53 protein-coding genes (2 of these 53 running past the window's edge) are annotated in these 56,166 nt (G+C 62.9%); 18 read left to right on the top strand and 35 right to left on the bottom strand.

Annotation, left to right across the window (positions count from 1 at the left end; all coding sequences use genetic code 11):
• Both ACP691_RS01150 and ACP691_RS01145 read left to right on the top strand, forming a co-directional pair.
• A protein-coding gene (locus ACP691_RS01150; RefSeq protein ID WP_426152634.1) for a sensor histidine kinase crosses the window boundary here: on the top strand, positions 1-270 show its 3' end. It extends 1,335 nt beyond the left edge of the window; only the last 270 of its 1,605 coding nucleotides appear in the window; the start codon falls outside the window, past its left edge; its stop codon occupies positions 268-270.
• A gap of 3 nt (positions 271-273) precedes the next feature.
• Complete coding sequence (locus tag ACP691_RS01145) at positions 274-1,611, top strand: sigma-54-dependent transcriptional regulator (protein ID WP_426152632.1); 1,338 nt, start codon at positions 274-276, stop codon at positions 1,609-1,611.
• 123 nt (positions 1,612-1,734) lie between these two features.
• Here the strand turns inward: ACP691_RS01145 and thiO are convergent, their stop codons facing one another.
• Genes thiO through ACP691_RS01110 form a run of 7 tightly spaced genes read right to left on the bottom strand, consistent with a single transcriptional unit; the run spans position 1,735 to position 8,718 of the window.
• Positions 1,735-2,823, bottom strand: a complete 1,089-nt coding sequence (gene thiO / locus ACP691_RS01140; protein WP_426152630.1) for a glycine oxidase ThiO — start codon at positions 2,821-2,823, stop codon at positions 1,735-1,737.
• Between the two features lie 24 nt (positions 2,824-2,847).
• Positions 2,848-3,264: a type IV pilin protein gene (locus ACP691_RS01135; protein WP_426152628.1), complete on the bottom strand. Its 417-nt coding sequence runs from the start codon at positions 3,262-3,264 to the stop codon at positions 2,848-2,850.
• 8 nt (positions 3,265-3,272) lie between these two features.
• Complete coding sequence (locus tag ACP691_RS01130) at positions 3,273-6,569, bottom strand: pilus assembly protein (protein ID WP_426152626.1); 3,297 nt, start codon at positions 6,567-6,569, stop codon at positions 3,273-3,275.
• A complete protein-coding gene (locus tag ACP691_RS01125) occupies positions 6,556-7,029 on the bottom strand; it encodes a pilus assembly PilX family protein (protein WP_426152624.1) in 474 nt (157 codons plus the stop codon). The genes ACP691_RS01130 and ACP691_RS01125 overlap by 14 nt, the downstream gene beginning before the upstream one ends.
• A gap of 11 nt (positions 7,030-7,040) precedes the next feature.
• Positions 7,041-7,763: a PilW family protein gene (locus ACP691_RS01120; protein WP_426152622.1), complete on the bottom strand. Its 723-nt coding sequence runs from the start codon at positions 7,761-7,763 to the stop codon at positions 7,041-7,043.
• Positions 7,760-8,275 carry a type IV pilus modification protein PilV gene (pilV, locus tag ACP691_RS01115; protein ID WP_426152620.1) on the bottom strand — a complete coding sequence of 172 codons (516 nt, stop codon included), beginning with the start codon at positions 8,273-8,275 and terminating at the stop codon, positions 7,760-7,762. The genes ACP691_RS01120 and pilV overlap by 4 nt, the downstream gene beginning before the upstream one ends.
• A complete protein-coding gene (locus ACP691_RS01110) occupies positions 8,236-8,718 on the bottom strand; it encodes a GspH/FimT family pseudopilin (RefSeq protein WP_426152618.1) in 483 nt (160 codons plus the stop codon). Before ACP691_RS01110 ends, pilV begins: the two co-directional genes overlap by 40 nt.
• A gap of 136 nt (positions 8,719-8,854) precedes the next feature.
• Here ACP691_RS01110 and ACP691_RS01105 point away from each other — a divergent pair, with 136 nt between their 5' ends.
• Entirely contained in the window at positions 8,855-9,385 is a 531-nt protein-coding gene (locus ACP691_RS01105; RefSeq protein WP_426152616.1) for a GspH/FimT family pseudopilin, read from the top strand.
• On the opposite strand, the gene ispH is transcribed toward ACP691_RS01105, so the two are convergent.
• The 6 genes from ispH to murJ form a co-directional block, all read right to left on the bottom strand.
• Positions 9,382-10,329, bottom strand: coding sequence for a 4-hydroxy-3-methylbut-2-enyl diphosphate reductase (ispH, locus tag ACP691_RS01100; protein WP_040261674.1), 948 nt, complete (start codon positions 10,327-10,329; stop codon positions 9,382-9,384). The two genes, ACP691_RS01105 and ispH, sit on opposite strands and share 4 nt — an antisense overlap.
• 35 nt (positions 10,330-10,364) lie before the next feature.
• On the bottom strand, positions 10,365-10,802 hold the full coding sequence (locus ACP691_RS01095; RefSeq protein ID WP_040261673.1) for an FKBP-type peptidyl-prolyl cis-trans isomerase: 438 nt from the start codon (positions 10,800-10,802) through the stop codon (positions 10,365-10,367).
• On the bottom strand, positions 10,795-11,307 hold the full coding sequence (gene lspA, locus ACP691_RS01090) for a signal peptidase II (protein WP_426152614.1): 513 nt from the start codon (positions 11,305-11,307) through the stop codon (positions 10,795-10,797). Before lspA ends, ACP691_RS01095 begins: the two co-directional genes overlap by 8 nt.
• A complete protein-coding gene (ileS, locus tag ACP691_RS01085; RefSeq protein ID WP_426152612.1) occupies positions 11,300-14,131 on the bottom strand; it encodes an isoleucine--tRNA ligase in 2,832 nt (943 codons plus the stop codon). The genes lspA and ileS overlap by 8 nt, the downstream gene beginning before the upstream one ends.
• Before the next feature lie 21 nt (positions 14,132-14,152).
• Entirely contained in the window at positions 14,153-15,079 is a 927-nt protein-coding gene (gene ribF, locus ACP691_RS01080) for a bifunctional riboflavin kinase/FAD synthetase (RefSeq protein WP_040261670.1), read from the bottom strand.
• Positions 15,080-15,200: 121 nt separating this feature from the next.
• Complete coding sequence (gene murJ, locus ACP691_RS01075) at positions 15,201-16,739, bottom strand: murein biosynthesis integral membrane protein MurJ (RefSeq protein WP_426152610.1); 1,539 nt, start codon at positions 16,737-16,739, stop codon at positions 15,201-15,203.
• A gap of 198 nt (positions 16,740-16,937) precedes the next feature.
• Between murJ and rpsT the strand changes: the two genes are divergently transcribed.
• A complete protein-coding gene (gene rpsT / locus ACP691_RS01070; RefSeq protein ID WP_040261668.1) occupies positions 16,938-17,210 on the top strand; it encodes a 30S ribosomal protein S20 in 273 nt (90 codons plus the stop codon).
• Positions 17,211-17,396: 186 nt separating this feature from the next.
• Here rpsT and ACP691_RS01065 read toward each other — a convergent pair whose 3' ends face one another.
• The 5 genes from ACP691_RS01065 to rplU form a co-directional block, all read right to left on the bottom strand.
• Positions 17,397-17,852 carry a CreA family protein gene (locus ACP691_RS01065; protein WP_426152608.1) on the bottom strand — a complete coding sequence of 152 codons (456 nt, stop codon included), beginning with the start codon at positions 17,850-17,852 and terminating at the stop codon, positions 17,397-17,399.
• An 8-nt stretch (positions 17,853-17,860) separates the two neighbouring features.
• Entirely contained in the window at positions 17,861-18,979 is a 1,119-nt protein-coding gene (gene proB, locus ACP691_RS01060; protein ID WP_426152606.1) for a glutamate 5-kinase, read from the bottom strand.
• A gap of 130 nt (positions 18,980-19,109) precedes the next feature.
• Positions 19,110-20,330 (bottom strand): Obg family GTPase CgtA, encoded by a 1,221-nt coding sequence (cgtA, locus tag ACP691_RS01055; RefSeq protein WP_040261665.1) that lies wholly within the window; start codon positions 20,328-20,330, stop codon positions 19,110-19,112.
• A 190-nt stretch (positions 20,331-20,520) separates the two neighbouring features.
• Complete coding sequence (gene rpmA, locus ACP691_RS01050; RefSeq protein ID WP_040261664.1) at positions 20,521-20,778, bottom strand: 50S ribosomal protein L27; 258 nt, start codon at positions 20,776-20,778, stop codon at positions 20,521-20,523.
• Positions 20,779-20,814: 36 nt separating this feature from the next.
• Positions 20,815-21,126 carry a 50S ribosomal protein L21 gene (rplU, locus tag ACP691_RS01045; protein ID WP_426152603.1) on the bottom strand — a complete coding sequence of 104 codons (312 nt, stop codon included), beginning with the start codon at positions 21,124-21,126 and terminating at the stop codon, positions 20,815-20,817.
• A gap of 284 nt (positions 21,127-21,410) precedes the next feature.
• Between rplU and ACP691_RS01040 the strand changes: the two genes are divergently transcribed.
• From ACP691_RS01040 to ACP691_RS01030, 3 genes are all read left to right on the top strand, one after another.
• Positions 21,411-22,379 carry a polyprenyl synthetase family protein gene (locus ACP691_RS01040; protein ID WP_426152601.1) on the top strand — a complete coding sequence of 323 codons (969 nt, stop codon included), beginning with the start codon at positions 21,411-21,413 and terminating at the stop codon, positions 22,377-22,379.
• 83 nt (positions 22,380-22,462) lie between these two features.
• The gene (locus ACP691_RS01035) at positions 22,463-22,801 is read left to right on the top strand and encodes a zinc ribbon domain-containing protein YjdM (protein ID WP_426152599.1); all 339 of its coding nucleotides are present in this window, start codon (positions 22,463-22,465) and stop codon (positions 22,799-22,801) included.
• Between the two features lie 75 nt (positions 22,802-22,876).
• Complete coding sequence (locus ACP691_RS01030; RefSeq protein WP_426152597.1) at positions 22,877-23,119, top strand: hypothetical protein; 243 nt, start codon at positions 22,877-22,879, stop codon at positions 23,117-23,119.
• 39 nt (positions 23,120-23,158) lie between these two features.
• On the opposite strand, the gene ACP691_RS01025 is transcribed toward ACP691_RS01030, so the two are convergent.
• The 4 genes from ACP691_RS01025 to ACP691_RS01010 all read right to left on the bottom strand — a co-directional run bounded on the left by ACP691_RS01025 (position 23,159) and on the right by ACP691_RS01010 (position 27,288).
• Positions 23,159-23,776 carry an FKBP-type peptidyl-prolyl cis-trans isomerase gene (locus ACP691_RS01025; protein WP_426152595.1) on the bottom strand — a complete coding sequence of 206 codons (618 nt, stop codon included), beginning with the start codon at positions 23,774-23,776 and terminating at the stop codon, positions 23,159-23,161.
• 62 nt (positions 23,777-23,838) lie between these two features.
• Positions 23,839-24,327 carry a TIGR00645 family protein gene (locus ACP691_RS01020; protein ID WP_040261658.1) on the bottom strand — a complete coding sequence of 163 codons (489 nt, stop codon included), beginning with the start codon at positions 24,325-24,327 and terminating at the stop codon, positions 23,839-23,841.
• Between the two features lie 79 nt (positions 24,328-24,406).
• Positions 24,407-24,748: a hypothetical protein gene (locus tag ACP691_RS01015; protein WP_426152593.1), complete on the bottom strand. Its 342-nt coding sequence runs from the start codon at positions 24,746-24,748 to the stop codon at positions 24,407-24,409.
• Positions 24,749-24,846: 98 nt separating this feature from the next.
• On the bottom strand, positions 24,847-27,288 hold the full coding sequence (locus tag ACP691_RS01010) for an AAA family ATPase (protein ID WP_426152591.1): 2,442 nt from the start codon (positions 27,286-27,288) through the stop codon (positions 24,847-24,849).
• Positions 27,289-27,535: 247 nt separating this feature from the next.
• On the opposite strand from ACP691_RS01010, the gene ACP691_RS01005 reads away from it, so the two are divergent.
• The 4 genes from ACP691_RS01005 to ACP691_RS00990 all read left to right on the top strand — a co-directional run bounded on the left by ACP691_RS01005 (position 27,536) and on the right by ACP691_RS00990 (position 30,972).
• A complete protein-coding gene (locus ACP691_RS01005; protein ID WP_426152589.1) occupies positions 27,536-28,024 on the top strand; it encodes a DUF3015 domain-containing protein in 489 nt (162 codons plus the stop codon).
• A gap of 64 nt (positions 28,025-28,088) precedes the next feature.
• Entirely contained in the window at positions 28,089-29,939 is a 1,851-nt protein-coding gene (locus tag ACP691_RS01000; RefSeq protein ID WP_426152587.1) for a DUF4105 domain-containing protein, read from the top strand.
• A 97-nt stretch (positions 29,940-30,036) separates the two neighbouring features.
• Positions 30,037-30,393 (top strand): lipoprotein, encoded by a 357-nt coding sequence (locus ACP691_RS00995; RefSeq protein WP_040261653.1) that lies wholly within the window; start codon positions 30,037-30,039, stop codon positions 30,391-30,393.
• Between the two features lie 78 nt (positions 30,394-30,471).
• Positions 30,472-30,972 (top strand): GreA/GreB family elongation factor, encoded by a 501-nt coding sequence (locus ACP691_RS00990; protein WP_426152585.1) that lies wholly within the window; start codon positions 30,472-30,474, stop codon positions 30,970-30,972.
• Positions 30,973-31,115: 143 nt separating this feature from the next.
• On the opposite strand, the gene ettA is transcribed toward ACP691_RS00990, so the two are convergent.
• On the bottom strand, positions 31,116-32,780 hold the full coding sequence (gene ettA, locus ACP691_RS00985; RefSeq protein WP_426152583.1) for an energy-dependent translational throttle protein EttA: 1,665 nt from the start codon (positions 32,778-32,780) through the stop codon (positions 31,116-31,118).
• 241 nt (positions 32,781-33,021) lie between these two features.
• Between ettA and ACP691_RS00980 the strand changes: the two genes are divergently transcribed.
• Together ACP691_RS00980 and glyA are read left to right on the top strand one after the other, a co-directional pair.
• Complete coding sequence (locus ACP691_RS00980; protein WP_426152581.1) at positions 33,022-36,837, top strand: EAL domain-containing protein; 3,816 nt, start codon at positions 33,022-33,024, stop codon at positions 36,835-36,837.
• 138 nt (positions 36,838-36,975) lie between these two features.
• Positions 36,976-38,226: a serine hydroxymethyltransferase gene (gene glyA, locus ACP691_RS00975; RefSeq protein WP_040261649.1), complete on the top strand. Its 1,251-nt coding sequence runs from the start codon at positions 36,976-36,978 to the stop codon at positions 38,224-38,226.
• A gap of 125 nt (positions 38,227-38,351) precedes the next feature.
• Here glyA and yjiA read toward each other — a convergent pair whose 3' ends face one another.
• The 3 genes from yjiA to ACP691_RS00960 are packed head-to-tail and all read right to left on the bottom strand — an operon-like array spanning position 38,352 to position 41,649.
• Positions 38,352-39,314 carry a GTPase gene (gene yjiA, locus ACP691_RS00970; RefSeq protein WP_426152578.1) on the bottom strand — a complete coding sequence of 321 codons (963 nt, stop codon included), beginning with the start codon at positions 39,312-39,314 and terminating at the stop codon, positions 38,352-38,354.
• A gap of 57 nt (positions 39,315-39,371) precedes the next feature.
• Positions 39,372-39,572, bottom strand: a complete 201-nt coding sequence (locus tag ACP691_RS00965; RefSeq protein WP_040261647.1) for a YbdD/YjiX family protein — start codon at positions 39,570-39,572, stop codon at positions 39,372-39,374.
• A 10-nt stretch (positions 39,573-39,582) separates the two neighbouring features.
• Positions 39,583-41,649 carry a carbon starvation CstA family protein gene (locus ACP691_RS00960; protein WP_426152576.1) on the bottom strand — a complete coding sequence of 689 codons (2,067 nt, stop codon included), beginning with the start codon at positions 41,647-41,649 and terminating at the stop codon, positions 39,583-39,585.
• Positions 41,650-41,883: 234 nt separating this feature from the next.
• Between ACP691_RS00960 and ACP691_RS00955 the strand changes: the two genes are divergently transcribed.
• Entirely contained in the window at positions 41,884-42,270 is a 387-nt protein-coding gene (locus tag ACP691_RS00955; RefSeq protein ID WP_426152574.1) for a PilZ domain-containing protein, read from the top strand.
• Here ACP691_RS00955 and ACP691_RS00950 read toward each other — a convergent pair.
• Positions 42,267-42,944, bottom strand: a complete 678-nt coding sequence (locus ACP691_RS00950; protein ID WP_426152572.1) for an HAD-IA family hydrolase — start codon at positions 42,942-42,944, stop codon at positions 42,267-42,269. The genes ACP691_RS00955 and ACP691_RS00950 overlap by 4 nt on opposite strands.
• A gap of 66 nt (positions 42,945-43,010) precedes the next feature.
• A complete protein-coding gene (gene radA / locus ACP691_RS00945) occupies positions 43,011-44,378 on the bottom strand; it encodes a DNA repair protein RadA (RefSeq protein WP_040261643.1) in 1,368 nt (455 codons plus the stop codon).
• Between the two features lie 189 nt (positions 44,379-44,567).
• Here radA and mscL point away from each other — a divergent pair, with 189 nt between their 5' ends.
• Positions 44,568-45,017, top strand: coding sequence for a large-conductance mechanosensitive channel protein MscL (gene mscL / locus ACP691_RS00940; RefSeq protein ID WP_426152570.1), 450 nt, complete (start codon positions 44,568-44,570; stop codon positions 45,015-45,017).
• Between the two features lie 13 nt (positions 45,018-45,030).
• On the opposite strand, the gene ACP691_RS00935 is transcribed toward mscL, so the two are convergent.
• Entirely contained in the window at positions 45,031-45,801 is a 771-nt protein-coding gene (locus ACP691_RS00935; RefSeq protein WP_426152568.1) for a ferredoxin--NADP reductase, read from the bottom strand.
• 112 nt (positions 45,802-45,913) lie between these two features.
• On the opposite strand from ACP691_RS00935, the gene ACP691_RS00930 reads away from it, so the two are divergent.
• Entirely contained in the window at positions 45,914-47,038 is a 1,125-nt protein-coding gene (locus ACP691_RS00930) for a methyltransferase (protein WP_426152566.1), read from the top strand.
• Positions 47,039-47,108: 70 nt separating this feature from the next.
• On the opposite strand, the gene ACP691_RS00925 is transcribed toward ACP691_RS00930, so the two are convergent.
• Genes ACP691_RS00925 through ACP691_RS00915 form a run of 3 tightly spaced genes read right to left on the bottom strand, consistent with a single transcriptional unit; the run spans position 47,109 to position 49,713 of the window.
• Entirely contained in the window at positions 47,109-47,255 is a 147-nt protein-coding gene (locus ACP691_RS00925) for a DUF2474 domain-containing protein (RefSeq protein ID WP_040261637.1), read from the bottom strand.
• Positions 47,256-47,268: 13 nt separating this feature from the next.
• Complete coding sequence (cydB, locus tag ACP691_RS00920) at positions 47,269-48,276, bottom strand: cytochrome d ubiquinol oxidase subunit II (protein WP_040261636.1); 1,008 nt, start codon at positions 48,274-48,276, stop codon at positions 47,269-47,271.
• Between the two features lie 3 nt (positions 48,277-48,279).
• Positions 48,280-49,713: a cytochrome ubiquinol oxidase subunit I gene (locus ACP691_RS00915; RefSeq protein ID WP_426152563.1), complete on the bottom strand. Its 1,434-nt coding sequence runs from the start codon at positions 49,711-49,713 to the stop codon at positions 48,280-48,282.
• 219 nt (positions 49,714-49,932) lie between these two features.
• Between ACP691_RS00915 and ACP691_RS00910 the strand changes: the two genes are divergently transcribed.
• On the top strand, positions 49,933-51,156 hold the full coding sequence (locus ACP691_RS00910; protein ID WP_426152561.1) for an MFS transporter: 1,224 nt from the start codon (positions 49,933-49,935) through the stop codon (positions 51,154-51,156).
• Between the two features lie 96 nt (positions 51,157-51,252).
• On the opposite strand, the gene ACP691_RS00905 is transcribed toward ACP691_RS00910, so the two are convergent.
• Genes ACP691_RS00905 through ACP691_RS00895 form a run of 3 tightly spaced genes read right to left on the bottom strand, consistent with a single transcriptional unit; the run spans position 51,253 to position 54,952 of the window.
• Entirely contained in the window at positions 51,253-53,451 is a 2,199-nt protein-coding gene (locus ACP691_RS00905) for a xanthine dehydrogenase family protein molybdopterin-binding subunit (protein ID WP_426152559.1), read from the bottom strand.
• Positions 53,448-54,437 carry an FAD binding domain-containing protein gene (locus tag ACP691_RS00900; protein ID WP_426152557.1) on the bottom strand — a complete coding sequence of 330 codons (990 nt, stop codon included), beginning with the start codon at positions 54,435-54,437 and terminating at the stop codon, positions 53,448-53,450. Before ACP691_RS00900 ends, ACP691_RS00905 begins: the two co-directional genes overlap by 4 nt.
• Positions 54,434-54,952: a (2Fe-2S)-binding protein gene (locus ACP691_RS00895; RefSeq protein ID WP_426152555.1), complete on the bottom strand. Its 519-nt coding sequence runs from the start codon at positions 54,950-54,952 to the stop codon at positions 54,434-54,436. The genes ACP691_RS00900 and ACP691_RS00895 overlap by 4 nt, the downstream gene beginning before the upstream one ends.
• A gap of 424 nt (positions 54,953-55,376) precedes the next feature.
• On the opposite strand from ACP691_RS00895, the gene ACP691_RS00890 reads away from it, so the two are divergent.
• On the top strand, positions 55,377-56,166 hold the 5' portion of the coding sequence (locus tag ACP691_RS00890; protein ID WP_426152553.1) for an NCS2 family permease. It continues 506 nt past the right edge of the window; only the first 790 of its 1,296 coding nucleotides appear in the window; its start codon is at positions 55,377-55,379; its stop codon lies off the right edge, out of view.

Raw genomic sequence — 56,166 nt, 5'->3', positions numbered from 1 at the left:
CAAGCCCAGGTATGGCTTAAACTCAAGCTAGACCCCCTCACCGCCCTGCCGGTGCTGGATGTGGTCGACGATGGCCCTGGCATCGCGCCGGAGAAGCTCCAGCATATCTTCGAGCCCTTCTTCACCACGGAAACCAAGGGGACGGGGCTGGGGCTGTATATTTCAAGAGAGCTGTGCGAAGGCAACCGGGCCCACCTGGATTATCGTCCAGGGGTGCAGGGCGGCAGTTGCATGCGCATCACCTTCGCCCATGCTCGTAGACAGGCCTGACCCATGACGCCACGGCAGAAGATTCTTATCGTCGATGACGAGCCGGACATCCGCGAGCTCCTGGAAATCACCCTGGGCCGCATGAAACTGGATACCCACGGCGCCCGTAACCTCAAAGAGGCGCGGGAATGGCTGACCCGGGAAGCCTTCGACCTGTGCCTGACCGACATGCGCCTGCCCGACGGTACGGGCCTGGATCTTGTGCAGCATATCCAGCAACGTCACCCGCAAGTGCCGGTGGCCATGATCACCGCCTACGGCAATGTGGAAACCGCCATCAATGCCCTGAAGGCAGGTGCTTTCGACTTCCTGACCAAGCCGGTGGACCTGCCGCGCCTGCGCGAGCTGGTAGGGACGGCCCTGCGCCTGGGGGGAGGTTCCTCGCAAGGCGCCCCGGACGATCGCCTGATTGGTGAGTCCGCGCCCATGCAGGCGCTACGCAAGCAGATCGCCCGTCTGGCCCGTAGCCAGGCGCCGGTGTATATCAGCGGCGAGTCCGGCACCGGCAAGGAGCTGGTGGCTCGGCAGATCCATGAGCAAGGCCCGCGCGCCGACCGGCCTTTCCTGCCGGTGAACTGCGGGGCCATCCCCACCGAACTGATGGAAAGCGAATTCTTCGGCCACCGCAAAGGCAGCTTCAGCGGCGCGGTGGAAGACAAACCCGGGCTGTTCCAGGCGGCCGAAGGAGGCACCCTCTTCCTCGACGAGGTAGCCGACCTGCCCCTGGCCATGCAGGTGAAGCTACTGCGGGCCATCCAGGAAAAGGCCATCCGGGCGGTAGGCAGCCATGCCGAGGTGTCGGTGGATGTACGCGTACTGTGCGCGACCCACAAGGACCTTGCCCAGGAAGTACAGGCCGGCCGCTTCCGCCAAGACCTCTACTATCGCCTCAATGTCATCGAGTTGCGTGTGCCTCCTTTGCGCGAGCGCCGGGATGACATCGAGGCCATCGCCCAGGCGGTGCTCAAGCGACTGGCCGCTGCCAGCGGCCTGCCCCCAGCCAGGCTCGCCCCATGCGCCCAGGCCACGCTGCGCCAGTACCATTTCCCCGGCAACGTGCGGGAACTTGAGAACATGCTGGAGCGCGCCTATACCCTGTGTGAAAACGACCTGATCGAGGCCGCCGACCTGCGCTTGCAGCAAGCCGCTCCAAGTCGCGATGTCAGCGAGCACAGCCTGGCCGAGGTGGATAACTTGGAAGACTACCTGGAGAACATCGAGCGTACCCTGATCCTTCAGGCACTGGAGGAAACCCGTTGGAATCGCACCGCCGCCGCCCAGCGCCTGAACATGAGCTTCCGCTCCATGCGCTATCGGTTGAAGAAGCTAGGGTTGGAATAACCGCCGTAGCAGCCGGCCTTGGCCGCGACAGGCCATAACCCGACCTGAAGCCTGTCGCGCAAGCCAGCGTGGCCCGGCGCGGCTGCTACGGAGATTGGTCCGGTATCTACGCCATACCAGGCATTAGGGCGCATAGGGTGCGGGATCGACGAGGGGTGAACGGCCCAGCATAAGGTCCGCCAGCAATTGGCAGGAGGCTGGCGCCAGGACCAGGCCGTTGCGGTAGTGCCCGCAGTTGAGCCACAAGCCTGGATACGCAGCCACCGGGCCGATGAAGGGAATACCCTCGGGCGAGCCGGGGCGCAGGCCGGCCCAGTGCCCCACGGTTTCGGCCTCTGCCAGCGCGGGCAACAAGTCCACCGCCGAAGCCCGCAGGCTGGCCAGAGCCTGCTCAGTCGGGGTTTTATCGAAGCCCGCGTGCTCCAGGGTACTACCCACCAGGACATGGCCATCCCGACGGGGGATGGCATAACGGGTACGTGCAAGTACCATGGCTGGAAGGAAATCCTCAGCGCACTTGAACAGGATCATCTGCCCTTTCACCGGAGCGACGGGCAAGTCGATACCCAAGGTGGCGAGCAGCTCGCCGCTCCAGGCCCCAGCGGTCAGCACGACCTGATCGGCCGACAGCTCCCCCGCCTCGGTGATCACCCCGGCGATACGCCCCTGCTTCTGGACGAACCCGCGGACCGCACACTGTTCGCGCAGGGTCACGTTGGACAGGCGCTCCAGAGCAGCGCGCAAGGCCTGGACCAGGCGCGGGTTGCGCACGTTGGCCACACCCGCCATGAAAATTGCGCTGGAAAAGCCCGGCCCCAAGGGCGGCACCTTGCTACGTACCTCAGCTACAGACACCTGGCTCAAGGGTCGTCCCTGCTGCCGTGCCCAAGCCAAGGCCTGGGCTTCGTCGTCCAGGTCCAGCCAATACAGCCCGGTAACATGGACCTCAGGGTCCAACCCCGTGCGCCCGAACAGCTCATCCGCCAGCTGTGGATAGAAATCCTGGGACCAATGGGCCAGCGCAGTGACCGCCGGGCTATAGCGCCAGGGGTACAAAGGCGAAACGATGCCACCCCCTGCCCAGGAGGCTTCCGTCCCAGCCGATTGCCGGTCCAGGATAGTGATTCTGGCTCCGGCCTTGGCCAAGTTGAAGGCGGTAAGCAGGCCGATGACGCCTGCCCCCACGATGACGACATGTTGTTCGGTATTCATAGATATTGAGAACGCCTGACGCACTCAGCGCCCCCAGCAATAGGCCACGGTAACCCCTGATGCCAGTACCGGGTTGTTGCGCCGCCCCGCCTGGTCAATGGTGAAGGTGCCACACACGTCGTTGGCCATGAGTGTGTTGTTTGCGGGTGTGGCAGTGATAGTGAAGGCCTGAGGCTCGCGGTTGATTGCCACGTTGTACCAGGCGTTGCCAGCGGGAACCTGATAGTCGGTTACGCCCTCCTTGACCGTGTACTGCCCTGCCCGGGAATAGTATCGCTCCATGCCTTGTGCGGCTTCCACCAGCAACTGGGCGATCTCGGCCCGATGACTCTTGCGCACGTAGTTCATGTAGCTGGGGTAGGCGATGGCGGCCAACAGCCCGACCACCGCCACCACGATCATCAGTTCGATCAGAGTAAAGCCCTTGCTTGCCTGTTTCATAGCCATCCCTACTGTATTTGCCGCCACATGATGCGCCGTGCCCCGCCGCTGCCGCCCAGTTCCTTGATGGTGGTGACCTTCGCATCGGAGGTGTTCACCACTTTCGTATCGGCTGTAGACGATGAGCTACCGGTGTCGCTTACCACTGCGTTGAGGGTCGGAATACCACTCAGGAAGTTCATTCCGGCCGAAATCGCGTCATCGCTGTTCACTACTCCGTCGCCGTTGGTATCGATCACGGCGTAGTTGAGCATCTTGCCGGAACTGGCTTCCAGTTCGATCAAGCGGCCGAAGCCCTGGCTCGCGCAAGGGTCTGTAGTGTCGACACCGGCCGTGGTGAAAACGATCCGCCCGCGGGTATAGGTAGGCTGGTAGATCACCCGCTCGCCGATCATGGTGTTGTTGTAGGCCAGGGGCAGGTACCAGCCCTTCTTGGTGGTGTAGTCCACCGAGTTCTGCGAAACGGTCAGGTAAGTGCCTCCGGTACCACTGAAAGTACCGGTGATCGACTGGGCCTGGAGACTGGCTACCGTGAAGTTCCCGGTGCCCCCGCTGGCGTCCCATACCGCATAGAAGCCCTCAGTGTCGGTAGTGGTCTTGTCGGCGGTTTCGAGGAATTTGCCCGTGCCGAAATATACCGTGTAGCCACTGGTGGTATTGGCCACCACCAGCGGCTGGGCAGTGATCGGCTGGTTGCTGCCGCCCGGCGCGGTGAACAGGGGCTTGCCGGAGAAGGCCAGGCCCCAGCTGGACGTGGAGGTACTGCTCAGGTCGAACTTCCACATCCGGCCTTTGAGGTCCCCGCCATAGGCAGCCTGCACCACATTGGAGGCATTGACGGTCAGCTCCACCGAGGAAAGCCCGTTGTCCGTCTCGGTGCTGTCCACCACGATTTTCTTGATCAGCGCGCCGGTGATGGCGTTGACCACATACAAGGCCGCGACACCGCTGTTGCTGCCGTACCCATTGGCGATAAAGGCTGCCCAGGTGCCATCAGGCAGGCGAGCCACTTCCGGCTTGGCGTAGGCGTAGCCCAAATCATTGAAGCTATTGTTGGTGCTGGCCGTGTCTGGCGCGCGTATTTCCCAGAGGGCGTTGAAGGAATCGCCCGCGCTGGCATCGAACAACTGGAAGGCGTAGAACGCCTTGGCGGCGCCCCCTGTCCCCCCATAGGCAATGGTTTTCCAAGCGCTGTTGGCGCCTCCGACCTGAGCGTCATACACAGCCAAGGGCCCGTCGTTGAGGAATCGATGGGATGTACCATCCACGTAAGTTGGATCTTCCACCATATAGAGATTAGGCAGGGTCGTAGACGGCAAATATCCATATCGCCGTCTGCCGCTACTGGCCTCGAGCACATTGGTAAGGCCATCGTTGGCATTGACCAGAATGCTGGTAGTCATGCCCTTGGCCTTGGTAGTCAGATAGGCGCTATAGGTGGTATCGCCAGTAAGGTCCGAGGCGGTTTGGGTGGTGGCCGAGGCCAGAACTACCGGTGAGTCGATCACATCGCCCAACAGCTTGGTCCGAGTCTTGAGCCCGGTTTTATTAGTGCCCTTGGTCCACTCGATCAGGTCGACTCCCGTAAGGGTTGCGCCTGTGCTATTGCGAGTGCTGAGGCTGGACAGGCTACTGGTGAGCGTCGCCTGCTGGGCCGGGGAGAAGTTGGCGAAGGCCAGGGCGATACGCGAATTGGTGGTGGTATTCCAAGATTGGAAAGTGCCACCGGTAGTGCCAATCGCCATTTTGTCATCGGTACTCCAGGTCGGGGTGCCATTGGTATCGAGGGAACCATCACTACCAAAGGCGAATGCACGAATGGTACCGCTCCAGTCCGTGGGATCATAAAGACTCTGGTAGTAATAATTAGAATTATAGGTGGTAGACGATATGGTAGTCCCTCCCCCACCTGAGCCCGCTTTTGAACTTATTTCGTTGAGCGCCTGAGCGAGCGCTGCGGTAAGCGTTGCACTGTCGGTTGCTTGGTAATACTTACCGTGCCCATAGCTCGCCGCATCGGATAGCATTTGGTTAGCGGCGGTGAAGCCTACTGTATAGGTATAAAGGTTTTGCTTGGAAAAATCGTTGGCATCCCAACTTTTACCTGCCTTGTCTGTAGAACCCTTCCCACCAGGGCTACCTTTGGCGGTTCCGCTGCTAATATTACGTAGGTCAATGTCGTAACCGAATTTTGCCATATCATCCAGATACAGCGTATCGCCTTCGTCGTCGCCGTTCAGGTTATCCCCATCGTTATTCCGGTTATCCCAATTAGGCCAACCGTTGGCGCTGTTCGTTACATCGGGGTCGGCATCGGCACTGCTCGAATCAAGTGACCGCTGTGGGTAGGTACGGTCATAAGTGGGTAGCCCATCTGTGATGACCACTCCAAAATTGCGTTGGCAGCGATACTGAATTGGGCTTGTATAGGCGGGAAGTTCCTTCGAAATGTGATACCCGCTATAACCATACATCCCTCTGAAATAGCGAATAATTTCATAGTAAGTTTCCGCCAAGGGAGTACTTGTAGTAGCGGACAAAGCCTTTATCGCGCTTATCAGGTTATTGTAGTTGGTAGTCGCATCTGCGGCAGTGGTATCACCCCTGGCTTGAAGATCGGAAATCCCGTATCGAACCGTCCCCCCCGGCCCCCGATCGGTGGGAGAAATGGATGAGTTGTAAGGATTGAAGACCGTAAGGCCAATGCGAAGGCTTCTATTTGCGGTAACCAATGCCGACGATACGGTTTTGGCAACGCTCATCCGATAATCTTGAGGAATGCTCCCATCAGTGAAGTTTCTGGTGATCTTCCCACTGCTCGTTCCCGCCAGGCTCATCAAGTAAGCGATGTAGCGAACACCGATACGTGTATTTTCATTACCCACTGGATCAGGAAACTTCAAGCAATAATCAGCGGCGCTGTTCTTACTATTATTTCTTTCGGTTTTGGAGAACCCATAATAGCCGCTTGAACAATCACCTTGTTTAAGCGTATACAATAACGCCCCGTCGTCCTCCATGCTCGGTTTCGTAGTACTAGCGCAGCTAGTATCCGAACTGCAATAGTAGATTTGCGGCCTGACCACGGATTGATCGAAGTCAGAGGGGCGGATCAGGTTGTTCATACTCCCGGAATTGTCCACCAGCAGCATCACATTAGGCGTGACCGCCGCTGAGCTCAGCAGCGGTGCCGTGGTCGGAGTAAAGGCCGCGTAGGCCGGAGCGCTGGCATAGGATCCAAGGAAAACCCCGCCCAGCAATGCCCGCCAGTTCCACTTTCCTGGGCGCGATTCAATATTTCGCATAGATGCTCTCCAGCACGGTACGGGCATTGCCAACGATGCCGACCCCGGTGATTCGGTACAGCGTGGCCGACTGCCCACTGATCCATACAGCCCCGGTGGTCGCACCGATACGCTGTACGGCGTATAGGCTGCCCTCCCCCGCGCTTACCCAGGTGACGTAGGTAGCATTACCCGCGGCGGTCACGCTGGACCCATCCGGCGGCGCGCAGGCAGCGGGGCTGGCGCACAGGGCCATATTGAAGGTGGCAGCAGACACCGCGCCCTCGCCTACCCGGAGCGCTGCCTCGGCCAGCTGGAACGACTGGTTGCGGAACTGCACACTGTTGCTCATTTTTTCCTGCAGGGTTGCGTTCTGCATGGAGTTGAGCCCCAGCAGCGTAAGCAGCATCAGGAAAATCAGGGCCACGATCAGCGCCATGCCACCTTGCTGGTTTCGGGGCGAGTTGAAACGGGGGGCCATCGCTCGCCTCCTCATTGCAAACGGTTACGCAAGGCCGCCACCACCGAATAGGCCTGGACCCGGGTGCGGCCGTCGGGGTCAGTCATTTTCAAGCCCAGGCGAACGGTACGGATGAAAGGCATCTGCGCCGTGGTGGGGATGGCTACATAGCTAGTGACCGATGCGCTGGTTGCGTCCGCGGCAAGACCGAACATCACGGTGAATTCGCTGACATTGCTGATCAGAGGCTGCTGGGCGCCGACAGGGCCGGTATAGATGGTGTTGTTCTTGAACGAGTAATACACCTGCCGCAGCGGGAAGGCCAGTTGCCCGCTGGCGGCCGTGGCCGAGCCGTTGTAGGCCGTGGCCGTGGTCAGGCAGTCCGACAGCACCGTCCAGGTGGGCACCGTGCCCGCGCTGCCCACATCCGCGGTGACCAGCATCAGACGGTTGCCGTTGCTGTTGTCCACTGTCCAGGAAATCGGTGTGGTTTGCGCCGCTGTGAATACCTCCGGATTGTTGGGAGGCGGGCTAATGGTCCCCAGGCAACCGAACATGCCCGTCATACGGATTTCCTGAGTCATGCGGGTGAGCAGGTAGCGTGCGTCTTCCTGCATGGCGGAAGACGCGTTCTGGGTCAGGTATGTATTCTTGGCGGAAAGGAACGCCTGGGTCACCCCCAGCACGATGACCAGGCCAAGGGCCATGGACACCATGAGTTCGATCAGGCTGAGGCCCTGCTGTTGACGTTTCATTGGCTGGTCGTCGTGGTAGTGGTCGGCGCCGCTACCCGGCTGGTAAGGGTGAAGGTTTGCGTGCTGGCGCCCGTGCCCGCCGAGTTGTCGCCGCTGTACATGGAACCCGCGCGGCTGTCATCCCAAGTGATGGACACGGTGTATACGGAATTGACCAAGGTGATCGAGGCCGCAGTGCCGCCCATGGCGGTAACGTTCTGGCCGAAATCGAACAGGTCTTGGATCTTCGGGTCGGTCGCGCTACCCGAGGCGGGCGCCGAGCCAAGGTTGGCCAAGGTGTAGTTGACGCCGTTGTTGGCCCGGATGCGTTCCATCATGTCGTAGGCGATGAAGCTGGCCTGGGTGCGCAGCCTGGCGCTGTCGGTGTACTTCAACGCGTTGACCTGCAAGGCGGCCGCGCCGAGCAATGCCAGGGTCATGATGAGCAGCGCCACCAGCACCTCGATCAGGGACACCCCCGCCTGACGCTTCATCAGCAGGTACCACCCAGCACGACTCGGCCATTCACGCATACCCACAGTGTGCGGTTCTGACTGCCATTGGTATAGACGAATCTGACTGGATACGCGGATGCCAGGGAGCCCAGGCCGTTGAACTCCACATACTCTGGGGTACTGGCATTGGCGGTCACGCCCAGGTTGGCGCTGCCAGACAGTGCCGGAAGCATCCGCAGCGGTGAAACAGCCAGGTCGCCATTTGGCTTCAGTGGCATGACCTGCATCTGGCCGGCCCACAACTGCCCCGGCACCGGCATCACCCTTACCCGCACGCCTTGGTCGATGGCTTCCAACCGCGCATACCCCAGCGCCCGGGCGATCTCGGCCATGTCCGCGTCGGCGCGGTTGCGGGCGATCAACGTGGTGAACGAGGGCACCAGCACGGTCACGGCGATGACCATGACCGCCACGGTGACCAGCAGCTCGATCAACGTAAATCCCTTGATACCTTGACGCATTGCAGCCTCCACCTCGACGCGCCGAACATGCTCCAGCCCCGGCGTCGGACTTCTGGGGCAAAGCATATACCGTTATGGCTTGAGAACCAGCGCATCGGACGCGCTGACCCGGGAAAAAATATCAAGGAAGATGACAATGCCTAGCGCCTTCAAGGCCTGCCGCGGCCTGAGCCTGTTCGACCTGTTGATTACCCTCGCCGTGCTAGCGATATTAGCCCAGTGGCTGGCCCCCGGTTTTTCCGGGTTGATCGCCGAGCAGCGGCGCCTGGCGTTCGCCCATGAACTGGCCAGTGATCTGCGCAGCGCCAGGCTGGAGGCTGTCCAGCGCAACCGCACGGTGATAGTCCACCCGCTGGACGGAGACTGGACCAAGGGTTGGCAAATGGTGGTGGACGAAAGCGGCAAGGGAATGACAGACCCGAACAACCCTGTGGTGGTGCAGCGACTGGGCGATGCTTCGGTGCGAGTGGCGGCTACCCAGAACCTGCGCGAGCAACTGGCGTTCGATTACCTGGGCGTGCCGCGCCTGCCCAACCGGGGCGCCCTGGCGGGCACCTTTCACCTGTGCGAAGCCGGCAACGAGGCCCATCGCCGGGTGGTAGTGGCCCGCACCGGGCGGGTTCGGATCACTCGGGAAGGCCCGCCCACGTCGCTGTGCCCTGCCTAGCCGAGGGTCTTGACCCGCAGCTCCTTGGGCATGGAGAAGGTAATGTTCTCTTCGCGGCCGGCCAGCTCGTCCGCTCCGGTGGCGCCCCAGGCCTGAAGCTGCTCGATCACGCCACGCACCAGCACCTCGGGAGCCGAGGCGCCGGCGGTAATCCCCACCCTGCCCACAGCATCGAACCAGCCTTGCTGCAGGTCTTCGGCGCCGTCGATCAGGTAGGCCGGGGTGCCCATGCGCTCGGCCAGTTCGCGCAGGCGGTTGGAGTTGGAACTGTTGGGGCTGCCCACTACCAGCACCACATCGCACTCGTCGGCCAATTGCTTGACCGCGTCCTGGCGGTTCTGGGTGGCATAGCAGATGTCGTCCTTGCGTGGCCCGCCGATCTTGGGAAAGCGCGCGCGCAAGGCGTCGATCACCCGGCTGGTGTCATCCATGGACAGCGTGGTCTGGGTCACGAACGCGAGATTGTCCGGGTCCTGCACCTGTAGGCGGGCAACGTCCGCCTCGTCTTCGACCAGGTAGATGGCGCCCCCATTGCTGGCATCGTACTGGCCCATGGTGCCTTCCACTTCGGGGTGGCCTGCGTGGCCGATCAGGATGGTTTCCCGCCCGTCCCGGCTGTAGCGCGCCACCTCGATGTGCACCTTGGTCACCAGCGGGCAGGTGGCGTCGAACACCTTCAGCCCCCGGCCAGCGGCTTCCTGGCGCACGGCCTGGGAGACGCCATGGGCGCTGAAGATGACGATGACGTTGTCCGGTACCTGATCGAGTTCTTCGACGAAGATCGCGCCGCGACTGCGCAGGTCTTCCACCACGAACTTGTTGTGAACCACTTCATGGCGGACGTAGATCGGCGGCCCGAACACTTCCAGCGCGCGGTTGACGATCTCGATGGCCCGGTCCACGCCGGCGCAGAAGCCACGGGGGTTGGCGAGTTTGATGTGCATGCAAGGCTCCCCGGCGCTGCGCCGGTGTACTGGGCTCAAAGTGCCCGGACGTCGATGATCTGGACTTCGAACCGCAGGGTCTTGCCGGCCAGGGGATGGTTGAAGTCCACCGTCACGTGCTGGTCGTCGAAGGCTTTGACGATCCCCGGCAGTTCGGTATTGGCCGCATCGTTGAAGATCACCAGCAGCCCTTCGGCCAGCTCCATGCCCTCGAACTGATTGCGCGGCATGACCTGAACGTTCTGCGGGTTGGGCTGGCCAAAGGCGTTTTCCGGCAGCACGGTCAGGTCGCGTCTGTCACCGGCCTTGAGGCCGAACAGGGCGTTCTCGAAACCGGGCAGCAGGTTGCCATCGCCGACCTTGAAGGTGGCTGGCGCCTTGTCGAAGGTGCTGTCCACGGTGTTGCCGTCTTCCAGGTGCAGCGCGAAGTGAAGGGTCACTTCGGTGTGCTGCCCGATGCGTACGTCAGTCATGGACGGCCTCTCCGCTTTTCTTGCTCTTGAACATGTCCAGGGCCAGCATCACCGCGCCCACGGTAATGGCGCTGTCGGCCAGGTTGAACGCCGGGAAGTACCAGCGTCGCTCCCAGTGCACCAGCACGAAGTCGATGACATGGCCCAGTACGATACGGTCGTACAGGTTGCCCAGGGCACCCCCGAGCACCAGGGCCAGCGCGATGGCCAGCCAGGTGTCGGCGCGCCCCAGGCGCTTGAGCCAGACGATCAGCACGGCGCTGACCACCACGGCGATGAGCGCGAACAGCCAGCGCTGCCAGCCGGAGCTGTCGGCCAGGAAGCTGAACGCCGCCCCGGTGTTGTAGGCCAGGGTCCAGCTGAAGTAGTCCGGAATGACCACAATCTGCTGGTACAGCTCAAGGGCGTGCTCGAAGTACCACTTGCTGGCCTGGTCCAGCGCCACCACCAGCACGCTGAGCCACAGCCACCCCAGGCGCCCGAAGCGCCCTGCCGCGTTAGGCATAGTGACGCTCCTCGCCACTACCACTGAGGTTGGTCACGCAACGGCCGCAGATGTCAGGGTGTGCCGGATTGGCGCCCACGTCTTCCACGAAGTGCCAGCAACGGGCGCACTTGCCGTGGGCGGACTTGACCACCTTGAGCTTCAGGCCCGCCACCTCGGTGGTGACCGCGTCGGCCGGAGCGGCGGCCAAGGGGGCCAGGGTGGCCTTGGAAGTGATGAGCACGAACCGCAGCTCGTTGCCCAGCTTGCCCAGGTCGCCCTGGACGCTGTCGTCGGCGTAGAGAGTGACTTCGGCCTGCAGGTTGCCGCCGATGGCCTTGGCGGCGCGCTGGTTTTCCAGCTCCTTGTTGACCGAAGCCTTCACGGCCATCACGCTTTCCCAGAACTCACGATTGAGCTCGAAGCCTTCCGGCAGCTCGCTCAGGCCGGCGTAGGCGCCATTGAGCATGACCGACTCGTTGCGCTCGCCCGGCAGGTATTCCCAGATCTCGTCGGCGGTGAACGCCAGGATCGGGGCGATCCAGCGCACCAGGGCCTCGGCGATGTGGAACAAGGCCGTCTGGCAGGAGCGACGGGCGATGCTGTCCGCCGGGGTGGTGTACTGACGGTCCTTGATGATGTCCAGGTAAAAGCCGCCCAGCTCCTGCACGCAGAAGTTGTGCACCTTGGAGTACACGTTCCAGAAACGATAGGCCTGGTAGTGCTCTTCCAGCTCGCGCTGCAGCAACAGGGTACGGTCTACCGCCCAACGGTCCAGGGCCAGCATGCTTTCCGGCGGCAACAGGTGCTGGGCCGGGTCGAAGCCGCTGAGGTTGGAGAGCAGGAAGCGCGCGGTATTACGGATACGCCGGTAGGCATCGGCGCTGCGCTGGAGAATCTGTTCGGACACCGCCATTTCGCCAGAGTAGTCCGTGGACGCCACCCACAGGCGCATGATGTCCGCGCCCAGGGTATCGCTGACCTTCTGCGGCGCCACCGTGTTGCCCAGGGATTTGGACATCTTGCGGCCGTTCTCGTCCACGGTGAAGCCATGGGTGAGCAGCTCGCGATAGGGCGCGTGGTCGTCGATGGCGCAACCGGTGAGCAGCGAAGAGTGGAACCAGCCGCGGTGCTGGTCGCTGCCTTCCAGGTACAGGTCAGCGCGTGGCCCCTGCTCGTGGCCCATGGGGTGGGAACCGCGCAGCACATGCCAATGGGTGGTGCCGGAATCGAACCACACGTCCAGGGTGTCGCTGATCTTCTCGTAGTCGGCCGCCTCGGCGCCCAGCAGTTCGCTGGCGTCCAGCTTGAACCAGGCCTCGATGCCCTCCTGCTCCACGCGCTGGGCCACGGCTTCCATCAGCTCGACGGTACGCGGGTGCAGCTCGCCGGTTTGCTTGTGCAGGAAGAAAGGAATCGGCACGCCCCAGTTGCGCTGGCGGGAGATACACCAGTCCGGACGGTTGGCGATCATCGAGTGCAGCCGCGCCTGGCCCCAATCCGGCACGAAGCGGGTTTGCTCGATGGCCTTGAGCGCGCGCACCCGCAGTGTGTCGCCGCTGACGGGCTGCTTGTCCATGCCCACGAACCACTGCGCGGTGGCGCGGTAGATCAGGGGGGTCTTGTGGCGCCAGCAGTGCATGTAGCTGTGGCTGATGGTTTCGCTGTGCATCAGCGCGCCCACCTCGGCCAGCTTGTCGATGATGGCCGCGCCGGCTTTCCAGATGAACTGGCCACCGAAGAACGGCAGGCTGTCCACGTAGACGCCGTTGCTCTGCACGGGTGTGAGGATGTCATCGTTGTGCATGCCGTAGCGCTTGCAGGTGACGAAGTCGTCCTCGCCATAGGCAGGCGCCGAGTGAACCACGCCGGTGCCCGCGCCCAGCTCGACATACTCGGCCAGGTAGACCGGCGACAACCGCTCGTAGAAGGGGTGGTGGAAGTGGATCTTCTCCAGGGCCGCGCCCGCTGCGCGGGCCACGATATGACCCTCGCGACCGTAGCGCTGCAGGCAGCCTTGGACCAATTCCTCGGCCAGTACCAGCAGGCGATCGCCCACGTCCACCAGGGCGTAGATGAACTCAGGATGTACGTTCAAGGCCTGGTTGGCCGGGATGGTCCAGGGGGTGGTGGTCCAGATCACGATGGCGGCGGGCTTTTCCAGGCCCGGCAGGCCGAAGGCGTCGGCCAGCGCGGCCTGGTCGCCCACCGGGAAGGCCACATCGATGGTGGAGGATTTCTTGTCCGCGTACTCCACTTCCGCCTCGGCCAGGGCCGAGCCGCAGTCGAAGCACCAGTTCACCGGCTTGAGGCCCTTGAACACGAAGCCATTGCGGACCATTTCAGCCAGGGCACGGATTTCTCCGGCCTCGTTGACGAAGCTCATGGTCTTGTAGGGGTTGGACCAGTCACCGAGCACGCCCAGGCGGATGAACCCGGCTTTCTGCTCTTCGATCTGCTCGGCGGCATAGGCACGGCACAGTTCGCGAGTCTTGTCCGCGGGCAGGCCCTTGCCGTGGGTCACCTCGACCTTGTGCTCGATGGGCAGGCCATGGCAATCCCAACCCGGCACATAGGGGGCGTCATAGCCGGCCAGGGTGCGGGAGCGGATGATCATGTCCTTGAGAATCTTGTTGACGGCATGACCGATGTGGATGCTGCCGTTGGCGTAGGGCGGGCCGTCGTGAAGCACGAACTTTGGCCGATCCTTGCCAATCTCACGCAGCTTCTGGTACAGGCCAATGCTGTCCCAGCGCTGCAGTATCTGCGGCTCGCGCTGGGGCAGGCCGGCCTTCATGGGGAAGGCGGTGTCCGGAAGGTTTAGCGTGGCTTTGTAATCGGTCATTTCAGGCTCTTCATTAGGCGGTTAGCCCTGCCAATGGGCACGGGCGGCGGCGACGTCCGCGTCGATCGCCGACTTCAGCGCCTCCAGCGAGGCGAAACGCTGCTCATCACGCAGCTTGTGGTGGAACTCCACCGTCAAATGCCGGCCATACAGATCGCCAGCGAAGTCCAGCAGGTGTACTTCCAGGTGGGGACGGCCATCCCCCGCCACCGTCGGACGCACCCCGATATTGGCTACCCCCGGCCAGGCGCGTCCATCCCGTTCAACGCTGACCAGGTAAACCCCGGTGAAGGGCACCCGGCGACGCTTGAGCTGCACGTTCGCCGTGGGCCAGCCCAGTTGCCGGGCCAGTTTCTGCCCATGCAGCACACGGCCCTCGATGCGATATGGCCGCCCCAGCAAGCGCTCGGCCTGGGGGAAGTCCGCCGCGGCCAGGGCGAGGCGTATCTGGGTGCTGCTGACCCGTACGCCCGCTTCTTCCACGGTTCGGGCCGCTTCCAGCGTGAAGCCATGGCGCTGGCCAGCCTCGGTGAGGAAGGCGAAGTCGCCCAGGCGGTCACAGCCGAAGCGAAAATCGTCCCCTACCTCCAGGTGCCGCACGCCAAGCCCCTGGACCAGGATGGTATCGACGAACTCGGCGGCGCTGAGGCCGCGCAGGCGCTGATTGAACGCAAGACAGAGCACCCGGTCGATGCCTTCGGCGGCCAGCAGCTCGAGCTTGTCGCGCAATCGGGTCAGGCGGGCCGGCGCCGTCTCGGGGCTGAAATACTCCCGCGGCTGCGGCTCGAAGATCACCACGCAGCTGGGCACGCCCAGTTCCAGTGCTCGCTCGCGCAAGCGCTTGAGAATGGCCTGGTGGCCACGGTGCACGCCGTCGAAATTGCCGATGGTGGCGACACAGCCCCGGTGACGGGGGCGCAGGTTGTGTAAACCTCGAACCAGCTGCATAGCGCGCTTCTTGATCATAAAGTCAGCGATTATAACCACACCCAGCCCCCGGTGACAGGCAGCAGCACTGGCCGCGCCGCCTGGGGCGATGAAACGGATATGCCGCCGGACACGGGCGATTTCAATGCAAGCCCCGACGAGCGAACTGATGCAGACGCAGCCCCATGGCCAGCAGCGCCAGGAAATAGGTGCCCGCGCCCGCAACGACCAGCACGCCGAGACGGGCGAAGCGGGCCAGCATGGTGCCGTCGGCCCAGGCCGGCATGTAGTGCATCAGCCCCAGCAGCACCGCGGCCATGGCCAGCACCGCCAGCACCAGGCGGATCAGAAACCCTGGCCAACCGGCCTGCGGCTGGAACAGCCCCTGGCGTCGCAGCTGCCAATACAAAAGCCCGGCGTTCAGACAGGCGCCACCACTGATGGCCAGGGCAAGGCCGGCATGCTGGAGCGGGCCGATCAACAGCAGGTTCAGCGCCTGAGTCGCGAACAGGGTCCAGATGGCGATCTTCACGGGGGTGCGCAGGTTCTGCTGTGCATAGAAGCCCGGCGCCAGCACCTTGATCAGGATGATGCCCAGCAACCCTACCGCATAGGCTACCAGCGCGCGCTGGGTCATGGCCGCGTCGAAGGCGTCGAAACGGCCGTACTGGAACAAGGCCACGGTCAGCGGCTCGGCCAGCACAGCCAGCGCCACCGCGCACGGCAGCACCAGCAGGAAGCACAGGCGCAGCCCCCAATCGAGGATACGGGAATATTCCTGGCGATCCTTGTTGGCATAGGTACGTGCCAGGGTAGGCAGCAAGATGGTGCCCAGGGCCACGCCAAGTACGCCGGAGGGCAATTCCATCAAGCGGTCGGCGTAGTACATCCAGGACACGGAGCCGGCCGCCAGGAAGGAGGCGAAGATCGTGTTGATGATCAGGGAAATCTGGCTGACAGACACACCCAGGATGGCTGGCCCCATCTGCTTGAGCACCCGCAGCGCCCCGCTGTGCCGCAGGCTCAACCTGGGCAGTACCAGCATGCCGATTTTTTTCAGGTGCGGCAGTTGGTACAGCAATTGCGCCAGCCCGCCGGCCAGCACCGACCAGGCCAGGGCCATCACCGGTGGATCGAAGTAAGGCGTCAGGAAGAGCGCGAAGCCGATCATCGCCACGTTGAGCAACGTGGGGGTGAAAGCCGGCACCGAGAAGCGATTCCAGGTATTGAGGATCGCCCCCGCCAGGGAAGACAGCGAGATCAGCAATATATAAGGAAAGGTCACACGCAACAGCTGGCTGGTGAGCCCGAACTTCTCTGGCGTGTCGGCGAAACCTGGGGCCGTGACCCAGATGACCCAGGGCGCGGCCAGCATCCCCAAGGCAGTGACCAGCGCCAGGGCCAGGGTCAGCAGGCCGGCTACGTAGGCGGTGAAGGTGCGCGCGGCCTCGTCCCCTTGCTGCTGGCGGTATTCGGCCAGGATCGGCACGAAGGCCTGGGAGAACGCCCCCTCGGCGAAGATACGGCGCAACAGGTTGGGCAATTTGAAGGCGATGAAGAAGGCGTCGGTCGCCATGCCCGCGCCGAAGATGCGCGCCACCAGGGTATCGCGAACGAACCCCAGCACTCGGGAAACCATTGTGATAGAGCTGACCGCCGCCAGGGACTTGAGCAGGTTCATGTGGATGTTTGCGCCACCGGGCCAAAAAGCCGAAAGTGTACAGCCCGCGCGGTGGAAAGGAAGGTTTTCCGCGCACTGCCGTTCGTCCTGACATCACTGCCGATCATAGGGGTTTTCCCTTGACATCGCGCCTGCGCATCGGCATGATTCGCGGCCTTATTTGTTTGCTATTCCCCAAGTCTTTCGAGGAGCTCGACGGTGGCCAACTCACCTTCCGCCAAAAAACGTGCAAAACAGGCTGAGAAGCGTCGCAGCCACAACGCCAGCCTGCGTTCCATGGTTCGTACCTACATCAAGAACGTAGTCAAGGCGATCGACACCAAGGACGCCGAGAAAGCGCAAGCTGCCTACACCCTGGCTGTGCCTGTGATCGACCGTATGGCCGACAAGGGCATCATCCACAAGAACAAGGCCGCTCGCCACAAGAGCCGTCTGAATGGCCACATCAAGGCCCTGAAGACCGCCGCCTAAGCGACGCGCTTCATGAAAACCGGCCCTGGTGGCCGGTTTTTTATTGCCTATCATGGATGCAGTATCTGGTGTAGGAAACGGGCGGAGCCGCAGGCGCAGCTCGCGAAAGGCACTCCTCGCCATACCAGGCCAGCCCGCTCAGGAGCTTCGCCCCATCCTCCACGGCAGGCTTCAGCGGTCCGACGCTTACCGCCAAGGCAGAATAGGTATGGCCGTGACCGCATTCTGCGGGCTACCCTCGATAACCCGGTCACTGTAGACCAGGTACACCAGGGTATTGCGCTTCTCGTCAAAGAAACGCACTACCTGCATCGTCTTGAATACCAGGGAGGTTCGCTCCTTGAACACCTCCTCGCCATCCTTCAACGGCTGGGCGAAGCGAATCGGCCCCACCTGGCGGCAGGCGATGGACGCTTCGGCGCGATCCTCGGCCAGGCCCAGCCCGCCCTTCACCCCACCCGACTTGGCACGCGAGAGATAACAGGTCACACCCTCGACCTTGGGGTCGTCGAAGGCCTCCACCACGATACGGTCGTTCGGCCCCAGGAACTTGAACACAGTGGACACTTCACCCACCTGCTCCGCCTTCGCGAGCAAGGGCGCGAAGGCCAAGGCAAGGAGCGTGAATCGCAAAGCTTTCATGACAGGCCTCATACCAGGATCAGATTGTCGCGGTGAATCAGCTCAGGCTCGGCCATGTACCCCAACAGGCCATGAATGGCGTCCGAGGGCTGGCCGATGATGCGCTGGGCCTCAGCCGCGCTGTAGTTGGTAAGGCCACGAGCCACTTCCGAACCGTCCGGAGCAATGCACACCACCATCTCTCCCCGGCGGAAGGCGCCCTGTACAGCCTTCACGCCTACGGGCAAGAGGCTTTTGCTGGCCGCTCGCAAAGCCTGTACGGCACCGTCGTCCAACTGTAGCGTGCCACGGGTCTGCAGGTGCCCCGCCAGCCACTGCTTGCGCGCCGCCAGCATGCCCCGCTCCGGCGTCAGCAAGGTGCCGAGGCGCTCGCCCGCCTTGAGGCGATCGAGCACACGCTCGATGCGCCCGCCCACGATCAACGTATGGGCGCCGGAACGCGCGGCCAGGCGCGCCGCGCGCAGCTTGGTCTGCATGCCACCCCGCCCAAGCGCGCCCCCGGTACCCCCCGCCACCGCATCCAGCGAGGGGTCATCGGCGCGGGCCTCATGAATGAGCTGGGCGTCGGGGTTGCTGCGCGGGTCGGCATCGAACATGCCGTCCCGATCGGTCAGGATCACCAGCAGGTCGGCTTCCACCAGGTTCGCTACCAGGGCGGCCAGGGTGTCGTTATCGCCGAAACGGATTTCGTCGGTCACCACGGTGTCGTTTTCGTTGATCACCGGGATCACGCCCAGCTCTACCAACGCGCGCAAGGTGCTGCGAGCATTGAGGTAGCGCTTGCGGTCCGACAGGTCGTCGTGGGTAAGCAGGATTTGCGCGGTGCGGCGCTCATACTGGGCGAAGCTCGATTCCCACGCCTGCACCAGGCCCATCTGGCCGATGGCGGCGGCGGCCTGGAGTTCGTGCATGGCGGTGGGGCGCTGAGCCCAACCCAGGCGGCTCATCCCTGCGGCAACCGCGCCGGAAGACACCAGCACCAGCTCCACGCCCGCCTCATGCAGGGCGACCATCTGCTCCACCCAAACCGCCATGGCGGCGCGGTCCAAGCCCTTGCCATCCGCCGTGAGTAAGGCGCTGCCTATCTTGACGACCCAGCGCCGCGCACCCGTGACCTTGCTCCGCATGTTCCTGCCCCTGCCCTGCCCAACCGTCAGTTAAACCGTGAACGACAACGCCCCGGCCCGATCAGGCGCCAAGGCCGCAATGGCCTGGCCGCCCACCCGGAGCCGGGGCGCTGTAGTGTACTGCAACCGATCAGTCGCGCACGTAAATGATTTCCGGGCCGTCTTCGTCGTCTTCGTCGTCCCAGTCATCGTCATCGCCGATGTCATGGACGCTCTTCACGCCGCTGCGACGCAGGGCACGCTGGTCATCCAGGGCCTGCAGCTGAGCACGGGCCTCGTCTTCGATGCGCTGGTCGAGCTCGGCCACTTCTTCAGCGAAGGCCGGATCTTCGGCCAGGCGCTCGGCGCGCAGCTCAAGGTAGCGCATGATGTCACGGCTCAGGCGCTCGGTCCCTTCCTTGGCCAAGGCGGAAATCACATACACCGGGCCTTCCCACTGCAGACGGTCGACCACTTCCTTCACGGCCGCCTCGTGCTCTTCCTCCAACAGCTGGTCGCACTTGTTCAGTACAAGCCAGCGATCCCGCTCGGCCAGGGACGGGCTGAACTTGACCAGCTCATTGACAATGACCTCGGCGGCATCGGCCGGACTGGTGCCATCGAAGGGCGCCATGTCCACCAGATGCAAGAGCAAGCGGGTACGCGCCAGGTGCTTGAGGAAACGGATCCCCAGCCCGGCTCCATCGGAGGCGCCTTCGATCAACCCGGGAATGTCGGCGATGACGAAGCTTTTCCAGCGATCCACACTGACCACGCCCAGGTTGGGTACCAGGGTGGTGAATGGGTAGTCCGCCACCTTGGGCTTGGCCGCCGATACCGAGCGGATGAAGGTACTCTTGCCCGCGTTGGGCAGGCCAAGCAGGCCCACATCGGCCAGCACTTTCATTTCCAGTTTCAGGTCGCGCTGGTCACCCGGCTTGCCTGGGGTGGTCTGGCGCGGGGCCCGGTTGGTGCTGGACTTGAAGCGGGTATTGCCAAGGCCATGCCAACCACCCTGCGCAACCATCAGCCGCTGCCCCGGCTTAACCAGGTCACCGATCACTTCCTGGGTGCTGGCATCGATCACCGTGGTCCCGACTGGCACGCGCAGCACCAGGTCTTCGCCCTTGGCGCCGGTGCAGTCGGTGCTACCGCCATTCTCGCCGCGCTGGGCCTCGAAATGACGGGTATAACGGTAGTCCACCAGAGTGTTGAGGTTTTCGTCCGCCACCATGAACACGGAGCCGCCATCGCCCCCATCGCCGCCATTGGGGCCGCCGTTCTCGATAAATTTCTCGCGGCGGAAGCTCATGCAACCGTTGCCGCCATCACCCGCCTTGACGCGGATGGATACTTCATCAACAAACTTCATAAAAAGATGCCTCTCGCCCGGAGGGCGAGCCATAAAGACCAAGGACCATAAGGCTCTTGCAAAATTGAGCGCAGCGCCCCAATCAACGACCGAGCAGAACAGCGCTGGAGCTCAAGCAGCAGCTTTGCAAGAGACTCACTACAAACAAAAAAGCCCCGTCGCGAGACAGGGCTTTTCTGCGAAATCGCGATCAGGCCGCGACGACGCTTACGTAACGACGACCGAAAGCACCTTTGACTTCGAACTTCACCACGCCTTCGACTTTGGCGAAGAGGGTGTGGTCCTTGCCGATGCCAACGCCGTAGCCGGCGTGGAACTGGGTGCCGCGCTGACGCACGATGATGTTGCCGGCCTTGATGACCTGGCCGCCGAACATTTTCACGCCAAGGCGTTTACTTTCGGAATCGCGACCGTTACGGGTACTACCACCAGCTTTTTTGTGTGCCATGAGTTCAATACTCCAATGTGCGGACCGGGCGAGAAATCAGGCCTGGATACCGGTGATTTTGATCTCGGTGAACCACTGGCGGTGGCCCATGCGCTTCATGTGGTGCTTACGACGGCGGAATTTGATGATCCGCACTTTGTCGTGACGACCTTGGGCCACGACTTCGGCAACCACTTTGGCGCCTTCAACGACAGGGGCGCCGATGTTCACGTCGTCGCCATTGCCAACCAACAGAACGCGATCGAAAGTGATGGATTCGCCGGTGGCGACTTCCAGCTTCTCGACCTTCAGGTATTCACCTTCGGTGACCTTGTATTGCTTGCCACCGGTAACGATTACTGCGTACATGATGTTTCTCCGTTAATCCTGCTCACCCAGCGCTTTATAGGAAGAGTGTTGGCTGGCATGGCTGCAGTGGGTGGGGAACCCTACGGGGCCCTACGGGAAACCCGACTGCAATTGCGTAAGGCAGGTGATGCCCAGGAAGTTCAGGGTGCGCGATTGTACGCAACGCCGCCAGGGCATGCAAGGGCCAGGGGACGAGCGAACGCCGCTGGCACGGGGCTTCGCCTTGACAGGCCGGGACCTGCCACCTAGCATGCCGCGCAACCTATATGGAGCGTTAGTCGCTGATGCAACCCCAAGCCTTTTATCGTGTGGTGGCGGAAGATTTCACCGCCGTCGACGAGATCATCAAGCAGCAGCTGACCTCAAGGGTGCCGCTGGTATCGAAGATCGGCGACTATATCATCTCTGCGGGCGGCAAGCGCCTGCGCCCGCTTCTGGTACTGCTGACCGGCAAGGCCCTGGGCCATGAAGGCGCCGACCTGCGCCTGCTGGCCGCCACCATCGAGTTCCTTCATACCGCTACCCTGCTCCACGACGACGTGGTGGACATGTCCGGGATGCGTCGCGGCCGCTCCACCGCCAATGCCATGTGGGGCAACGCCCCCAGCGTGCTGGTAGGGGATTTCCTCTATTCGCGCTCCTTCGAAATGATGGTCCAGCTAGGGTCCATGCCGGTGATGGGCATCCTGTCCCAGGCGACCCGCGTCATCGCCGAGGGCGAGGTGCTGCAGCTGTCCAAGGTGCGCGACGCCAGCACCAGCGAGGAAACCTACATGGAGGTGATTCGCGGCAAGACCGCCATGCTGTTCGAGGCGTCCACCCATAGCGCGGCGGCCCTGGCCACCGGCAGCGAGGCGGCGCGCGAGGCCTTGCGCCAGTTCGGCGATCACCTGGGCGTGGCTTTCCAGCTGGTCGACGACCTGCTGGATTACAAGGGCGATGCCGACACCCTGGGCAAGAACGTGGGTGATGACCTGGCCGAAGGCAAGCCTACCTTGCCACTGATCTACACCATGCGCGAAGGCACCGCCGAGCAGGCAGCCCTGGTGCGCCAGGCCATCCAGAAAGGCGGCATCGAAGACCTGGAACGCATTCGCGAGGCGGTGGAGGCCTCTGGCGCCCTGGCCTATACGGCCCAATTGGCGCAGGCCTTCGCCGCTCGCGCCGTCGCCTGCCTCGACGCCCTTGAGCCCAGCGAGTACCGGGATGCCCTGGTGGAACTGAGCGAGTTCGCGGTCGCTCGTACCTACTGATCACTCTGGCCCCGCGAGCGTCCCTGGTCCAGCATTGAAGCTGGCCGGGCACGGCCGCGCCGCTACTACCTGAAAGGTTTGCTATGTCATTGCCACCCTGCCCCCAATGCGGCTCTGCGTTCGTCTATGAAGATGGCCCGTTGCTGGTTTGCCCTGAATGCGCTCACGAGTGGGCCGCCGGTGAGGCTGCGGCCGGAGAGGATGACACCCGGGTTATCAAGGACTCGGTTGGCAATGTGTTGCAGGATGGCGATAGCGTGACGGTCATCAAGGACTTGAAGGTCAAGGGCACCTCCCTTGTGGTCAAGGTCGGTACCAAGGTGCGCAATATCCGCCTGTGCGATGGTGACCACGACATCGATTGCAAGATCGACGGCATCGGCGCCATGAAGCTGAAGTCCGAATTCGTCCGCAAAGCCTGACGACCGGTACACACCGCCCTTTGCAAAGCTGCAAATACGAATTATTCTCAATGGACGTCATCAAGGAGAATAATCGTGACCTACCTCATCGACGCCTGGCTGGACCGCTCTCATCCGTATCTGCGTATCCTGCATCGGGAAACCGGTGAGGTGTGTGCCGTCCTTCACGAAGATGCCCTGGATGAACTCAGAGACCAGGGCGAACTCGTTTTCGAATGCCTCAATTCCACCGAGCCGCAGGTGCAGAAGGAACTGGTACGCAACCTGTTCCTGTTCTGCTACGCCCGGGCATTGCGCCCGGCGGGTGAACTGCATTGATGGCAGGAGCTGGCTTGCGCCGCTCCCACCGCCTGGCTATCAAAGGATATCCAGGAGCTCCACATCGAACACCAGGGTACTGTGCGGCGGAATGGAGCCTACGCCCTGAGCGCCGTATGCCAGCTCGCTAGGCACGTACAGGCGCCATTTGCTGCCGGTGTTCATCAACTGGAGGGCTTCGGTCCAGCCGGCAATCACGCCGCCGACTGGAAATTCGGCTGGCTGGCCGCGATCGTAGGAGCTGTCGAATACAGTGCCGTCGATAAGGGTGCCGTGGTAGTGAGTGCGCACGGTGCTTTCGCGAGTAGGCTTGGCGCCGTCGCCAGCGGTGAGCACTTCGAACTGCAAGCCGGACGCCAGGGTGGTCACGCCTTCGCGCTTGGCATTCTCGGCCAGGTAGGCCCGGCCCTCGCCTGCGGCGGCTTCGGCCTTGGCGCGCTCCTGCTCCTGCATCACTTCACGGATGGCGCGGAAGGCGCTGTTCATTTCCTCGGCACCCACACGGCTGGCTTCGCCGTTGAAGGCGTCGGTGAGGCCGGCAATCAGCGCCTGCAGGCTGACACCCGGTGGAGGGTTGTCGCGGATCTGGTCGCCCAACTGGCGGCCGATACCGTAGCTGACGCGGGTTTCGTCAGTGTTCAGGATAAGTTCGGACATTGCGCTGCTCCGTCGTGGGGCCGGCGTGCCGGCCCAGCCAAAAAGGGGAGCAGCCTAGCACATCAGTGCTTGGTGAGCTTGTCCAGGTAACCCATGGCGAAGGCGGAAATCACGAAGGTCATGTGGATGATCACGTACCACATCAGGTGCTCGGCCTCGATGTTCCGGGCGTCCATGAACACGCGCAGCAGGTGGATCGACGAAATCGCCACGATGGACGCGGCAACCTTCATCTTCAGCGAGGACGAGTCCATCTTGCCAAGCCAGTTGAGCTTCTCGACGCCTTCATCGATATCCAGCTGCGACACGAAGTTCTCGTACCCGGAAATCATCACCATGACCAGCAAGCCACCTACCAGCGCCATGTCGATCAACGACAGCAGTACCAGGATCAGCTCTGACTCCGCCATGGCGAAGACGTTGGGCAGGATATGGAAGATTTCCTCGAAGAATTTCAGCGCCAGGGCGAGCAGGCCCAGGGACAACCCGAAATAGATGGGCGCCAGCAACCAGCGGGAGGCGTACATGGTTTTTTCGATCAGACGTTCCATTGCAACTCACAGCAGCTTGAAAAACAGCTGCCGAGTATACCCTTGCCCACTCATGAAAAGCGCAACGGCACTTGTAAACTCATGCGTCTGGGTGAGCCAGGTAGTCGCCCAGATGGCGGCCGCGCTCGGCGTTGATCTTGCGCAATTGGCCGTGGAGATGAATATCCCAGATACGCGGATCGTCGCGTAGCACATAGCCATGGAGGGTCAGGCTGTCGACGATGGCATCGAGCACCGACTCCGCCGCGCGGGCACCGTGAAAAGGCCCTTGGGCCTTGATCGCGGTCGGTTGCTCCCCGGCCATGCCAGCGGCGAAGAGCAGGGTCCAGTGGCCCACGCCGCCGGCCACTGGCCGGATCATGCATTCGATACGGGTTTCAAGCCCGAGGCATTGACGGGTAAGGCTGAGCGCATGGGCCATGCTGGCGATCCCTCCGCTGAGTATCCTCGTATGACCGCCGATCTCGCAAAAGATCCGGCACCCCCGTCGTCGAGCTGCCGAGCGGTCGCCTCACGCTTTCAGGATGTACCCTTGACCTCCGCCAGCGCCTCGACCTTGTGCTCCCGCTCGCCCTCGCGCAGGTCCTCTTCGGTCACCACTTCGGCGATCGCGCGCAGACGATCCACCACCAGGGCGTTCACGCTGCCCTCCGGAAAGTTGCCATCGGCGTCGGCCTCGCCGGCCTCTTCGCCGACCAGCAGACTCAGCGCTTCATCCGCCTGACTGACGGCGTAGACATGGAATTTCCCATCGCGCACCGCCTTGACCACTTTCTCATCGAGCATGAGCGTCGCGACATTGGCCTTGGGAATGATCGCGCCTTGCTCGCCGGTCAGCCCCCGGGCTTCGCAAAGGCGGAAAAAGCCTTCGATCTTCTCGTTCACGCCGCCCACCGCCTGCACTTCGCCGAACTGGTTGATCGACCCGGTAATGGCGTAACACTGCTTCAGTGGCTTGCGCGACAACGCCGAGATCAGGGTGCAAGCTTCGCCCAGGGAGGCGCTGTCTCCGTCCACATAGCCGTAGGACTGCTCCAGGGCGATACTGGCGGAGATGGCCAACGGAAACTCCTGAGCGTAGCGGCTGCCCAGATAGCCGGTAAGGATCATCACACCCTTGGAGTGGATCGGTTGGCCGAGGTTGACCTCCCGCTCGATATCCACGATGCCGCTGTTGCCTGGGTAGACGGTGGCGGAAATGCGCGCTGGCACCCCGAAGGCCGAGTCGCCCACCGCCAGCACGGTCAGGCCGTTGCATTTGCCTACCGCCGCGCCACTGGTGTCGATGAGCACGATACCGGCGAGCATATCGTCGAGGATGCGTGCCGAGACCCGTCCGGTCCGGGTAGCCTTGGCCTTGAGTGCGCGTTCGATATGCCCGGCATCGGTGACCGCTTCGCCTGCGACCTGGCGAATGAAATCTGCCTCGCTCACCAGTTGGAAGAGGTCGCCGATTTTCGCTGAAAGACGTCCCTGGTGCTCGGCCAGGCGGGCGCTGTAGGTGGCCAGCCGCGCCACGGCATCGGCGCTCAGCGGCGCCATGCCTTCCTCGGAGGTGCGGGTTTTCAGCAACTGGGCGAACTGCTCCAGGCTGTCGCCATCCATGGGAATGTCTTCGTCGAAGTCCACCAGCACCCGGAACATTTCCTGGAAGTCCGGATCGTGGTCCTGCAGGGCGTAGTACAGCTGGCGGGAGCCGATGATCACCAGCTTCACGTTCAGCGGAATCATCTGCGGAGTAAGGGTCACAGTGGCGATGCGGCCGTATTCGCCCAGCGGTGATTCCATCTTCAACCGGCGCGACTGCAGCGAGCGCTTGAGCGCATCCCAGACGAAGGGCTCGCCCAGCATTTTTTCTGCCTCCAGGATCAGGAAGCCGCCATTGGCCCGGTGCAATGCCCCCGCGCGCAGTTGCCGGTAGTTGGTATAGAGCGCGCCCTGGTCGGTGCTGTACTCGATGCGGCCGAACAGGTTGTCGTAGGTCGGGTGCGGTTCGAACACCACAGGCGCCCCGCCGTTGGCATGATGGCCGATCACCAGGTTGGGCGCATACTGCTCCTCGAGCATCTTGCGCGCCACGGCGTCGGGCTTGGGGTCGTCGACCAGCTGTTCCACCACGGTGCGCAGCAGGTGCACCTGCATGGCCTGCAAGTAGGCGCATACCCCGGCATATTCCGAATAGCGTTCCGATAGCGGCCCCAGCAAGGGTTGCAGGGCGATGGTGATGGTTTCTTCGTTGAGCTGGCGCAGCTGGTTGCTGGACTCACGTTTCCACTGAGGCAGGCTGGCCAGTTCTTCGTTGAGGCGCTCTTCCAGGCTGGCGATGTCGTCATGGAAACGCGCCCGCGCCTCTTCGGGCAGTTGGGCGAACTCCGCCTCGTCCAGCGCCTTGCCGTCGAGCATGGGCGTGAAGGCGATGTTGCTACTGTCGCGGTAAAGGGCAACGTCCTTCTCCAGCGCGACCCGCTCGATCACATCCAGGGCTTTGTCGTAGCGATGATTGAACGCGCGGTCGATGGCGCTCTTCTTCTGCTGGTAGGCTGGGTGCTCGAACACAGCCGGGAAGGTTGCCAGCAAGTTGTCGATCAGGCCGCCGATGTCGCTGATGAACTCGCCCGCGGTTCCGGGCGGCATTTCCAGCGCGCGGGGATTGCGCGGGTCCTCGAAGTTGTTTACGTACACCCAGTCCGATGGGGCTTGCAGGCGCTTGGCCTCGGTTTTCAGATAACGCTTGGCGAAGGAAAAACGCCCTGTTCCCGGTTCGCCCATCACGAACACGTTATAACCGGGCCGGGGCATCGCCACACCGAACTGCAGGGCCTCGACAGCGCGTTCCTGGCCCAGTACGCCACGGAACGGCTCCAGGTCTTCGGTGCTGGCGAAGCTGAACTGCTCGGCGGAAAACGGACGCGCCAGCGCTTCGGGGGGCAGGCGCAGGCGAACGGCGGCGGAATCAGGCATCAGGCATCCTTAGATATACAGACCATGGGGCATTCTGGCGCCGCCTGGGCGCCCCCCGCAAGGGTGCGGCGGCCATAGCGGGCAACGCGCATGACATATGACACTTTTTTATTCAAAACACCGCCAAGTACCAACGGAACCGCGAACCCTGCCTAAACTCCAACGTGCGCACCCAGCCCAACGGCGGTGTGCGCCCGGTGCTCCGCGGGGTACCGGGCCATTTCGATCGACACGCGAGAACAATGCTATGAAACGGATTCTGCTTGGCTCCCTGTTTACCGTCGCCTCCCTGCAGGCCTTCGCCCAGGCCCCGGGTGGCCCGGATTGCGGCTGGGGCAACATGCTCTTCGAAGGCCAGCGCGGCACCCCCGCCCACTTCCTGGCATCCACCACCAACGGCACCTCCGGCAACGCCACCTTCGGCATGACCTCCGGGACCAACGGCTGCAACACCAGTGGCGCGCTGACCTATGGCGGCAAGTCCTGGCTGGCCATGAACGGCATGATGAACGAACTTTCCGAAGACATGGCCCAGGGCCAGGGCGAAGCCTTGACCACCTATGCCGTGGTGCTGGGCGTCCAGCCTGAAGATCGCGCCTACTTCTCCAGCGTGACCCACCAGCACTTCAACGACATCTTCAAGACCGCCGACGTGACCGCTGAAGATGTACACGCCAATACCCTGCAAATCCTGAAGAACGATCCGCGACTGGCCAAGTACGTCACCCAGGCGTAAGGTCGCTGCGTCTCCCGCCCCTCCTGCTGTGGGGCGGGCTCTGCCACCTTGCTGGATGCAATGGATGCTCACCCGCTTTCTCTGGTTGGCCCTGCTTGCCTGTGCTTCCCTGAACGCCGCGCCCTCGCCCACTTCCGCCACCCTGCAGCGCCTGGCCCAGGATCCGCGCTGGATCGCGTTGGGTCATTATGAATACAAAGCGTTGCGCGGCTGGCACAGCTACGTGGACGACAGCCGTTTTTTCCTGGCCGCCGACGGTCGCTACAATCCTGAGCGAGAACTGGCCGCTACCCTGCAAGCGCTCTACGCGCCAGCCAGCCTGGGCGACCGTCACGCCCAATGCGTATTTCCAGCGCGCACCCGCTGGCTACGGGACACCCTGGCACTGACGGACCTCCCAAGCGTGCGATGCCCTGAATTCCAACGCTGGTACGGCGATATCGCTCCGCATTCCGCCGTGCTGGTGTTCCCGGCAGCCTACCTGAACAGCCCTTCCTCGATGTTCGGCCATACATTGCTGCGCATCGACCAGGCCGATACCCGCGCGGACCAGACGGCGCTGCTCAGCTATGCCATCAATTTCGGTGCTTATGTAGAGGGCAGCGACAACAGCATGCTCTACGCCTGGAAAGGCCTGGCCGGAGGCTACCCCGGCCTGTTTTCTCTCGTGCCCTACCAGCAGAAACTGGCCGAGTACCGCAGCCTCGAGAACCGAGACCTGTGGGAGTACCAGTTGAACCTCAGTCCCGAGGAAACAGGTCGCCTGGTGGAGCATGTCTGGGAACTGCAACAGATTCGCTTCGACTACTACTTCTTCGATGAGAACTGCTCCTACCGCTTGCTGGAACTGTTGCAGGTGGCACGGCCCAGCCTGCGCCTGACCGAGCAGTTTCCGTTGGCCGCCATTCCCACGGACACGGTCAAGGCTGTGAAAGCGGCCGGCCTGGTCAGCCAAACCGACTATCGCCCGTCGCGTGAGCGCGAGCTGCAAGCGAGGGCGGAACCGTTGAGCAGCCATGAACGGCAGCTGGCCCAGCGGATCGCCAAGGGAGCCAGCGCCGCAGCCCCGGACCTGCAAGCGCTGCCCCAGGCAAGACAGGCGCTGGCACTGGACACCGCGTACCGGCTGCAGCGCTACGAAGCCACCGGAGAACCGCGCGATGCCGAACGCAGCCAGCGCAGCTTCGCCCTGCTGCAGGCGATCAACCGCAATCCGCCGCCACCTTTGCAGGTACAGCGCCCTGGCTTGCCCGAGGAAGGTCATCCATCGCGTACCTGGGAACTTGGCCTGGGCACTCGCGACGACCGAGCCTTCGCCGAGTACGGCTTACGCATGGCCTACCACGACCTGAACGACAACGCCTACGGCTTTCCCCTGGGCGCGCAGATCGAGCTCGGCGGCCTCAAGCTGCGCCAGTACGAAGGGGGCGAGTGGCAACTGCAACAACTGAACCTGGCCACCATCCGCTCGCTGTCACCGCGCAGCACCCTGCTCAAGCCCTGGTCCTGGCAGGTCACGGGAGGCCTGGAGCGAGTGCCCGGCCGGCACGGGGACAGCGTGCTGGTAACCCACCTTAACGGCGGCGTGGGTGGCAGCTGGAACCTGGCGCCTGGCCTGCTCGGCTTCACCCTGGCTACCGCGCGGGTGGAGCACAACAATGAATTCGCTGCCTTCGCCGTGCCTGCCGCCGGCATGGATACTGGGCTGCTCTGGCGCAACCGCCTGGGCAACCTGCGGCTGGAGGCCAGCGGTGACTATTTCAGCAATGGAGAGGTCCGGCGCCAGCTGAGCCTGAACCAGCAGTGGGAAGTCACCCCTACCCTGGGTCTTCGCCTCAGCGCCCAGCGTGCCTTCAGCCATGTCAGCAGCCCGGTGAACGAGGTGATGCTCGAGGTCAAGTGGTATCACTACTGACTCACAACCCACCGACCCAGAAATGACATCGCGCTGACAAAAACCGACCTAGACTCATGGTATGCGGCGCCCATGCGCCGGACCTGAGGTAACGAACATGAACAGGCAGTGGTGTATGGTCTTGGGCGCCTTGATCCTGGTGGGCTGTCAGTCCACCCACGAACAATTGCTGCAGCAGGGCTACCCGCCCGGATTCGCCGACGGGTACCAGGACGGTTGCGGTAGCGGACGTCAGGCCGCGGGCTCGATCACCGGCACCTTCACCAAGAACGTCCCCCGCTACCTTTCCGACAAGCTCTACAGCAGTGGCTGGGATGACGGCTTCCGTCAGTGCCAGGCCGAGCTGCTGAGTCAGGAACGCCAGGACCTTCACGACAAGGTACTCAACGACCGTGATCGAGACTGGCAGCGCGATGTGGACAACGGCAAGGCACGAGCCTATCGCAGCCACTGAAAGGCGCGAGCGCAGCCCCGGAGGAAACTCACGGCGGGCAACGATTGCCTAACGGTAAGCCGACCAGGAGGGATGAACATGAGCCGTGCCTTCGTAAACGAAGACCAAGCCGCCGCCCAGGCCAGCCAGCCCGTGGAACGGCAGGTCAGCACCTTGCCCAACTACGTGACCGAATCGGGAATGGCGCAGCTGCGCGCGCGCGCCGAGGAATTGCGCGCGTTGCACCTGGAACAGAGCGCCATGGGCGAGCGTGCCGATCGTCAGGCGGTGGCCGATCTGGAACGTGACCTGCGCTACTACAACCAGCGCCTGCAAAGCGCGAAGGTAGTACCACCGGTGCGGGACGTACAGAAAGTGCAGATCGGCAGCTGGGTCAGCTATGCGGATGAACAAGGCGTCCATCGCCAGGTATGCCTGGTGGGGGAAGATCAGGCCGATGTGGGGGTCGGCCTGATCAACTGGGCCTCACCCCTTGGCCGCGCCCTCATGGGCGCGCGCGTAGGTGACGAAGTGACCTGGCTGCGGCCTGCCGGGGATCAGGTGCTGGAGATCCTGGCCATTTCCGCCACGCCCGACTGACTCGATCCGGCCTGCCGCTAGCGCCAGCTGGTGAATAGCGCTCGATCAGAGAAGCCTTTCGCTAGCTGACGCTAGCTTCCACCGTGATCACCTGGCCGCCCAACAAATGGGTTCAGCTCACGCGGGACCGAGCGCTTATCGTCTTACGCCAGCTTGCGGTACTTCACCCGATGAGGCTGAGCGGCCGCATCGCCCAGGCGCTTCTTGCGGTCGGCTTCGTACTCGGTGTAGTTCCCCTCGAAGAAGGTTACCTGGGAGTCGTCTTCATACGCCAGGATATGGGTGGCCACGCGATCCAGGAACCAACGGTCGTGGGAAATCACGATGGCCGCGCCAGGGAAGTCCAGCAGGGCTTCTTCCAGCGAGCGAAGGGTTTCCACGTCCAGGTCGTTGGACGGTTCGTCGAGGAGCAATACGTTGCCGCCTTCCTTGAGGGTCAGGGCCAGGTGCAGACGGCCGCGCTCACCACCGGAAAGGTCCTTGACGAACTTCTGCTGATCCCCGCCCTTGAAGTTGAAACGCCCCACATAGGTACGCGACGGCACTTCATAGTTGCCGATGCGGATCATGTCCGAGCCATCGGAAATCTGCTGGAACACCGTCTTGCTGCCGTCCAGGTCATCGCGACTCTGGTCGACGCAGGCCAGCTGCACGGTTTCGCCCAGCTCGATGCTGCCCGAATCCGGCTGCTCCTTGCCCATGATCATGCGGAACAGCGTGGACTTGCCCGCGCCGTTGCCGCCGATGACGCCAACGATGGCGCCCTTGGGCATGCTGAAGGACAGGTTGTCGATCAGCACCCGATCGCCGTAGCTCTTGGTCACGTTATGGAAGTCGATCACCTTGTCGCCCAGGCGGGGGCCAACCGGGATGTAGATCTCGTTGGTTTCGCTGCGCTTCTGGAATTCCTGGGACTGAAGCTCCTCGAAGCGCTGCAGGCGGGCCTTGGATTTGGCCTGGCGAGCCTTGGCCCCCTTGCGCACCCATTCCAGTTCCTCCTTGAGCGCCTTCTCATGGGCGGACTGTTGCTTGGACTCCTGGGCCAGCCGCTCGGACTTGGCTTCCAGCCAGCCGGAATAGTTGCCCTCGTAGGGGATACCATGGCCACGGTCCAGCTCGAGAATCCAGCCGGCGACGTTGTCGAGGAAGTAACGGTCGTGGGTAATGGCCACCACCGTGCCCGGGAAATCATGAAGGAAGCGCTCGAGCCAGGCGACCGAGTCGGCGTCCAGGTGGTTGGTCGGTTCGTCCAGCAGCAGCATGTCCGGGGCGGACAGCAGCAGGCGGCACAAGGCAACGCGGCGCTTTTCACCACCGGAGAGGTGTTCGATGCGGGCATCCCATGGCGGCAGACGCAACGCATCGGCGGCTACTTCCAGCTGGCGCTCCAGGTTATGGCCATCGGCGGCCTGCAGGATGGCTTCGAGCTTGGCCTGCTCGGCGGCCAGCTTGTCGAAGTCGGCGTCCGGCTCGGCATAGGCCGCATAGACTTCATCCAGGCGCGCCTGGGCATCCTTGATGACCGACACGGCTTCCTCGACCACTTCACGCACGTTCTTGGCCGGGTCGAGTTCTGGCTCCTGGGGCAGGTAGCCTACGTTGAGCTCCGGCATGGGCCGGGCTTCGCCGTCGAACTCCTTGTCCACCCCGGCCATGATGCGCAGCAAGGTCGACTTGCCCGAGCCGTTCAGACCCAGCACGCCGATCTTGGCGCCCGGGAAGAAGGACAGCGAGATGTTCTTTAGGATCTCCCGCTTCGGTGGAACGACCTTGCTCAACCGATGCATGGTGTAGACGTATTGGGCCATGGGGTAAACCTGACTGATAACGAGGGAGCGCGCACATAGGGATGACAGCGCGCTTTGAAGCCCTCAAAACTACCGGAATGCGTGATAGAGGGCAAACTTCGACCGCGCGGGGCTGGCACTTTGCCAGAGGCCACGGCATGCTAGCCTGTCAAGGCAGCTTGCGCCTGTTATCATTGGGTTCATGTGCTCCCAAAGGTTCGGGACACAGGCCGGCGCGGGCGCCATACCGCAGGACTCCAGCTTGAGCAATCTCGATCCGTCGTCGCCCCTGCGCCAGCGTACTCCCGTGGCCAGCGGCCCCTTCTCCAGCTCACTCAAAAGCGCCTTGGCGGTGCTGGTGCTGCTGCTGTTCGGCCTGCTTGCATGGCAGGTGCTCAGTGAGTATCAGCGCAGCCAGGACGAGCTGCGCGCCAATGCCATCGAGCACAGCGCCAACCTGGCCGAACGCCTCGAACTCAACATGGCGCTGTTCGCCGAGACCAGCCTGAACCGCCTGCTCGAGGGCACCCTGGCCCAGGGCAGCGACCTCTCTGGCGCGATTGTGCTGGGTAGCGTGCGGCTGGACGGCCAAGGCCGCCCCTTGCCAGGGGAGAAGGTTCAAGCGTGGCCAGAGCAGGCCCTGAGCACGCTTTCGCAAGCCATCGCCGACGCGCGCTATCGGTTCAGTAGCAGCCCCGACGGCCGCGAGGCCTGGCTGATTGTGCGCGAGCCGCACGCCCCAGGGTATCGCGTGCTGCGTTTCACGCCCTCGCTGTTCGACGCGCTCACGGTCAGGCTGGGCAACCCGCCTGACTGGCTGCTTGGCGACAGCGCCGGACATGTCTTGCACCAAAGCGCTGACGCTTCTCCCGCCAGCGCTGGCGGGTCGTTGCCGCGTCCGCGCTCGCCCGCCGAGCAGGAAATGAGCGTGGCTGATCACTCTCTGTCGGGCAGCGACTGGCATTTGCATGGCCTGTTCGATGCCCGCCAGGCGCGGCTTCCCCTGCTGCCCGGTCTGATCGGCAAGCTGCTCCTGGGGCTGGCCTGCACCGTCCTGCCTTTGCTGGTACTGCGCAATCTGCGGCGACGCCAGCGGGACGTCCAGGGGCAGCGGCGACGCTACCAAGATATTTTCGAAGGTGCGGGCGTGGGCCTTTGCGTATTCGATCTGCGGGAACTGCACCAGCTCGTGCTCAAGGCCGGGATTCGTCATCGCGACGATATCCAACCATGGCTCGACCGAAATCCGGCTCAGCATACCGTGCTTCGCCAGGCCATGTGCCTGACCGAGGCGAACAAGGTGGCGCTGGACCTGCTTCAACTGAACGACGCCGCCGCCGTCTGGGAACGGCTGATCGGCCAGGATCTGCTGGAGCCTCACCGTGTGCCCTTCGGCCTGCTGCTGGCTCTGCTCGAGCCTGGCACGGTGGAGCTGGAATTTCCCGCGCCGGGTTTCGACGGCGAGATTCGCCAGGTATGGGCACAGATTCGGGTTCCCGAAGACGGCAGCGTGGACGAGGTGATCCTGAGCCTCAACGACGTTACCCAGCGCAAGCAGGCGCAGCTGTCACTGGTGGAGCGTGAGCGCTTCTGGTCCGACGTGGTGCGCGCCGTGCCCGACCATCTTTATGTCGCCGACGTGCTGCAGCGCACCATGCTGTACAGCAACCATCATCTGGGCAGCACCCTGGGCTATACCCTGGCCGAGGTAGAAGCCATGGGCGACCACTTCTGGGAAACCCTGATGCATCCGGTGGATGCGCAACGGTACCACGCGCTGCGCCAGTACCAGCGCGATACTGCCTATCGAGGGCAACTACATTGCCAATTGAGGTTCCGGCACCGTGACGATAGCTGGCGCCAGTTCGACATCCGGGAGCAGACGCTTACCGAAGACAGTGACGGCCGGGTTACCCGGATCATCGGGGTGGCCAAGGATGTGACCGAGCAAGTCGAAGCCAGCCAATCCCTGCGTGATAGCGAACAGCGTTATCGCATGCTTGCCGAGAGCATCAGCGACGTGATTTTCTCGACAGACAGCCGGCTGAAGCTCAACTACGTGAGCCCGTCCGTGGAGTCGATGCTTGGCTACGACGTGCAGGCGGTATTCGACAACGGCTGGCAATCGACCCTCGCCACGCCTGGCCAGGTCGCCGGCGTGGAGGCCTTGCTCGCGCGGGTCCAGGCGGCTCTTGGCCAGCCCGGACTGTTGGCGCAACTGCGCAGCGAAGTGAAAAGCCAGACCTTCATGGTCGATTGCATTCGCGCTGACGGCCGCCGTGTTCCTATCGAACTGCGCCTGGTATTGATCTGGGACGAGCACGACAACTTCGAAGGCCTGTTGGGCGTAGGCCGGGATGTCAGCCAGCAACGCCGTGCCGAGAAAGACTTGCGCATGGCCGCCACCGTATTCCAGCACTCGACCTCGGCCATCCTGATCACGGACCCGGCCGGCTACATCGTTCAGGTGAACGAGGCCTTCAGCCGAGTCACCGGCTACCAGGCCTCGCAAGTGCTGGATCAGCTGCCGACCCTGCTGACCGTGACCGAGCAGCAGGAAGCCCACCTGCAGTACGTGGTCAAGCAGCTCAACCTCAACGGTAGCTGGGAGGGTGAGATTCGGCTCAAGCGTCGCAACGGCGAACACTACCCGGCATGGGTGGGCGTCACCGCCGTGCTCGACGAAGAGGGCGACCTGGCCAGCTACGTGTGCTTCTTCAGCGACATCAGCGAGCGCAAGGCCAGCGAGCAGCGCATCCACCGCCTGGCCTACTATGACGCGCTCACCCATCTGCCCAACCGCACGCTGTTCCAGGACCGGCTGTTCACGGCATTGCAGCAGGCCGAGCGGCAGAAGGCATGGGTAGTGCTGATGTTCCTCGACCTGGACCGCTTCAAGCCGATCAACGACTCCCTGGGGCACGCGGCGGGCGATCGCATGCTCAAGGACATGGCCATGCGCTTGCTGGCCTGCGTGGACGAAGACGACACCGTCGCGCGCATGGGCGGCGACGAGTTCACCCTGCTGCTGCAACCCAAGGCCAGCCGCGAGGCCGCCCTCACCCGAGCGATTCATGTGGCCGAACAGATCCTCGGAAACCTGCATGCGCCCTTCGTATTGGAAAACCGCGAGTTCTTCGTTACCGCCAGCATCGGCATCGCGCTTAGTCCGCAGGATGGCAGCGAACTCAGCCAGTTGATGAAGAACGCCGACACGGCCATGTATCACGCCAAGGAGCGTGGCAAGAACAATTTCCAGTTCTACCAGGCCGACATGAATGCCAGCGCGCTGGAGCGCCTGGAGCTGGAAAGCGACCTGCGTCATGCCCTGGAGCAACAGGAATTCATACTCTATTACCAGCCTCAGCTCAGCGGCGACGGCAAGCGCCTGACAGGCGCCGAGGCCCTGCTGCGCTGGCGCCACCCCCGCCGCGGACTGGTACCTCCCGGGGATTTCATCCCGGTGCTGGAGGAACTGGGCCTGGTGGTAGACGTAGGCGACTGGGTATTGGCCGAGGCGTGTCGCCAGCTCAAAGCCTGGCACCAGGCGCGGGTGCGCGTGCCCAAGGTCTCGGTGAACCTCTCGGCGCGGCAATTCTCCGACGGTCAATTGGGCAAGCGGATCGCCTATATCCTCGAGGACACCGGCGTTCCTCCTGCCTGCCTGGAGCTGGAGCTGACGGAAAGCATCCTGATGCGGGACGTGAACGAAGCCATGCAGACCCTCGACAGCCTCAAGAAGCTGGGGCTGAGCATCGCGGTGGACGACTTCGGTACCGGCTATTCCTCGCTCAACTACCTCAAGCAGTTTCCTATCGACGTGCTCAAGATCGACCGCACCTTCGTCGATGGCCTGCCGGAAGGCGAACAGGACGCCCAGATCGCCCGGGCGATCATCGCCATGGCCCACAGCCTCAACCTTTCGGTGATCGCCGAAGGCGTGGAAACCCACGACCAGCTCGACTTCCTGCGCGAACATGGCTGCGACGAGGTGCAGGGCTACCTGTTCGGCCGTCCGATGCAGGCCAACCGCTTCGAAGCGCAATTCAGCAACGATGCGCTCTTCATGTTCGATTGAGTGGCAAGCCTCAAGCGCCGCCTTGGCTTGCGGCGCTTGAGCCTCGGTCACCGCCGTGATGACCGGCGCTCATATGCCAGGTTCAACGGTATGCGGTAGAATGCGCGCTTTCTCTCTGCCGATCCTCGAGGACCGCCAATGTTCAGCCGTGATTTGACCCTTGCCAAGTTCGACGCCGATCTCTTCGCCGCCATGGAGCAGGAAGCCCGGCGTCAGGAAGAGCACATCGAGCTGATCGCCTCGGAGAACTACACCAGCCCGGCGGTCATGGAAGCTCAGGGGTCGGTACTGACCAACAAGTACGCGGAAGGCTACCCAGGCAAGCGCTACTACGGCGGTTGCGAATACGTGGACGTGGTCGAGCAACTGGCCATCGACCGGGCCAAGGAACTGTTCGGCGCCGACTACGCCAACGTGCAGCCACATGCCGGCTCCCAGGCCAACGCCGCCGTCTACCTGGCCCTGCTGCAGGCTGGCGACACCATTCTGGGGATGAGCCTGGCCCACGGCGGCCACCTGACCCATGGCGCTTCGGTGTCCTCCTCCGGCAAGCTCTACAACGCCGTTCAGTACGGCATCGATGCCAATGGCCTGATCGACTACGACGAAGTCGAGCGCCTGGCCGTCGAGCACAAGCCCAAGATGATCGTGGCAGGGTTCTCCGCCTACTCCCAGGTACTGGACTTCGCTCGCTTCCGCGCTATCGCGGACAAGGTCGGCGCCTATCTGTTCGTGGACATGGCCCACGTGGCCGGCCTGGTTGCCGCGGGTGTCTACCCGAACCCCGTTCCGTTCGCCGACGTGGTCACCACCACTACCCACAAGACCCTGCGCGGCCCGCGCGGTGGCCTGATCCTGGCACGCAGCAACCCGGACATCGAGAAGAAGCTGAACTCGGCCGTCTTCCCGGGTGCCCAGGGCGGCCCGCTGGAGCACGTGATCGCGGCCAAGGCCGTGTGCTTCAAGGAAGCGCTGCAGCCCGAGTTCAAGGTTTACCAGCAGCAGGTGGTGAAGAACGCCCAGGCCATGGCCCAGGTGTTCATCGAGCGCGGCTTCGACGTCGTTTCCGGCGGCACCCAGAACCACCTGTTCCTGCTATCCCTGATCAAGCAGGAAATCTCTGGCAAGGACGCGGACGCCGCCCTGGGTCGCGCCTACATCACCGTCAACAAGAACTCGGTACCGAACGATCCACGCTCGCCCTTCGTAACCTCTGGCCTGCGCTTCGGCACCCCAGCCGTCACCACCCGCGGCTTCAAGGAAGCCGAATGCCGCGAACTGGCGGGCTGGATCTGCGACATCCTGGCCGACCTGAACAACGAAGCGGTGATCGATGCCGTTCGCGAGAAGGTCAAGGCTGTCTGCGCCAAGCTGCCGGTGTACAAATAATCTGATCTGGCCGTAGGGGTCGGCGCAGCTGAAGAACGGGTGGGAGGCAGCGCTAGCTGCCGAACGCTTCCAAGAGAAAGATTCGCCACTGCGCTGACGCCTCCGGCTGCCGCTACCCTCCACCGTTAAAGCGCGGCGAAGCCTTCGCGGATGGCCTGTTCAGGCAGGTCATCGGCAATGAACACCATTACGCTCTCTCGGGATTCACCAGGTTCCCACGGCGTATCCCAATCGAAGCCATACAGTTTCAGTACCCCTTGGAACACCAGGCGGCGCGGTTCGTCGGCGATATTCAGCACACCCTTGTAACGCAGCAGTTGGCGGCCATGGTTCTCCAATAGCTCGTTCATGAAAGTGCTCAGGCGATCCAGGTCCAAGGGCTGGTCGGTGCGTAGCACCAGACTGCGAATGCGATCGCTGCCTTGGCCGATGACCTGCGGCCGCGCCTGTACCCTTGCACCCAAGTCCGCATTGAGGTTGAAACCTCGGATATCCAGCAACTCGGCGAGATCGACTTGGCCGTGATCCACCACCCGGATCGGTGCGCGGTTGTTGATACGACCCAGCCGCTCACTCAAGGCCTCGAAGGCTTGCGGTGAGACCAGGTCGGTCTTGCTCACCAGCAGACGGTCGGCGAAGCCTACCTGGGCCTGGGCGATGGTCTGCCTGAGATGTTCGCCCGCGTTGACGGCGTCTACCAGCGTGACAATGCCGTCGAGCACATAGCGATCACGCAATTCCTCTTCGATGAAGAAGGTCTGGGCCACCGGCGCCGGGTCGGCCAGGCCGGTGCATTCGATCACCAGGCGGTCGAAGGCGATCTCGCCAGCATCCAGACGTTCCAGGAGCAGGAACAGGCCCTTGGTCAGGTCTGTGTGGATGCTGCAGCACACACAGCCATTGGCCAGGGTCAGGACCTGTACTGGTTCGTTGCCCAGCAGTTGGGTATCGATATTGGCGTCGCTGAATTCATTTTCGATCACCGCGAGTTTCAGGCCATGCTGGGCCTGGAGCATGTAGCGCAGCAGGGTGGTCTTGCCGGCCCCGAGAAAGCCGGTCAGTACGGTAACGGGAATGGGGTTAGCCAAACGGGCCTCCAGAAAGCGCAAGGGCCAGCTTGGCTGGCCCCGCGAGGTCAATAGGGTTCAACAGCAACGAGGCGAGCCCTTGCCACCGCCATAACGTGCTTCTTGTCGTTCGCGGAAGAAGGTTTCGTAGTCCATGACCGGCTGCTCGGGGTGAGTCTTGCGCATGTGCTCGACGTAATTGTCGTAGTCCGGCATGCCTACCATGAGGCGGGCAGCCTGGCCCAGGTACTTACCCAACCGGCTCAAGTCGTTGAACATGGGTCCTCCTTCAGGCCTCGGGCAGCGCCTGGAACGGTGCTTCCTTGTCGGTTCGCTCACGCTTGCCCAGGGCAGCCAGGCCAATTTTCACCGCGAACACCAGCACCGCCAGTACCACGAAGAGGAAAAGCACCGTCAGGGTGGCATTGGTGTAGGCGTTGAAGATCACGCTCTGCATTTGCTCGATGCTCTTGGCCGGCGCCAGTACCTGCCCGGCCGTCAGGGCGTCGCTGTACTTCCTGGCAAGGGCGAGGAAGCCCACCGCCGGGTTGGGGTCGAACAGCTTGATCAGGCCCGCGGTCGTGGTGCAGACGAGCAGCCAGGCGGCCGGCAACAGGGTGACCCAGATGTAGCGCTGGCGCTTCATCTTGATCAGCACCACGGTGCCAAGGATCAACGCGATGCCCGCGAGCATCTGGTTGGAAATGCCAAACAGTGGCCACAGGGTATTGATGCCCCCGAGTGGGTCCACCACGCCCTGATACAGCAGGTAGCCCCAGAGGGCGACGCAGCCACCGGTACCGATCATGTTAGCCACCCAGGACTCGGTGCGCTTGAGCGCTGGCACGAAGCTGCCCAGCAGGTCTTGCAGCATGAAACGCCCGGCACGGGTGCCGGCATCCACCGCGGTAAGGATGAACAGCGCCTCGAACAGGATCGCGAAGTGGTACCAGAACGCCATGGTGTTCTCGCCTGGCAACACGGAGTGGAGAATCTGCGCGATACCCACCGCCAGGGTAGGGGCACCACCGGCGCGGGCCAGAATGGTGTTTTCGCCGATATCGCGGGCTACCGCCTGCAAGGCCTCGGGCGTGATCGCGAAGCCCCAGCCGCTGATGGTAGCGGCGACGGCATTCACATCCGCGCCGACCACCGCGGCCGGGCTGTTCATGGCGAAGTACACGCCTGGTTCGATCACCGAGGCCGCGACCATGGCCATGATCGCTACGAAGGACTCCATCAGCATGGCGCCGTAGCCGATATAGCGGGCATTGACCTCGTTATCCAGCAGCTTGGGCGTGGTGCCCGAGGAGATCAGCGAGTGGAAGCCTGACACCGCGCCACAGGCGATGGTGATGAACAGGAATGGGAACAGCGTACCCTTCCAGACCGGGCCGGTACCGTTCACGAACTGGGTGAGCGCCGGCATTTTCAGCTCGGGCATGGTAATCAGGATACCGATGGCCAGGGCGATGATGGTGCCGATCTTCAGGAAAGTGGAAAGGTAGTCCCGAGGCGCCAGGATCAGCCACACCGGCATTACCGCCGCGACGAAGCCGTAGCCGATGAGCATCCAGGTGATCTGTACGCCGCTGAAGGTGAAGGCCTTGGCCCATGCCGGGTCTGCCGCCACCTGGCCGCCGGCCCAGATGGACGCCAGCAGCAGCACCACGCCGATCAGGGAGATTTCACCGATGCGCCCAGGGCGAATGAAGCGCATGTACAGGCCCATGAACACGGCGATGGGGATGGTCGCCATCACGGTGAACATGCCCCATGGGCTTTCAGCCAATGCCTTGACCACGATCAGCGCCAGCACGGCGAGGATGATGATCATGATCAGGAAGCAGCCGAACAGGGCGATGGTGCCGGGGATGCGGCCCATTTCCTCGCGAACCATGTCACCGAGGGAGCGACCGTTGCGCCGGGTGGACAGGAACAGCACCATGAAGTCCTGTACCGCGCCGGCCAGCACCACCCCCGCGATCAGCCAGAGCGTGCCGGGCAGGTAGCCCATCTGCGCGGCCAGTACCGGGCCGACCAGCGGCCCGGCGCCAGCGATGGCGGCGAAGTGGTGCCCGAAGAGAATATGCTTGTTGGTGGGCACGAAATCGAGCCCGTCATTGTTGAGCACCGCGGGTGTCGCTCGACGCGGGTCGAGCTGCATCACCTTCTCGGCGATGAACAGGCTGTAGTAACGATAGGCGATCAGATAGATGGCGACGGCCGCGACCACTATCCATAAGGCGTTGATGCTTTCACCGCGCCGCAGCGCGACCACCCCCAGGGCCCAGGCCCCGATTATCGCCAGTGCGAGCCACGGTAAGTGGCGAGCCAGGCTATTATTGTTTTTCATGTTCGATCTTCCAGCAGATGGGAACGGAGTAAACCCGGCTCAAGTCTAGCCAGACTCGGCCCTGAGCACATCCCCCACCAAGGTCGATGGCAGAAGGCCTGTTCGGGTTATGCGCTTCCGTTCGCGGTTTGGCAAGCTCGGCCCAGGAAACGATTACACAAGCGTTGCCGGGCACAACGGGGCACGGCAGCATAGGCGCAACCCGCGCACAGGGGCTTTATCGAGGAAGTAGCCATGACCCAGGACACCACCGAAGCACAGGGCAATACGCAGGACCGTCGTCGCTTCAAGCGCATCGATTTCGACGCGCGTACCACGCTCACTCAGGGCGATAGTCGCTGGGAGGTCGCCTTGCTTGACCTTTCCCTCAAGGGCCTGCTGGTGGCCAAGCCCGACGGTTGGAACGGCCTGGCCAACGAGCCCTTCAAGGTCCATGTGCAGCTAGGCCCGGACGCCCTGGTGAACATGGACGCCGAACTCAAGCACGATAACGACGGCCAGCTGGGCTTCCAGTGCACCCATATCGACCTGGACTCCATCAGCCACCTGCGTCGCCTGGTGGAGCTGAACCTGGGTGATGAAGGTGAGTTGGAGCGGGAGCTGAGCGCCCTGATTCACTAAGGGAAGCGAGGCAGCCCCCATGCCTGCGGCTGAAATTCCAGCAAGCTGCCGAGCCGGCCGTCGGCGTGGGTGTACTTTTCCGGGTCCATGGCTGAATCGGGCACCGCCAGGGCGTACATGCCGGCGGCCTTGGCGGCCGTCACGCCAAAGGGCGAGTCTTCAAAGACCAGGCAATCGGCGGGCGCCACCCCAAGACGGCGCGCGGCGACCAGGAAGATGTCCGGCGCCGGCTTGGCGGCCCCTACTTCGGGGTCATCCGCGGTCACTATGGTGTCGAACAATGAAAACCACTCTTCGTGGCGCTGGGTCTTGAGCTTGAAATAGGTACTGGAAGAACTGGTGCCCACGGCGATCGGGATGTCATGGGACTTGAGGTGGCGTACCAACGCCTCGGCTCCGACCATGCCCAGGGCATCGGGGAAGCGAGCCGTCATCAGGGGCGCGCGGATTTCCAGAAACTCATCCACGCTGATGGGCAGCTCCAGGGCCTCCACCACATAGGCCGCCAGGTCCCGGGCGCCGCGGCCGATGATGTGTTGCTTATGACGCCAGTCGAAGGTCTTGCCGTAGCGCTGGGCGATGGCCTGGGTCACTTCGGTATAGATGCCCTCGGTATCGAGCAGCAAGCCGTCCATGTCGAATATCACGGCTTTGATCGTCGGAGCGCTCAGCATGGGAATACCTGTACGGGTTAAAACCCGGTGATACGCCAGCTGGCTGAGCCGGTCAAGGCCTGGCACTCACTCGAAGAGCGCGTCCAGGGCTTGCTCCAGACGCGTCACCGCTACCACTTCCAACCCAGCCGGTGCCTCCTTGGGCGCATTGCCCTTGGGCACGATGGCCCGCTTGAAGCCGTGCTTGGCGGCCTCCTTCAATCGTTCCTGGCCGCTGGGCACGGGACGTACTTCGCCGGAAAGCCCTACCTCGCCGAACACCAGCAAACCATGAGGCAAGGGGCGATTACGCAGGCTGGACATGACCGCGGCCATCAGGGCCAGGTCCGAAGCGGTCTCGAGTACTTTCACACCGCCTACCACGTTCAAGAACACATCCTGGTCGTGGGTAGGAATGCCGCCATGACGGTGCAGCACGGCCAGCAGCATGGCCAGGCGGTTCTGGTCCAGGCCCAGCGTCACTCGCCGCGGGTTGGCCAGGTGACTGTCGTCCACCAGCGCCTGCACCTCCACCAGCATCGGCCGAGTGCCTTCCCAGGTAGCCATGACTACGCTGCCCGCGATTTCTTCCTGGGCGCGGCTGAGGAAGATGGCCGACGGGTTGGACACTTCCTTCAGGCCACGGTCGGTCATGCCGAAGACGCCTAGCTCATTGACCGCGCCGAAACGGTTCTTGACCGCGCGCAACAGTCGCAGACGACCGTCGGATTCGCCCTCGAAATAGAGCACGGTATCGACCATGTGCTCCAGCACACGCGGGCCGGCCAGGGAGCCTTCCTTGGTCACGTGGCCGACCAGGAACACCGCGGTGCCGCTCTGCTTGGCGAAGCGCACCAGCAGGGCCGTGCTTTCCCGTACCTGGGCCACGCCGCCCGGCGCCGACTGCAACTGTTCGGTGAAGATGGTCTGAATGGAGTCGATCACCATTACCTTGGGTTTTTCCTGGCGTGCCGTGGCAATGATGCTCTCGATGGAGGTTTCGGTCATCACCTTGAGCTTGTCCTGGGGCAAGCCCAGGCGGCGCGCGCGCATCGCCACCTGCTGCTGGGATTCCTCCCCCGTGACATAAAGGGCGGGCATGCGCTCGGCCAGGTTGCAAAGCGTCTGCAGCAGGATGGTGGATTTGCCGATTCCCGGATCGCCACCGATCAGCACCACGGAGCCGTCCACCAGCCCCCCACCCAGGACCCGGTCCAACTCGGTGGACACGGTAGAGAAGCGCGGGATTTCCTCTACGCTGACTTCAGCCAGGGTCTTGAGGGTCGCCTGCTCACCCGCCCAGCCCGTGCGGCCACCGCCAGTAGAGGCCGGGGCACTTTCCACCAGGGTTTCGACCAGGGTGTTCCAGGCGCCGCATTCAGCGCACTGGCCGGCCCATTTGGGAAAGGTAGCGCCACACTCGGTGCAGCCGTACATGCGCTTGGCCTTGGCCATGGGCGAGCTCCGTAGCAAGTAAAGCGGCCATGATACCTGCTCGAAGCGCCACAGGCGGTCACACAGACAAAACTAATCGACTTCGCATGGGTCTTGTAGAACAGTAGGCGGAGCGGTAACCCTGCGATTTTCCTGAAGTTTAGGTAAAAAAGCTCCGCAGCCTTCCCACTTGAAAGAAAGGATCCGTCAATGAGCCTGCTTAAAGAGTTCAAGGCCTTCGCAGTCAAAGGCAACGTGGTCGATATGGCCGTTGGTATCATCATCGGCGCCGCCTTCGGCAAGATCGTGTCGTCTTTCGTCGGCGATGTGATCATGCCTCCACTGGGCCTGCTCATCGGCGGTGTGGACTTCACCAACCTGGCGCTGGTACTCAAGCCGGCCCAGGGCGACACCCCCGCGGTGGTGCTGGCCTACGGCAAGTTCATCCAGACCGTGGTCGACTTTCTGATCGTGGCCTTCGCCATCTTCATGGGCGTGAAAGTGATCAACCGCCTCAAGCACGAGGAAGCGAAGAAGCCTTCCGAGCCACCAGCGCCGAGCAAGGAAGAAGTGCTGCTTGGGGAAATCCGCGATCTGCTCAAGGAGCAGAATGGCAAGCCACCCGTCGCTGCCCCGGTGACACCGCCGTCGGCGCAATGATGGCCATGGCGGTTTACCAGTAGGTTTCCACGGCCACCGCGCCGGGCCGGCGGCTCAGGCTCAGGTTCATGTCCCGCGCCTTGAGCAGGGCGCGGGTCTCGTCGACCATCTCAGGGTTGCCGCAGATCATCACCCTCGAATGTTCCGGCGTCAGCTGGGCACCGGCCGCGCGCTCCAGCTCGCCGTTGCGAATCAGGTCGGTGATGCGGCCCTGCAGCGCGCCGGGCCAAGGCTCGCGGCTGACCGCGGGAATGAAGCGCAACTTGCCGGCGTGCTCGGCCAGATAATCGCGCTGCTCCAGGCCAGCGATCAGCTCGCCATAGGCCAGGTCCTGGCCATGACGGGCGCTGTACACCAGAAAGATCCGCTGGAATCGCTCCCAGGCCTCGAACCCTTGTAGGATGGACAAGAAGGGTGCCAGGCCTGTACCGGTCGCCAACAGCCAAAGATCTTGCCCATCGGCGAAGCGGTCCAGCGTCAGGTAGCCGAAGGCCTGCTTCTCGACCAGCAATTCATCGCCCACGGTCAAGCGCGACAGCTCGCTGGTGAACTCGCCGCCTGGCACCACCACGGAGAAGAATTCCAGATGCTCGTCATAGGGCGACGAAACCATTGAATAGGCACGCCAGGCCACGCTGCCATCGGCCTTGGTCACGCCCAGGCGCGCGAACTGCCCTGCCTGGAAGCGAAAGCCCTGGTCGCGGGTGGTACGCAGGGTAAAGAGGTTCGGGGTTAGGGTATGCACCTCCAGCAAGCGCTGGCGGGTGAATTTCTCGTCGCTCATGGAGCCTCCAGGTCACAGGCCGCCTAGTGTGGCGCAAACGGGCGCGGACAAACACCGACGCGCCGTGTGGAAAGCCCGTAGAATTGGCTTTTTTTGCCTGTCCGAGCCTGCCATGCCCCGTTTCGACAACGCCTTCGCCCAACTCGACCTGGTTCGCCAGCCGGAAATGGCCAATGAGCCGTTGTATGCCTTCGACGCGGCGGACGACTACCTGCTGGCGGACCTGGCACAGCGCAACCTCCCCGCCTCCGCCCGCGTGTTGGTGCTCAACGATGGGTTCGGCGCATTGGCCATCAGCCTGCAGGGCAGGTTCGAGCTGGTGACCAGTGGCGACTCGCACCTGGGCGCGCTGGCCTTGCGCAAGAACCTGACAGGCAATGGCCTGGCACACGACGCCCTGGCGCTGAGCCCTGCCAGCGAGCCCTTCCAAGGGACGTTCGATCACGTACTGATCCGCGTGCCAAAAACCCTGGCGCTGCTGGAAGAGCAGCTGATTCGCCTGCAGATTCACCTGGAAGCAGGGGCCAGCGTGGTGGCTGGCGCCATGATCAAGCACTTGCCGCGCGCCGCGGGTGATTTGCTGGCCAAGTACATCGGCCCTGTGCAAGCCTCCCTTGGGGTGAAGAAGGCGCGGCTGCTAACCGCCACCTTCGAGCCCCGGCCACAGGCCCGGTCGCCCTACCCTACCCGCTACCGGCTCGATCATCCGCCCATCGAACTGGTCAACCATGCCAACGTGTTCTGCCGCGAGGGCTTGGACATCGGCACCCGGGCCTTCCTACCCCATTTGCCCACCAGCCTGGGCCGGGCACGGGTGGCGGACCTGGGCTGCGGGAACGGGGTGCTGGGAATCCTCAGTGCCCTGGACAACCCTGACGCTGATTACACCCTGGTCGATGAATCCTATATGGCCGTGCAATCGGCCCGGGAAAACTGGAAAGCTGCGCTGGGCGAGCGCCCAGTAGACATTCGCCCTGGCGACGGCCTGGCCGGGCAGCCGCCGGCCTCGCTGGAGGTGGTGCTTTGCAATCCACCGTTCCACCAACAGCAGGTGGTCGGTGACTTCCTCGCCTGGCGCATGTTCCAGCAGGCGCGGGAAGCCTTGGTCGCAGGCGGGTCGCTCTACATCGTGGGCAATCGCCACCTGGGCTACCACACCAAGCTGGGCAGGCTGTTCAGGGGCGTGGACCAGGTGGCGGCCACGCCCAAGTTCGTGGTGTTGCGGGCGCGGAAATGACCGACTCGGCCCGCCGCTTGGCAGCGGCATAGCCCAGACTACGGAAAGGTCAACGACGGGCCCTGGCCCTTCAATGACTCCGCATGCCCGCCGCCGCCATCAGCAGGCGCAGCAGCCCGGCTACCAGGCCCAGGCTGACCACGCTGGCGACCCAGATCAGCGCCAGCCAGCCAAGGCGCTGCCACAGGGGCTTCTTGGTTTCCAACGGCTCAGCCATGACGGCGGCCTCCTTAGTGATAGCCATCTTCAGTGGTGACCTTGCCGCGGAACACGTAGTAGCTCCAGAAGGTGTAACCGAGGATGAATGGCAGGATGAAGAGCGTGCCCACCAGCACGAACCCCTGGCTCTGGGGCGGCGAGGCGGCGTCCCAGATGCTTACGGCTGGAGGAATGATGTGGGGCCACAGACTGATGCCCAGGCCACTGTAGCCCAGGAAGATCAGCAAAAGGGTCAGCAGGAACGGCGTGTAGTGAGCCTTGCGGGCTACTGCCCGGAGCAACCCAAGGGTCGCGACCACCACCAGGATAGGCACCGGCAGGAACCAGAACAGGTTCGGCAAGGTGAACCAGCGAGCCGCGATGTCGCTGTGGGCCAGGGGCGTCCAGATGCTGACCACGGCGACGAAGCCCAGCAGCACGAAGGTCAGGGGCTTGCCCAGCTGATGCATGCGCTCTTGCAGCGCCCCTTCGGTCTTCATGATCAGCCAGGCGCAGCCGAGCATGGCGTAGGCGGCGATCAGACCCAGGCCGCAAAAGAGCGAGAAGGGCGTTAGCCAGTCGAAGGGGCCACCGGCGTAGGCGCGCCCGGCTACCTTGATGCCATCGATATAGGCCCCCAAGGCAACGCCCTGGGAGAAGGTAGCCAACAACGAGCCGCCGATGAAGGCCTTGTCCCAGATATGGCGCTTGTCTACCTTGGCCTTGAAGCGGAACTCGAAGGCCACTCCGCGGAAGATCAGTCCGATCAGCATCAGGATCAGGGGGATGTAGAGCGCGGACAGCACCACCGAGTAAGCCAGGGGGAAGGCCGCGAACAGCCCTGCCCCGCCCAGCACCAGCCAGGTTTCGTTGCCGTCCCAGACTGGCGCCACCGTGTTCATCATCACGTCGCGGTCATGCTCCTTGGGCGTGAAGGGGAAAAGAATCCCGATGCCCAGGTCGAAGCCATCCATCACCACGTACATCATGACGCCGAAGATGATGATCACAGCCCAGATAAGCGATAGATCGATGCCCATGGGTCAGGTCCTCTCGTTCGACATGGCGTGATGGTCTTCAGGGGTTTCTTCATGGGCGGCGGACAGTGGCCGCGCAGGCGTACGCTTCTGACCCGGACCGCCATGGCTGTGCGGATCGGCGATGGCTGGCCCGCGGCGCACCAGGCGCATCATGTAACCGAAGCCCACGCCGAACACCGCGAAGTAGACGAGCACGAACAAGGCCAGAGTAAAGCCCATCTGGCCTACGTCATGGTTGGACGACGCATCGGCCGTGCGCATCAGGCCATAAACCACCCAGGGCTGACGACCGACCTCGGTGGTGAACCACCCGGCCAGTATCGCGATCAACCCCGAAGGCCCCATATAGAGCGCGGCACGATGGAACCAGCGGTTGTCATAGAGCGTTCCGCGCCAGCGCAGCCACAGGCTCCACAGGCCAATCGCGATCATCAGCATGCCCAGGCCGGCCATGATGCGGAACGACCAGAAGACGATGGTAGAGTTGGGCCGGTCCTCCTTGGGGAAGCTTTTGAGCGCCGGAATCTGCTTGTCCAGACTGTGGGTCAGGATCAGGCTACCCAGGTAGGGCACTTCCACCGCGAAGCGGGTTGTTTCCGCGTCCATGTCGGGCAAGCCGAACAGAATCAGGGGCGTGGGTTCGTCGTTGGTGTTCTCCCAGTGCCCTTCGATGGCCGCGATCTTGGCTGGCTGATGTTCAAGCGTATTGAGGCCATGCATGTCACCCAGCATGGCCTGCACCGGCGCGACTATCAGAGCCATCCACATGGCCATGGAGAACATCTTGCGCACCGCAGGATTGTTACGCCCACGCAACAGGTGCCAGGCTGCCGAGGCGCCAACGAAGAATGCCGTGGCTACGAAGGCGGCGGTGGCCATGTGCGCCAGGCGATAGGGGAACGAGGGATTGAAGATGACGGCGAACCAGTCTACCGGTACCACCCGGCCATCGACGATCTGATAGCCCTGCGGGGTGTGCATCCAGCTGTTGGACGCCAGGATCCAGAAGGTAGAAATCAGCGTGCCGATGGCCACCATGACCGTGGCGAAGAAGTGGAGCCCACGGCCGACCCGGTTCCAGCCGAAGAGCATGACGCCCAGGAAGCCTGCTTCGAGGAAGAAGGCGGTCAGGACTTCGTAGGTGAGCAACGGGCCGGTAATGGCCCCGGCGAAATCAGAGAAACGGCTCCAGTTGGTGCCGAACTCATAGGCCATGACCAGGCCGGAAACCACTCCCATGCCGAAGTTCACGGCGAAGATCTTCGACCAGAAGTGGTAAAGGTCGCGATAGACGCTGTCGTGAGTCTTCAGCCAGAGCCCTTCGAGCACAGCCAGGTAACTCGCCAGGCCAATGGTGATGGCCGGGAACAGGATGTGAAAGGACACGGTGAAGGCGAACTGGATACGGGCGAGGTCTAGCGCCTCTGAACCGAACATAGTGTTTCCTCTGGCAGGCGGCACGGTATGCGGCATTGATCCAAGTCAATGACTGCGCATAGCGTAGCCCCGTTCACTTGAGTCTACCCTGTGGTTCAGTGCCGCGTGACCTATTGCCTCACCCCGCAAAAACGGCAGGTTTTATGCAAATGCAGCAACTTTTTGTTACAGAGAAATGATAGGCTCCTATCCTCTCCATTCGTGAGGCAGATGCCTTTCATGGCTAGCGAAGCACCTCGGCTGTTGCGTCACCATCGTCCCTTCCTGGCGTTCTGGCTGGCTCGGGTGTGCACCGCCAGCGGTTTCCAGATGCTGACTGTCGCCATTGGCTGGCACCTGTATCAACTCACCGGTAGCGTGCTGGATCTGGGCTTGGTCGGGCTGGTGGAGTTCGCGCCACGGGTGCTGTTCATGCTCCATACTGGGCATGTTGCCGACCGCTATGATCGGCGCAAGGTCGCCGCCATCTGCCAGACCCTGCAGGCGCTGGTCGCCCTGGCGCTGGTCATTGCCAGCGGTACGGATAATGTCAGCCGCGAAATGATCTTCGTCCTGGCCTTCTGCCTGGGCGGCGCGCGAGCGTTCGAAATGCCCACTACCCAGGCGTTGCTGCCCAATATCGTTCCGGCAGCGCTGTTCCCTCGCGCCGTGGCAGCCTCGGCATCGGCCATGCAGACCGCCACCATCGTGGCGCCGGCCCTGGGAGGCTTTCTTTATGCCTTCGGCAGCATCTGGGTATATGGCCCCACCGTTGTGCTTTACGTTCTGGCCCTGAGCCTGATGCTTGGCCTGCCCAAGCGCGAAATTCCATTGCCCACTGGGCGCGCGACCCTGCAGTCGCTGATGGCTGGCATCCACTTCATTCGCAGTCGGCCCGACATCCTTGGCGCCATCTCCCTGGACCTGTTCGCCGTGCTGCTGGGCGGCGCTACGGCGTTGCTGCCGGTGTTCGCGCGAGACATCCTGCTCACCGGCCCCTGGGGCTTAGGCTTGCTACGCTCCGCCCCCGCGGTGGGCGCGCTCTTGATGTCGTTCTGGCTGGCTCGCTTCCCGATCGAACGCAAGGTGGGCCGCACCATGTTCGCCGGGGTGGGAGTGTTTGGCGTGGCGACCATTGCCTTCGGCCTGTCGACCTCGTTCTGGTTTTCCCTGCTTACCCTCGCGGTGCTCGGCGCGGCAGACATGATCAGCATGGTGATCCGTGGCGCCTTCGTTCAACTGGAAACTCCAGACGAGATGCGCGGGCGTGTCAGCGCGGTCAATGGGCTGTTCATCGGCGCCTCCAATCAGCTTGGGGAATTCGAATCCGGCCTGACGGCTCACTGGTTCGGTACCGTACCCGCCGTGGTACTCGGCGGGGTCGGCACCTTGGTGGTGACCGGCGCCTGGATGAAGCTGTTCCCCAGCCTGGCCAAGCGTGACCATATGCAAACCCCAGGGTAGGAGGTAGCGAAGCTGCCGAATTCGGGTCGATGCAAAGTGAGGCGCACTTCAGACCCAATTCGCCAGCTTCGCTGGCTCCTACCGCGTTTCAGCCGTTCAGTTTATATCCAGCAGCTTGTCCAGGGTAATGGGGAATTCCCGCACCCGCTTGCCCGTGGCGTTGTAGACCGCGTTGGCGATCGCCGCTGGCACGCCGACCAGGCCGATTTCCCCTACCCCCTTTGAACCAAGGGCGTTGACGATGTTGTCGTGCTCTTCGACGAAGATCACTTGCACGTCGCCTACGTCGGCTTGTACGGGGATGTGGTACTCGGCCAGGTTGTGATTCATGTGGCGACCAAAGGCGTGGTCGGTAAGGGTTTCCTCGTGCATCGCCATGCCAATGCCCCACACAACCCCACCGAGGATCTGGCTGCGCGCGGTTTTCGGGTTGACGATGCGACCGGCGGCCACGGCGCTGACCACACGCGTGACATGGATGGTGCCCAAGTCTTCGTCCACTTCCACTTCGGCAAAAACGGCCGAATGAGTCGCGGTGGAAAAAGGCTCACGCTTTTTATCCGGCTCGGCGTCAACCTGTGCCTCGACGGCGTCTACCCCACTGGCATGGACCAGGTCCGTGTAGGCCAGCCGCTTGTCGCCCCATACCAGCGCGCCCTCGGTAAAGCTGATCTTGTCCAGGGTCACGCTGGCGAAGTCTGGGTCGATACTTGCCGCTGCCGTCAGCAGTTGTTTGTGAAGGGCCTCGCAGGCCTGTTGCACGGCGGTGCCTACCGAAGAGATGGTGAACGAGCCACCCTGCAGAGGCGCCGTGGGCAATGAAGAATCTCCCAGGCAGACACGTACCTGCTCTACGGGCAGGCCCGCGGCCTGAGCAGCGATTTGCGTCAGGGCGGTGTAGGTACCGGTGCCGATATCGGTGGTCGCGGTACTGACAGTCAGGATACCGTCCTTGCCCAGGCTGGCCTTGGCACTGGCAGGCATCTGCATGGCTTCCCACACGCCGCCGGCCATGCCCATCCCGACCAGCCGGCGCCCGTTGCGCTGGCTGCGGGGCATGGCCTTGCGGCGGTCCCAGCCGAAGCGAGCGCGCCCTTCGTTATAGCAGGCGATCAATGCCTTGCTCGAATAAGGCTTGCCCTCGTTCATGTTGCTGTCAGCGAAATTCAACTCGCGGAAGATGACCGGGTCCATGCCAAGCCGCTCGGCCAGCTCGTCCATGGCGCACTCAAGCCCGATCAGGCCCAGGGCAGCGCCAGGAGCGCGCATGTCCAGCGGGGTGTAGAGGTCCACCGGCACCAGGTCATAGCTGAGCTTGACGTTATCGCAGTGGTACAGCATCCCGCTCCACTCCACCACGTGCTCGGTGAATTTCTCGAAGCGAGAGGTCACGCCCGTGGCATGGTGAGCCACGGCCAGCAGCTTGCCGCCGGCGTCGCTGGCCAGGCGCAACCGCTGGATGGTCCGTGGACGATAGCCGAAGGTGAACATCTGCTGACGGCTGAGGGTCACCCTGACCGAGCGACGCAGCTTCAGGGCTGCCATGGCGGCCAAGGGCAGTTGATACTGCGGGCGCAACCCGGAGCCGAAGGCCCCGCCCACGAACGCCGCGAGCACCCTTACCTTTTCCTTTTCCAGGCCGAGCACCTGGCACAGGTAGTTCTGGCAGTTCTGGGTACCCTGGGTTTTGTCATGCACCTCCAGGCTACCGTCCTCCTTGTAGATGACGGTACTGGCGTGCGGCTCCATGGGATTGTGGTGTTCGATGGGTGTTTCATAGGTGGCGTCGACCTGATAGGGCGCCGCCTGGTAAACCCCTTCGAAATCCCCACGGGGTTCCGGCAACTCCGCTGGCGCAGGCTCTGCCTTGTCCAGCTCGGCGCGCAGGTCTGAACACCAGGGGTGCTCCACATACTCTACACGCACCAGGGAAGCGGCATGGCGGGCCAGTTCCAGATCCCGCGCGACCACCAGGGCCACCGGCTGGCCATTATACAGCACCCGGTCGTTGAACAACGGGCGGAACGGCTTTCCATCAGCGGCATCGGCATCGCTGTAATCTTCATCGTCTCCAGCCATGGGTGGGCGATTGCCATGATCCATGACGAACTCCACCCCAGCCATCGCGAGCGCGGCGCTGGCGTCAATGCGCACTACCCGGCCCGAGGCGATCGTGCTGGATACCACACTGCCATAGAGCAGGCCGTTAGTAGGATATTCTCCGGCATAACGGGCCTGGCCGGTGACCTTGAGAAGGCCGTCGACCCGATCCAGCGGTTGACCTAGTACGCTCATGGGCGCTGCCCTCCCAGTACGGCTTCATCGAGTGCACGCACGATGGCGCGCCGAGCCAGTTTCACCTTGAACGCATTGCCAGCCAGAGGACGCGCCTCCTGGATGAGCGCCTCCGCGGCGGCGGCGAAGGTTTCATGGCTGACTGCCTTGCCCACCAGGCCGGCTTCCACCGCCGGGTTGCGCCACGGCTTGTGGGCCACCCCACCCAACGCCAGGCGCGCCTCGAGAATGCGATCACCCTCCAGTTTCAGGGCAGCGGCCACAGAAACCAGCGCAAAGGCATAGGATGCCCGGTCGCGGATCTTCAGGTAATGACTATGGGTGGCAAAGCCTTCGGAGGGCAGTTGCACCGCGGTGATGAGCTCATCCTCGCCCAAGTGATTGTCCCGCTCCGGCTGATCGCCCGGGAGCCGATGGAAATCCTTGAAAGCGATGCTGCGCGTGCCCCGAGGCCCTTGCACCTCAACAGTGGCCTCCAGCGCTGCCAAGGCCACACACATGTCCGAAGGGTGGGTTGCCACGCACTGGTCGCTGGCGCCGAATATGGCATGGATGCGGTTCAACCCTTCCCGAGCCGGGCAGCCACTGCCAGGCTCACGCTTATTGCACGGCACTGTCGAGTCGTAGAAGTAATAGCAACGGGTACGCTGTAGCAGATTGCCGCCGGTGGTCGCCATGTTTCGCAACTGCGGGGAGGCGCCGGCCAGGATGGCTTGGCTGAGTAGCGGGTAACGGCCCTGGACCAGCGGGTCATGGGCCAGGTCGGCATTGCTCACCAAGGCACCGATGCGCACACGGTCATCATCCTGCACGGTGATCTCGCGTAGGGGCAGGCGCGAAATGTCGATCAGCCGCTCGGGACGAACCACATTCTCTTTCATGAGGTCCAGCAGGTTGGTGCCACCGGCGATGAACCGGCTGCCAGGCTGGTAGAGGGCCAGCGCTTCGCCTACGTCCGCAGCGCGCGCGTAGTTGAATGGCGTCATGAGGGCAACTCCCCGGGGGCCTGCATGACCTCTTCGATAGCGGCGACTATGTTGCCGTAGGCGCCGCAGCGGCACAGGTTGCCGCTCATCTGCTCGCGCAGGTCGGCGGCCGAATGCGCGTGACCTTCCTTGAGCAGCGCCGCCGCCGAGCATAGCTGGCCCGGAGTGCAGTAGCCGCATTGGAAAGCATCGTGCTTGATGAACGCCGCCTGCAGTGGATGAAGGGCATCGCCTTTGGCGAGCCCTTCCACGGTGATCACATCATGCCCATCGCACATGACGGCCAGGGTCAGGCAGGCGTTGACGCGCTTGCCATTGACCAGCACTGTGCAGGCACCACATTGACCATGGTCGCAGCCCTTCTTGCTGCCAACCAGATCCAGGCGCTCGCGGAGCAGATCGAGCAGCGTCGTCCAAGGCAGGACGTCGAGCGTTTTGGGTTCACCGTTGAGCGTGAACCGGATCGAATGGCTGGCATAGCATGCCACGCCAGTGCGCTGGGAAAGAGCACTCATGGGGAAGCCTCACGGTCGGACGCGCAAGTCTGGGCGCTTGCGTCTTTGGTGTACGACTTTCCCCTTCGCGGGTTCGTTCAGCCGAACCGCTTGCCATCCGATTCGATCAATCGATACCCAGCGTCCTTGGGGACAGCATGGTACCTAACGAAAGCGCGACGGGCTTCCTTCCGGTGGATGTCTGGACTAGAACTGTTGAATACGAATCGGCAATGCGTTGCGTTCAATATCCGGCAATCAGGTATGCACTTTGCACAGCCCGCTCATCGCGCTGCAAGCGCGCGGACAGGCGGAATGACCGAGGCGCGTTCTCCCGGCGAATAAGCGCTGGTATGATGCGCCGCTTTTTTAGGCCTATGACAAAGCGGCGCTTCGCCATAGGCCATCATTACTGGCGTCAATGAGACGCTTTTGGGGAGCGGGCATGCTGGAAAGGTTGTTTCAGTTACGGGCACACAATACCAACGTGCGCACCGAGATCCTGGCAGGGGTAACTACCTTCCTGGCCATGGCCTATATTCTGTTCGTCAATCCCAGCATCCTGGGCGGCACAGGCATGGACAAGGGCGCCATCTTCGTCGCCACCTGCCTGGCCGCGGCCATCGGCTCGGCCACCATGGGGCTGATCGCCAACTACCCCATCGCCCTGGCCCCCGGCATGGGGCTGAACGCCTTCTTCACCTATACCGTGGTGCTGCACATGGGCCATAGCTGGCAGGTGGCCCTAGGCGCGGTGTTCCTGTCGGCGGTGTGCTTCTTCCTGCTGTCCATCTTCAAGATCCGCGAGTGGATCGTGAACAGCATCCCGCTGCCGTTGCGCAGCGCCATTGCCGCGGGCATCGGCCTGTTCCTGGCATTGATCGCCCTGCAGAACGCCGGCATCGTGGTGGACAACCCCGCCACCCTGGTCGGCCTGGGTGACCTCAAGCAGCCTGGCGCCATCCTGGCAGCCCTGGGCTTTGTGCTGATCGTGGGCCTGGAAGCCCTCAAGGTGCGTGGCGCGGTGCTGATCGGCATCCTGGCAGTGACCGTGGTATCCATTCTGCTGGGCCTGAGCCCGTTCAGCGGGCTGGTCTCCATGCCGCCTTCGCTGGCTCCCACCTTCCTGCAACTGGACATCGCCGGCGCGCTGAACATTGGCCTGGTGAGCGTGATCTTCGCCTTCCTGTTCGTAGACCTGTTCGACAACTCCGGCACCCTCATCGGCGTGGCCA

The sequence above is a fragment of the Pseudomonas sp. DC3200b2 genome (assembly GCF_049895785.1).
In the GTDB taxonomy this organism is placed as follows: domain Bacteria; phylum Pseudomonadota; class Gammaproteobacteria; order Pseudomonadales; family Pseudomonadaceae; genus Aquipseudomonas; species Aquipseudomonas massiliensis.
This window is presented reverse-complemented; position numbering and strand designations above follow the sequence as displayed.

What these genes read in the sequence shown, in the direction of transcription:
- ACP691_RS01145 (WP_426152632.1), top strand. Translation starts at nt 274, where the DNA reads ATGACGCCACGGCAGAAGATTCTTATCGTCGATGACGAGCCGGACATC.
- thiO (WP_426152630.1), bottom strand. Translation starts at nt 2,823, where the DNA reads ATGAATACCGAACAACATGTCGTCATCGTGGGGGCAGGCGTCATCGGC.
- ACP691_RS01135 (WP_426152628.1), bottom strand. Translation starts at nt 3,264, where the DNA reads ATGAAACAGGCAAGCAAGGGCTTTACTCTGATCGAACTGATGATCGTG.
- ACP691_RS01130 (WP_426152626.1), bottom strand. Translation starts at nt 6,569, where the DNA reads ATGCGAAATATTGAATCGCGCCCAGGAAAGTGGAACTGGCGGGCATTG.
- ACP691_RS01125 (WP_426152624.1), bottom strand. Translation starts at nt 7,029, where the DNA reads ATGGCCCCCCGTTTCAACTCGCCCCGAAACCAGCAAGGTGGCATGGCG.
- ACP691_RS01120 (WP_426152622.1), bottom strand. Translation starts at nt 7,763, where the DNA reads ATGAAACGTCAACAGCAGGGCCTCAGCCTGATCGAACTCATGGTGTCC.
- pilV (WP_426152620.1), bottom strand. Translation starts at nt 8,275, where the DNA reads ATGCGTGAATGGCCGAGTCGTGCTGGGTGGTACCTGCTGATGAAGCGT.
- ACP691_RS01110 (WP_426152618.1), bottom strand. Translation starts at nt 8,718, where the DNA reads ATGCGTCAAGGTATCAAGGGATTTACGTTGATCGAGCTGCTGGTCACC.
- ACP691_RS01105 (WP_426152616.1), top strand. Translation starts at nt 8,855, where the DNA reads ATGCCTAGCGCCTTCAAGGCCTGCCGCGGCCTGAGCCTGTTCGACCTG.
- ispH (WP_040261674.1), bottom strand. Translation starts at nt 10,329, where the DNA reads ATGCACATCAAACTCGCCAACCCCCGTGGCTTCTGCGCCGGCGTGGAC.
- ACP691_RS01095 (WP_040261673.1), bottom strand. Translation starts at nt 10,802, where the DNA reads ATGACTGACGTACGCATCGGGCAGCACACCGAAGTGACCCTTCACTTC.
- lspA (WP_426152614.1), bottom strand. Translation starts at nt 11,307, where the DNA reads ATGCCTAACGCGGCAGGGCGCTTCGGGCGCCTGGGGTGGCTGTGGCTC.
- ileS (WP_426152612.1), bottom strand. Translation starts at nt 14,131, where the DNA reads ATGACCGATTACAAAGCCACGCTAAACCTTCCGGACACCGCCTTCCCC.
- ribF (WP_040261670.1), bottom strand. Translation starts at nt 15,079, where the DNA reads ATGCAGCTGGTTCGAGGTTTACACAACCTGCGCCCCCGTCACCGGGGC.
- murJ (WP_426152610.1), bottom strand. Translation starts at nt 16,739, where the DNA reads ATGAACCTGCTCAAGTCCCTGGCGGCGGTCAGCTCTATCACAATGGTT.
- ACP691_RS01065 (WP_426152608.1), bottom strand. Translation starts at nt 17,852, where the DNA reads ATGAAAGCTTTGCGATTCACGCTCCTTGCCTTGGCCTTCGCGCCCTTG.
- proB (WP_426152606.1), bottom strand. Translation starts at nt 18,979, where the DNA reads ATGCGGAGCAAGGTCACGGGTGCGCGGCGCTGGGTCGTCAAGATAGGC.
- cgtA (WP_040261665.1), bottom strand. Translation starts at nt 20,330, where the DNA reads ATGAAGTTTGTTGATGAAGTATCCATCCGCGTCAAGGCGGGTGATGGC.
- rpmA (WP_040261664.1), bottom strand. Translation starts at nt 20,778, where the DNA reads ATGGCACACAAAAAAGCTGGTGGTAGTACCCGTAACGGTCGCGATTCC.
- rplU (WP_426152603.1), bottom strand. Translation starts at nt 21,126, where the DNA reads ATGTACGCAGTAATCGTTACCGGTGGCAAGCAATACAAGGTCACCGAA.
- ACP691_RS01040 (WP_426152601.1), top strand. Translation starts at nt 21,411, where the DNA reads ATGCAACCCCAAGCCTTTTATCGTGTGGTGGCGGAAGATTTCACCGCC.
- ACP691_RS01035 (WP_426152599.1), top strand. Translation starts at nt 22,463, where the DNA reads ATGTCATTGCCACCCTGCCCCCAATGCGGCTCTGCGTTCGTCTATGAA.
- ACP691_RS01025 (WP_426152595.1), bottom strand. Translation starts at nt 23,776, where the DNA reads ATGTCCGAACTTATCCTGAACACTGACGAAACCCGCGTCAGCTACGGT.
- ACP691_RS01020 (WP_040261658.1), bottom strand. Translation starts at nt 24,327, where the DNA reads ATGGAACGTCTGATCGAAAAAACCATGTACGCCTCCCGCTGGTTGCTG.
- ACP691_RS01015 (WP_426152593.1), bottom strand. Translation starts at nt 24,748, where the DNA reads ATGGCCCATGCGCTCAGCCTTACCCGTCAATGCCTCGGGCTTGAAACC.
- ACP691_RS01010 (WP_426152591.1), bottom strand. Translation starts at nt 27,288, where the DNA reads ATGCCTGATTCCGCCGCCGTTCGCCTGCGCCTGCCCCCCGAAGCGCTG.
- ACP691_RS01005 (WP_426152589.1), top strand. Translation starts at nt 27,536, where the DNA reads ATGAAACGGATTCTGCTTGGCTCCCTGTTTACCGTCGCCTCCCTGCAG.
- ACP691_RS01000 (WP_426152587.1), top strand. Translation starts at nt 28,089, where the DNA reads ATGCTCACCCGCTTTCTCTGGTTGGCCCTGCTTGCCTGTGCTTCCCTG.
- ACP691_RS00995 (WP_040261653.1), top strand. Translation starts at nt 30,037, where the DNA reads ATGAACAGGCAGTGGTGTATGGTCTTGGGCGCCTTGATCCTGGTGGGC.
- ACP691_RS00990 (WP_426152585.1), top strand. Translation starts at nt 30,472, where the DNA reads ATGAGCCGTGCCTTCGTAAACGAAGACCAAGCCGCCGCCCAGGCCAGC.
- ettA (WP_426152583.1), bottom strand. Translation starts at nt 32,780, where the DNA reads ATGGCCCAATACGTCTACACCATGCATCGGTTGAGCAAGGTCGTTCCA.
- glyA (WP_040261649.1), top strand. Translation starts at nt 36,976, where the DNA reads ATGTTCAGCCGTGATTTGACCCTTGCCAAGTTCGACGCCGATCTCTTC.
- ACP691_RS00965 (WP_040261647.1), bottom strand. Translation starts at nt 39,572, where the DNA reads ATGTTCAACGACTTGAGCCGGTTGGGTAAGTACCTGGGCCAGGCTGCC.
- ACP691_RS00960 (WP_426152576.1), bottom strand. Translation starts at nt 41,649, where the DNA reads ATGAAAAACAATAATAGCCTGGCTCGCCACTTACCGTGGCTCGCACTG.
- ACP691_RS00955 (WP_426152574.1), top strand. Translation starts at nt 41,884, where the DNA reads ATGACCCAGGACACCACCGAAGCACAGGGCAATACGCAGGACCGTCGT.
- ACP691_RS00950 (WP_426152572.1), bottom strand. Translation starts at nt 42,944, where the DNA reads ATGCTGAGCGCTCCGACGATCAAAGCCGTGATATTCGACATGGACGGC.
- radA (WP_040261643.1), bottom strand. Translation starts at nt 44,378, where the DNA reads ATGGCCAAGGCCAAGCGCATGTACGGCTGCACCGAGTGTGGCGCTACC.
- mscL (WP_426152570.1), top strand. Translation starts at nt 44,568, where the DNA reads ATGAGCCTGCTTAAAGAGTTCAAGGCCTTCGCAGTCAAAGGCAACGTG.
- ACP691_RS00935 (WP_426152568.1), bottom strand. Translation starts at nt 45,801, where the DNA reads ATGAGCGACGAGAAATTCACCCGCCAGCGCTTGCTGGAGGTGCATACC.
- ACP691_RS00930 (WP_426152566.1), top strand. Translation starts at nt 45,914, where the DNA reads ATGCCCCGTTTCGACAACGCCTTCGCCCAACTCGACCTGGTTCGCCAG.
- ACP691_RS00925 (WP_040261637.1), bottom strand. Translation starts at nt 47,255, where the DNA reads ATGGCTGAGCCGTTGGAAACCAAGAAGCCCCTGTGGCAGCGCCTTGGC.
- cydB (WP_040261636.1), bottom strand. Translation starts at nt 48,276, where the DNA reads ATGGGCATCGATCTATCGCTTATCTGGGCTGTGATCATCATCTTCGGC.
- ACP691_RS00915 (WP_426152563.1), bottom strand. Translation starts at nt 49,713, where the DNA reads ATGTTCGGTTCAGAGGCGCTAGACCTCGCCCGTATCCAGTTCGCCTTC.
- ACP691_RS00910 (WP_426152561.1), top strand. Translation starts at nt 49,933, where the DNA reads ATGGCTAGCGAAGCACCTCGGCTGTTGCGTCACCATCGTCCCTTCCTG.
- ACP691_RS00905 (WP_426152559.1), bottom strand. Translation starts at nt 53,451, where the DNA reads ATGAGCGTACTAGGTCAACCGCTGGATCGGGTCGACGGCCTTCTCAAG.
- ACP691_RS00900 (WP_426152557.1), bottom strand. Translation starts at nt 54,437, where the DNA reads ATGACGCCATTCAACTACGCGCGCGCTGCGGACGTAGGCGAAGCGCTG.
- ACP691_RS00895 (WP_426152555.1), bottom strand. Translation starts at nt 54,952, where the DNA reads ATGAGTGCTCTTTCCCAGCGCACTGGCGTGGCATGCTATGCCAGCCAT.